The 57671-nt window shown below is 46.6% G+C and carries 53 protein-coding genes, 1 riboswitch and 1 other annotated feature (1 of these 55 running past the window's edge); of the genes, 39 read left to right on the top strand and 14 right to left on the bottom strand.

Going from position 1 to position 57671, the window contains the following annotated elements:
- The 6 genes from murC to ccpA all read left to right on the top strand — a co-directional run.
- Positions 1 to 1183 carry the 3' portion of a UDP-N-acetylmuramate--L-alanine ligase gene (gene murC / locus Q0785_RS17555; RefSeq protein WP_298833036.1) on the top strand. 131 nt of this gene lie to the left of the window's left edge, so only the last 1183 of its 1314 coding nucleotides appear in the window; its start codon lies off the left edge, out of view; it ends in the stop codon at positions 1181 to 1183.
- Between the two features lie 134 nt (positions 1184 to 1317).
- Positions 1318 to 1809, top strand: coding sequence for a DUF948 domain-containing protein (locus Q0785_RS17550; RefSeq protein WP_223642171.1), 492 nt, complete (start codon positions 1318 to 1320; stop codon positions 1807 to 1809).
- Between the two features lie 37 nt (positions 1810 to 1846).
- The gene (locus Q0785_RS17545; RefSeq protein WP_298833030.1) at positions 1847 to 2626 is read left to right on the top strand and encodes a YtxH domain-containing protein; all 780 of its coding nucleotides are present in this window, start codon (positions 1847 to 1849) and stop codon (positions 2624 to 2626) included.
- 16 nt (positions 2627 to 2642) lie between these two features.
- Positions 2643 to 2972: a bacillithiol system redox-active protein YtxJ gene (ytxJ, locus tag Q0785_RS17540; RefSeq protein WP_223642175.1), complete on the top strand. Its 330-nt coding sequence runs from the start codon at positions 2643 to 2645 to the stop codon at positions 2970 to 2972.
- A 169-nt stretch (positions 2973 to 3141) separates the two neighbouring features.
- A complete protein-coding gene (locus Q0785_RS17535) occupies positions 3142 to 4227 on the top strand; it encodes a bifunctional 3-deoxy-7-phosphoheptulonate synthase/chorismate mutase (protein WP_223642177.1) in 1086 nt (361 codons plus the stop codon).
- A 99-nt stretch (positions 4228 to 4326) separates the two neighbouring features.
- Positions 4327 to 5325 carry a catabolite control protein A gene (ccpA, locus tag Q0785_RS17530; RefSeq protein WP_298833016.1) on the top strand — a complete coding sequence of 333 codons (999 nt, stop codon included), beginning with the start codon at positions 4327 to 4329 and terminating at the stop codon, positions 5323 to 5325.
- A 190-nt stretch (positions 5326 to 5515) separates the two neighbouring features.
- On the opposite strand, the gene Q0785_RS17525 is transcribed toward ccpA, so the two are convergent.
- From Q0785_RS17525 to Q0785_RS17515, 3 genes are read right to left on the bottom strand one after another with little or no spacing between them, the layout of a single operon-like run.
- Positions 5516 to 6667 carry an acetoin utilization protein AcuC gene (locus Q0785_RS17525; RefSeq protein ID WP_298833220.1) on the bottom strand — a complete coding sequence of 384 codons (1152 nt, stop codon included), beginning with the start codon at positions 6665 to 6667 and terminating at the stop codon, positions 5516 to 5518.
- Positions 6664 to 7308, bottom strand: a complete 645-nt coding sequence (locus Q0785_RS17520) for an acetoin utilization AcuB family protein (RefSeq protein ID WP_298833015.1) — start codon at positions 7306 to 7308, stop codon at positions 6664 to 6666. Before Q0785_RS17520 ends, Q0785_RS17525 begins: the two co-directional genes overlap by 4 nt.
- Before the next feature lie 23 nt (positions 7309 to 7331).
- Positions 7332 to 7964: a GNAT family N-acetyltransferase gene (locus tag Q0785_RS17515; RefSeq protein WP_298833012.1), complete on the bottom strand. Its 633-nt coding sequence runs from the start codon at positions 7962 to 7964 to the stop codon at positions 7332 to 7334.
- 169 nt (positions 7965 to 8133) lie between these two features.
- Between Q0785_RS17515 and acsA the strand changes: the two genes are divergently transcribed.
- Entirely contained in the window at positions 8134 to 9852 is a 1719-nt protein-coding gene (gene acsA, locus Q0785_RS17510; RefSeq protein WP_298833009.1) for an acetate--CoA ligase, read from the top strand.
- A 93-nt stretch (positions 9853 to 9945) separates the two neighbouring features.
- Here the strand turns inward: acsA and Q0785_RS17505 are convergent, their stop codons facing one another.
- Entirely contained in the window at positions 9946 to 12942 is a 2997-nt protein-coding gene (locus Q0785_RS17505) for a transglycosylase domain-containing protein (protein ID WP_298833007.1), read from the bottom strand.
- Between the two features lie 104 nt (positions 12943 to 13046).
- Positions 13047 to 13235 (top strand) — a binding site (T-box leader).
- Between the two features lie 76 nt (positions 13236 to 13311).
- Between Q0785_RS17505 and tyrS the strand changes: the two genes are divergently transcribed.
- Together tyrS and Q0785_RS17495 are read left to right on the top strand one after the other, a co-directional pair.
- Entirely contained in the window at positions 13312 to 14577 is a 1266-nt protein-coding gene (tyrS, locus tag Q0785_RS17500; RefSeq protein WP_298833004.1) for a tyrosine--tRNA ligase, read from the top strand.
- A gap of 155 nt (positions 14578 to 14732) precedes the next feature.
- Positions 14733 to 15314, top strand: coding sequence for a general stress protein (locus tag Q0785_RS17495; protein ID WP_298833001.1), 582 nt, complete (start codon positions 14733 to 14735; stop codon positions 15312 to 15314).
- A gap of 97 nt (positions 15315 to 15411) precedes the next feature.
- On the opposite strand, the gene Q0785_RS17490 is transcribed toward Q0785_RS17495, so the two are convergent.
- Positions 15412 to 16218, bottom strand: a complete 807-nt coding sequence (locus Q0785_RS17490; protein ID WP_298832998.1) for a cobalamin-binding protein — start codon at positions 16216 to 16218, stop codon at positions 15412 to 15414.
- A gap of 345 nt (positions 16219 to 16563) precedes the next feature.
- On the opposite strand from Q0785_RS17490, the gene Q0785_RS17485 reads away from it, so the two are divergent.
- Positions 16564 to 17406 carry an STAS domain-containing protein gene (locus tag Q0785_RS17485; RefSeq protein ID WP_298832994.1) on the top strand — a complete coding sequence of 281 codons (843 nt, stop codon included), beginning with the start codon at positions 16564 to 16566 and terminating at the stop codon, positions 17404 to 17406.
- Positions 17407 to 17706: 300 nt separating this feature from the next.
- On the opposite strand, the gene rpsD is transcribed toward Q0785_RS17485, so the two are convergent.
- On the bottom strand, positions 17707 to 18309 hold the full coding sequence (gene rpsD, locus Q0785_RS17480) for a 30S ribosomal protein S4 (protein WP_008429073.1): 603 nt from the start codon (positions 18307 to 18309) through the stop codon (positions 17707 to 17709).
- A 450-nt stretch (positions 18310 to 18759) separates the two neighbouring features.
- Here rpsD and megL point away from each other — a divergent pair, with 450 nt between their 5' ends.
- Positions 18760 to 19968, top strand: a complete 1209-nt coding sequence (gene megL / locus Q0785_RS17475) for a methionine gamma-lyase (protein WP_298832983.1) — start codon at positions 18760 to 18762, stop codon at positions 19966 to 19968.
- A gap of 73 nt (positions 19969 to 20041) precedes the next feature.
- Here megL and Q0785_RS17470 read toward each other — a convergent pair whose 3' ends face one another.
- Together Q0785_RS17470 and hisJ are read right to left on the bottom strand one after the other, a co-directional pair.
- Complete coding sequence (locus Q0785_RS17470; protein WP_298832980.1) at positions 20042 to 20521, bottom strand: GAF domain-containing protein; 480 nt, start codon at positions 20519 to 20521, stop codon at positions 20042 to 20044.
- A gap of 124 nt (positions 20522 to 20645) precedes the next feature.
- Positions 20646 to 21446 carry a histidinol-phosphatase HisJ gene (gene hisJ, locus Q0785_RS17465; RefSeq protein ID WP_298832977.1) on the bottom strand — a complete coding sequence of 267 codons (801 nt, stop codon included), beginning with the start codon at positions 21444 to 21446 and terminating at the stop codon, positions 20646 to 20648.
- 154 nt (positions 21447 to 21600) lie between these two features.
- Here hisJ and ezrA point away from each other — a divergent pair, with 154 nt between their 5' ends.
- From ezrA to Q0785_RS17390, 15 genes are all read left to right on the top strand, one after another.
- Complete coding sequence (ezrA, locus tag Q0785_RS17460) at positions 21601 to 23304, top strand: septation ring formation regulator EzrA (RefSeq protein ID WP_298832975.1); 1704 nt, start codon at positions 21601 to 21603, stop codon at positions 23302 to 23304.
- Between the two features lie 59 nt (positions 23305 to 23363).
- The gene (locus Q0785_RS17455) at positions 23364 to 24467 is read left to right on the top strand and encodes a cysteine desulfurase family protein (protein WP_298832972.1); all 1104 of its coding nucleotides are present in this window, start codon (positions 23364 to 23366) and stop codon (positions 24465 to 24467) included.
- A gap of 6 nt (positions 24468 to 24473) precedes the next feature.
- Positions 24474 to 25676, top strand: a complete 1203-nt coding sequence (gene thiI, locus Q0785_RS17450; RefSeq protein WP_298832969.1) for a tRNA uracil 4-sulfurtransferase ThiI — start codon at positions 24474 to 24476, stop codon at positions 25674 to 25676.
- Positions 25677 to 26027: 351 nt separating this feature from the next.
- The gene (locus Q0785_RS17445; RefSeq protein ID WP_298832967.1) at positions 26028 to 27602 is read left to right on the top strand and encodes an acyl--CoA ligase; all 1575 of its coding nucleotides are present in this window, start codon (positions 26028 to 26030) and stop codon (positions 27600 to 27602) included.
- A 223-nt stretch (positions 27603 to 27825) separates the two neighbouring features.
- Complete coding sequence (gene rarD / locus Q0785_RS17440) at positions 27826 to 28743, top strand: EamA family transporter RarD (protein ID WP_298832964.1); 918 nt, start codon at positions 27826 to 27828, stop codon at positions 28741 to 28743.
- Positions 28744 to 28819: 76 nt separating this feature from the next.
- Positions 28820 to 29833 carry a signal peptide peptidase SppA gene (gene sppA, locus Q0785_RS17435; protein WP_298832961.1) on the top strand — a complete coding sequence of 338 codons (1014 nt, stop codon included), beginning with the start codon at positions 28820 to 28822 and terminating at the stop codon, positions 29831 to 29833.
- A 12-nt stretch (positions 29834 to 29845) separates the two neighbouring features.
- On the top strand, positions 29846 to 30424 hold the full coding sequence (locus Q0785_RS17430; protein WP_298832958.1) for an RDD family protein: 579 nt from the start codon (positions 29846 to 29848) through the stop codon (positions 30422 to 30424).
- A gap of 35 nt (positions 30425 to 30459) precedes the next feature.
- Entirely contained in the window at positions 30460 to 30966 is a 507-nt protein-coding gene (gene tpx / locus Q0785_RS17425; RefSeq protein ID WP_298832953.1) for a thiol peroxidase, read from the top strand.
- Between the two features lie 52 nt (positions 30967 to 31018).
- A complete protein-coding gene (locus Q0785_RS17420) occupies positions 31019 to 31942 on the top strand; it encodes a class I SAM-dependent methyltransferase (protein WP_298832950.1) in 924 nt (307 codons plus the stop codon).
- A gap of 73 nt (positions 31943 to 32015) precedes the next feature.
- Complete coding sequence (locus Q0785_RS17415) at positions 32016 to 32201, top strand: hypothetical protein (protein ID WP_006830008.1); 186 nt, start codon at positions 32016 to 32018, stop codon at positions 32199 to 32201.
- A gap of 152 nt (positions 32202 to 32353) precedes the next feature.
- A complete protein-coding gene (locus Q0785_RS17410) occupies positions 32354 to 33211 on the top strand; it encodes a pentapeptide repeat-containing protein (protein WP_298832947.1) in 858 nt (285 codons plus the stop codon).
- Between the two features lie 42 nt (positions 33212 to 33253).
- On the top strand, positions 33254 to 33775 hold the full coding sequence (locus tag Q0785_RS17405) for an RDD family protein (protein ID WP_298832942.1): 522 nt from the start codon (positions 33254 to 33256) through the stop codon (positions 33773 to 33775).
- 775 nt (positions 33776 to 34550) lie between these two features.
- On the top strand, positions 34551 to 35936 hold the full coding sequence (gene nhaC / locus Q0785_RS17400) for a Na+/H+ antiporter NhaC (RefSeq protein ID WP_298832939.1): 1386 nt from the start codon (positions 34551 to 34553) through the stop codon (positions 35934 to 35936).
- Positions 35937 to 36173: 237 nt separating this feature from the next.
- Positions 36174 to 36593 carry a universal stress protein gene (locus Q0785_RS17395; RefSeq protein WP_298832937.1) on the top strand — a complete coding sequence of 140 codons (420 nt, stop codon included), beginning with the start codon at positions 36174 to 36176 and terminating at the stop codon, positions 36591 to 36593.
- Between the two features lie 95 nt (positions 36594 to 36688).
- On the top strand, positions 36689 to 37030 hold the full coding sequence (locus Q0785_RS17390; RefSeq protein WP_298832934.1) for a zinc ribbon domain-containing protein YjdM: 342 nt from the start codon (positions 36689 to 36691) through the stop codon (positions 37028 to 37030).
- Between the two features lie 135 nt (positions 37031 to 37165).
- Here the strand turns inward: Q0785_RS17390 and queE are convergent, their stop codons facing one another.
- Genes queE through queC form a run of 3 tightly spaced genes read right to left on the bottom strand, consistent with a single transcriptional unit; the run spans position 37166 to position 38957 of the window.
- The gene (queE, locus tag Q0785_RS17385) at positions 37166 to 37876 is read right to left on the bottom strand and encodes a 7-carboxy-7-deazaguanine synthase QueE (protein WP_298832931.1); all 711 of its coding nucleotides are present in this window, start codon (positions 37874 to 37876) and stop codon (positions 37166 to 37168) included.
- On the bottom strand, positions 37873 to 38295 hold the full coding sequence (gene queD / locus Q0785_RS17380; protein WP_298832928.1) for a 6-carboxytetrahydropterin synthase QueD: 423 nt from the start codon (positions 38293 to 38295) through the stop codon (positions 37873 to 37875). Before queD ends, queE begins: the two co-directional genes overlap by 4 nt.
- Positions 38292 to 38957 (bottom strand): 7-cyano-7-deazaguanine synthase QueC, encoded by a 666-nt coding sequence (queC, locus tag Q0785_RS17375; RefSeq protein ID WP_298832924.1) that lies wholly within the window; start codon positions 38955 to 38957, stop codon positions 38292 to 38294. Before queC ends, queD begins: the two co-directional genes overlap by 4 nt.
- A 6-nt stretch (positions 38958 to 38963) precedes the next feature.
- Positions 38964 to 39007, bottom strand: a riboswitch (PreQ1 riboswitch).
- A 141-nt stretch (positions 39008 to 39148) separates the two neighbouring features.
- Here queC and Q0785_RS17370 point away from each other — a divergent pair.
- Positions 39149 to 39556 carry a DUF4362 domain-containing protein gene (locus Q0785_RS17370; protein ID WP_298832921.1) on the top strand — a complete coding sequence of 136 codons (408 nt, stop codon included), beginning with the start codon at positions 39149 to 39151 and terminating at the stop codon, positions 39554 to 39556.
- 92 nt (positions 39557 to 39648) lie between these two features.
- Entirely contained in the window at positions 39649 to 40590 is a 942-nt protein-coding gene (locus tag Q0785_RS17365; RefSeq protein WP_298832917.1) for an NADP-dependent oxidoreductase, read from the top strand.
- A 48-nt stretch (positions 40591 to 40638) separates the two neighbouring features.
- On the opposite strand, the gene Q0785_RS17360 is transcribed toward Q0785_RS17365, so the two are convergent.
- Positions 40639 to 41145 carry a universal stress protein gene (locus Q0785_RS17360; protein WP_298832914.1) on the bottom strand — a complete coding sequence of 169 codons (507 nt, stop codon included), beginning with the start codon at positions 41143 to 41145 and terminating at the stop codon, positions 40639 to 40641.
- A gap of 252 nt (positions 41146 to 41397) precedes the next feature.
- Here Q0785_RS17360 and ald point away from each other — a divergent pair, with 252 nt between their 5' ends.
- Complete coding sequence (gene ald / locus Q0785_RS17355) at positions 41398 to 42513, top strand: alanine dehydrogenase (protein WP_298832911.1); 1116 nt, start codon at positions 41398 to 41400, stop codon at positions 42511 to 42513.
- 46 nt (positions 42514 to 42559) lie between these two features.
- Here the strand turns inward: ald and Q0785_RS17350 are convergent, their stop codons facing one another.
- The gene (locus Q0785_RS17350) at positions 42560 to 43657 is read right to left on the bottom strand and encodes a Xaa-Pro peptidase family protein (RefSeq protein WP_298832908.1); all 1098 of its coding nucleotides are present in this window, start codon (positions 43655 to 43657) and stop codon (positions 42560 to 42562) included.
- Positions 43658 to 43916: 259 nt separating this feature from the next.
- Between Q0785_RS17350 and Q0785_RS17345 the strand changes: the two genes are divergently transcribed.
- Positions 43917 to 44597, top strand: a complete 681-nt coding sequence (locus Q0785_RS17345; protein ID WP_298832905.1) for a metal-dependent hydrolase — start codon at positions 43917 to 43919, stop codon at positions 44595 to 44597.
- Positions 44598 to 45477: 880 nt separating this feature from the next.
- On the top strand, positions 45478 to 46785 hold the full coding sequence (locus tag Q0785_RS17340; protein ID WP_298832903.1) for a DRTGG domain-containing protein: 1308 nt from the start codon (positions 45478 to 45480) through the stop codon (positions 46783 to 46785).
- A gap of 105 nt (positions 46786 to 46890) precedes the next feature.
- Here Q0785_RS17340 and Q0785_RS17335 read toward each other — a convergent pair whose 3' ends face one another.
- Positions 46891 to 47196 carry a YtpI family protein gene (locus tag Q0785_RS17335; protein WP_298832900.1) on the bottom strand — a complete coding sequence of 102 codons (306 nt, stop codon included), beginning with the start codon at positions 47194 to 47196 and terminating at the stop codon, positions 46891 to 46893.
- A 92-nt stretch (positions 47197 to 47288) separates the two neighbouring features.
- Between Q0785_RS17335 and Q0785_RS17330 the strand changes: the two genes are divergently transcribed.
- The 8 genes from Q0785_RS17330 to Q0785_RS17295 all read left to right on the top strand — a co-directional run bounded on the left by Q0785_RS17330 (position 47289) and on the right by Q0785_RS17295 (position 57371).
- On the top strand, positions 47289 to 48233 hold the full coding sequence (locus Q0785_RS17330) for a bifunctional oligoribonuclease/PAP phosphatase NrnA (protein WP_298832898.1): 945 nt from the start codon (positions 47289 to 47291) through the stop codon (positions 48231 to 48233).
- 12 nt (positions 48234 to 48245) lie between these two features.
- The gene (gene dnaE / locus Q0785_RS17325) at positions 48246 to 51308 is read left to right on the top strand and encodes a DNA polymerase III subunit alpha (RefSeq protein WP_298832895.1); all 3063 of its coding nucleotides are present in this window, start codon (positions 48246 to 48248) and stop codon (positions 51306 to 51308) included.
- Positions 51309 to 51421: 113 nt separating this feature from the next.
- The gene (locus tag Q0785_RS17320; protein ID WP_223642312.1) at positions 51422 to 52072 is read left to right on the top strand and encodes a GntR family transcriptional regulator; all 651 of its coding nucleotides are present in this window, start codon (positions 51422 to 51424) and stop codon (positions 52070 to 52072) included.
- Positions 52056 to 52928, top strand: a complete 873-nt coding sequence (gene accD, locus Q0785_RS17315; RefSeq protein WP_223642314.1) for an acetyl-CoA carboxylase, carboxyltransferase subunit beta — start codon at positions 52056 to 52058, stop codon at positions 52926 to 52928. The genes Q0785_RS17320 and accD overlap by 17 nt, the downstream gene beginning before the upstream one ends.
- The gene (gene accA / locus Q0785_RS17310; RefSeq protein ID WP_298832884.1) at positions 52921 to 53889 is read left to right on the top strand and encodes an acetyl-CoA carboxylase carboxyl transferase subunit alpha; all 969 of its coding nucleotides are present in this window, start codon (positions 52921 to 52923) and stop codon (positions 53887 to 53889) included. Before accD ends, accA begins: the two co-directional genes overlap by 8 nt.
- Before the next feature lie 177 nt (positions 53890 to 54066).
- Positions 54067 to 55026, top strand: a complete 960-nt coding sequence (pfkA, locus tag Q0785_RS17305; RefSeq protein WP_298832881.1) for a 6-phosphofructokinase — start codon at positions 54067 to 54069, stop codon at positions 55024 to 55026.
- A gap of 22 nt (positions 55027 to 55048) precedes the next feature.
- The gene (gene pyk / locus Q0785_RS17300) at positions 55049 to 56809 is read left to right on the top strand and encodes a pyruvate kinase (protein ID WP_223642327.1); all 1761 of its coding nucleotides are present in this window, start codon (positions 55049 to 55051) and stop codon (positions 56807 to 56809) included.
- A gap of 175 nt (positions 56810 to 56984) precedes the next feature.
- Positions 56985 to 57371: an FxsA family protein gene (locus Q0785_RS17295; protein WP_298832874.1), complete on the top strand. Its 387-nt coding sequence runs from the start codon at positions 56985 to 56987 to the stop codon at positions 57369 to 57371.
- Positions 57372 to 57671 lie beyond the last annotated feature (300 nt).

The raw sequence follows: 57671 nt of genomic DNA, 5'->3' as shown, positions 1-57671 counted from the left end.
TGAAAGAGGCATAACCATTCTGCCGTTCGACGCAAATAATATTGAAAAAGATATGACAATCATTGCAGGCAATGCTTTTGGCGATGATCATGCTGAATTGGTCAAAGCACGTGAATTGGGTGCGACGATTATCCGGTACCATCAGTTCCTTGGTGACCTGATGAAGCAATATGTATCAGTCGCCATCACAGGTGCACACGGCAAAACTTCGACAACCGGTTTGATGGCCCACGTATTGGCCGGATATAAACCTGTCTCTTATTTAATTGGAGACGGAACAGGCGTTGGCCAGGCAGATTCCCATTTCTTTGTGGCAGAAGCTTGTGAATACCGCCGCCATTTCCTGGCCTATCACCCTGATTACGCTATCATGACGAATATCGACTATGACCATCCTGATTATTTTACGGGCGTTGATGATGTATTCAAAGCGTTCGAGGAAATGGCCCAACAAGTAAAGAAATGCATCATTGCTTGCGGAGATGATGAATTTCTTCAACAGATCCAGGCACCGGTTCCGGTCGTCTACTACGGATTTGGGGAAGAAAATGATTTCCAGGCGAGAAACATCGTGAAAACTGTGGAAGGGACTACTTTCGATGTAGTAATCCGTAACGAATTTTTCCATACTTTCACGATTCCGATGTTTGGCGACCACGCCATTCTGAATGCATTGGCGGTCATTTCTCTGTGCCATTATGAAAGCATACCAGCTGATATCATACAGCAGCAGTTTGAGGATTTTGAAGGCGTCAAGCGACGTTTTACACAAACAGCAATCGGTGATCGGATTTTGATTGACGACTATGCGCATCATCCAACGGAAATTCGTGCGACTTTGCAATCTGCGCGCCAGAAGTACCCGGAGCGGGAGCTCATCGCGATTTTCCAGCCTCATACATTTACGCGCACTCAAACATTCCTGCAGGAGTTTGCGGACTGTCTGCTTGAAGCGGATCATGTGTATCTATGTGACATTTTCGGTTCTGCACGTGAAAAAGCAGGTACATTGAAAATCCAGGATCTAGCGGAAAGAATCGAAAATAGCCAGTTGCTTCAATTGGATGAAGTTGGTTCCTTAGCAGCGCACGGCAATGCCGTTTATCTGTTCATGGGGGCAGGAGACGTCACCAAATTCCAGGAAGCTTTCGAAGCTACATTAAATACAGGAGAAACGGTTTAACTTTCGGGTTAAACTGTTTTTTTTATGCAGGTATGCAATAGTTTTTGTCGAATAATAATAGAGACCGTGTTTAATCCAAACTCATCAAGGGTAGAAAAAGGATATAACATAATTCGCTTAAAGGAGGAAACAGGATGGATTGGCAAATCTTGCTTTACATTGCCGCGATCGTAGCCGCTATTGGATTCTTAATTCTATGCGTAGCGTTGGCAATGACATTAAATTCGCTGAAAAACACATTAAAAGAAGTTTCAGGCACCGTAGCTGGTCTTGAAAATCAATTGCAGGGGGTAACGTTGGAAACGACGAATCTATTGCATAAGACAAATGAACTAGCTGAAGACATCCAAGTAAAATCAGAAAAATTGAATGGTGTAGTTGATGCGGTAAAAGGCGTCGGCAACTCTGTTACTGATTTGAACTCTACTGTCCGCCATATCACTTCACGTGTAGGCGTGCAGGTGGAACAGAATGAAGACAAGATTGCTCAAGTTGTTCAATGGGGTAACGTAGTCATGGGCATCCGTGATAAATGGAATGAGCGCAAGATCTATGAAGCTCGCGCAAACTCGACTTATACACCAGTACCCGGACAAAAAAAACTGCCTCATAACGAACAATACTAAAAATTGTTTTACCACTAACTAATTGGAGGGAATATCAATGAGCAGAAACAAAGACTTCAACAATCAATCCAACTTCAACGATTCACAGTACAATAAGGACTACTATACACAAGGTGGCCAGTACAGCCAGAACAGCGGCCAAAAGTATCAGCAAAGCGATTATGTTCCTCAATCTTATGGAGCTTCAAACCGTTATGACGATCTTTACGATTACGAAGAATCAGGTGGGGGCTCAAGTTTCCTAGTTGGTATTTTAGTCGGCGGAATCGTCGGGGCTGCTGCAGCATTATTCCTAGCGCCTAAATCCGGGAAAGAATTCCAAGCTGACCTTAAAACTCAGGCGACCACTTTAAAAGAAAAAGCATCGCAGCAGTCAGATTCAAGCGATGATGGTTCAGGCGGCTTTGCTCAACAGTTGAAAGACCAGTCGACCAAAGTAGTCGATAAAGTGAAAAACATGAAAGGCGGAAATTCGCCTATGGATGATGGCACGGCTTCGTCAGAAGGTGAAGAATCCATCGACATCCATTCGACTGTTCAAAACACAGCAAATAAAACAGACAGCAACGGTTCTGATGCTTTCACTTCCACCGCCAATGCATTAAAAGAAGCAGTTGAAGAAGTGAAAGAAGAAAAGAAATCGGGTTCAAATTCATCAGTAGCCGGCAATACAGGCAGCAGCACGAACAGCAACACGGCAAACACGAGCAAAGGTCCAAATACGACCAGCAGCAACAACAACAGCAATAAATCGTCGAATCCAAGCGATAAATCAACAAACAATTCATCAAGCAACAACCAAAACAAAAAGAATTAGTCTGGGAGCGGTTTAGATGAAAAATTTAGTGCATGTAGACAATCTGGACAGTTTGAAACAGGCAGTGGGGCATAATCAGCATTACTGGCTATTTAAACACAGCAGTACATGTCCGGTATCCGCTAAGGCGTGGAATGAGTATAACGAATATTGCTCACTGCACCCAAACCAAATCTTCCTTTATCTAGTGGTACAGGAAGATCGGGAATTCTCTCAAGCGATTGAAGAGATTACGGGAGTTAAACACGAATCGCCCCAACTGTTCCATTTCACTAGTCAAAAAGTGGATTGGCACGCTTCCCACAATGATATCAAAAGAGAATCCATGCAGGAATTTATAGCTTAAAAAAGAGCCGAAGCCTTGATGCTTCGGCTTTTTCATGCCAAAAACACTTTAGCGCGTTGAATCGCTAAAATAAATTCCGTGACTTTACCGAATAGTTTGCTTATAATAGTCCTATCATGTTAATATGAGTCACCTGATAAAGGTTATTCGCGAAAGGGGAAGTTATAGAATGAGTAATTTAGAGTTAGAGCAACTAAGAGAAAAAGTGGACGCAGTCAACCTGCAGATTCTGTCTCTTATCAATGAGAGAGCTTCCGTAATTCAAGACATCGGTAAATTGAAAGAGAAGCAAGGAGTTGACCGTTACGATCCGTTGCGGGAACGCCATATGCTGAACTTGCTTAAAGATAATAACAACGGTCCGTTAGAACAAAAGACCGTTGATCATATTTTCAAGGAAATCTTCAAATCGGCCTTGAACATGCAAGAAGAAGATACACGTAAAGCACTATTGGTTTCACGTAAAAAGAAAGCAGAAGATACGGTAATTACGATCAATGGCGAACAAGTGGGCGCTGGAGAACCTTCTTTCATCTTTGGCCCATGTGCAGTAGAATCACAGGAACAAGTATCGAAAGTTGCTGAAGCTATTGGAGCAAAAGGCTTGAAGATGATTCGTGGCGGAGCTTACAAGCCGCGTACATCACCTTACGATTTCCAAGGTCTTGGATTAGAAGGCTTGAAGATGCTGAAAAAAGCAGCTGACCAGTACAATTTGGCTGTTGTTTCAGAAATCGTGACTCCAGGACATTTGGAAGCTGCACTTGATTACGTGGACGTTGTGCAAGTCGGCGCACGCAACATGCAGAACTTCGAACTATTGAAAGCGGTCGGCTCGATCAATAAGCCAGTTCTCTTGAAACGCGGAATGTCAGCGACTATTGAAGAATTCATCAATGCAGCTGAATACATCATCGCTTCAGGAAACGAAAACATCATCTTATGTGAACGCGGTATCCGCACATACGAAAAAGCGACACGCAACACACTTGACATCTCTGCAGTGCCAATCCTGAAACAAGAAACGCACCTTCCAGTATTTGTTGACGTGACTCACTCGACAGGTCGCCGCGACCTATTGCTTCCAGCTGCTAAAGCTGCAATTGCAATCGGAGCGGACGGCGTAATGGCTGAGGTTCACCCAGATCCAGCAGTAGCATTATCCGATGCTCAACAGCAAATGGATTTAGGCCAATTCGATGAATACTACGATGCTTTGATGAAATTCATGAAACAATATGAAATGAAAGTGTGACACTGAAAAGCCGGATAACTCCGGCTTTTCTTTTTTTAGTTGATATTATTGAAGATTTTGTCGTATGATTAGAGAAAGACTGGAAAAGGAGGGCGCACAATGACCGTTACGATATACGATGTGGCAAGAGAAGCGAACGTTTCCATGGCTACTGTGTCACGTGTAGTGAATGCCAATCAAAACGTTAAACCTGCCACAAGAAAGAAAGTACTGAAAGTGATAGAAGAATTGGGCTATCGTCCAAATGCTGTCGCTCGTGGACTTGCAAGCAAGAAAACAACGACGGTCGGCGTCATCATACCCGATATTTCCAATAGCCTATATGCTGAACTAGCCCGTGGAATTGAAGATATCGCTACGATGTACCGCTACAATATTATTTTGTCCAACTCGGACCAAAACGAAAATAAGGAACTTCAGTTGTTGGAAACAATGCTCGGAAAACAGGTGGATGGAATTGTTTTTATGAGTGATGTAATTTCGACTGAACTTCTTTATGAAATGAAACGTTCTCCGACGCCAATCGTCTTGGCTGGTTCAATCGATGAATCTGCGGCGATTGCTTCAGTAAACATCGATTATTACGGTGCTGCCTTCGAAGCAGTTAAGAAATTTACAGACAATGGCCATAAGAAAATCGCCTTCATCTCCGGGCCGATGACTTCGATGATCAACAAAGAGTACAAGTTGAAAGCCTATAAAGAAGCGTTGGCAGAAGCAGGCATCGACTATGATGAAAATCTGGTCATTGAATGCAATAATTCGTATGATGAGGGGATTGAAGCCGTCCAAACATTGGCTCCCTTCGAACCGACTGCTTATTTTGTCAGCAACGACGAAATGTCTATTGGGGTCATTCATGGATTGGAAGAGCAAGGGAAGAAAATTCCGGCGGATGCAGAAATCATCAGCTATGAGAACTCCAAGCTGGCCCGTATGGCTCGTCCAATGCTGACATCTGTAGCTTTCCCGCTTTATGATATCGGTGCTGTTTCTATGCGTTTGCTGACCAAGTATATGAACAATGAAGAAATCGAAGAAAAGCAAGTAATTCTTCCATACCGGATCGAAGAAAGACAATCGACCAAAAACGATTAACAGCCGATTCCATTGTAAGAAAAAATGGGATCAGAACCAGGAAAACCTGTGCGGATAGAACCTATCCAGGCAGGTTTTCTTTTTCGTTCAGCTGACTTATGTAGGGGGGGAGTTAAAGTTCCATCGCCTGAAAGTAAAAGAGCCGGCGGGATTAATCCCGCCGGCTCTTTTACTTTGTCGATGAAGCTGGTCAGTTATTGCGGATCATATACAGAGCTTTGTTCAACATTTGAAGGTTTTTATCCGTAATTTCCGCTTTGCGCGGAATGGCTTTGTACATATTGGGTGGATCTTCCCAGGTATCGATCAACTTGACTGGAGATTCCGGTTGCCATTTCTCCATCCACGATTCCGGTAATTTGCCTGAAGGGAGGGGGATATTGTTCATCTCCATCCAGATTAATGACCAGGCTCGGGGAACAACGCGCCAAATATCGTAACCGCCGCCTCCCACAGCTATCCAGCGGCCCTCACAATACTCGTGAGCGAGTTCATGGGCGATCTTGGGTATTTCCTTGTAAATATTCATTGTACCGTATAAATGGGTCAGAGGGTCCAAATAATGGGCGTCAGCTCCGTTCTGTGTCAAAATAACATCTGGCTTAAAGAATTCAATGATTTCCTTCATGGAAGTACGATAAATTTCAAGAAAAGACTCATCTTCCGTAAAGGCATCTATCGGAAAATTAAAAGAAGTGCCATATCCTTGGCCACTGCCGCGCTCATTGATGTTGCCGGTTCCGGGGAACAAATAGCGGCCAGTTTCATGGATGGAGACAGTGCAGACATCGGGATCGTCATAAAAGCTCCATTGGACGCCGTCTCCATGATGGGCATCTGTATCAATATACAGGACACGGGCATTGTATTTGCTTTTCAGGTAATTGATGGCTACCGAGCTGTCATTGTAGATGCAGAAACCAGAAGCTTTGCCTCGGAAGCCATGATGGAGGCCGCCGCCTAAATTTAAAGCATGTTGCGCCTTGCCTTCCATGACATAATCCACCGCAGTCAATGTCCCACCGACTAAGCGGGCACTGGCTTCGTGCATGTTTTCGAAAATGGGTGTATCATCCGTGCCGATTCCATAGCTTTCACCGGCTTCCGGCGTTACTTGGCCAATACTTGCTTTTTTAACGATATCGATATACCGCTCGTCGTGTGCCAATAATAATTCTTCATCGGTCGCAATACGCGCAGGAACGATTAAATCATCTGGAAGCGCATTCATTTTTTTTAATAAATCAATCGTTAAAACCAGTCTTTTCTGGTTGAATGGATGTGTTTCAGAAAATTTATACCCCAATTGATCTTCTGAAAAGATGAATACTGCATGTTTCATTCGTTCACTTGAGGCATGCTTGGCCATAAGACATCGAATCCTTCTTTTTTCAGATCGCTGATGATGGCGAGTGGATTCATCGTTTGAACTCGGAAAACAAGGATCTTATTGTTCTTGTTTTCTCTGTCGGGGTAAACGAGGACACTCAGCACATTAACATTCTGTTCATGGAATACTTTCGAGACTTCATAAAGGATACCGGAGCGGTTCTTCACCCGAACTTCAATTTGGGATCCGGGTTGATGAGCGCCCGTCAATTCAATGAAGGTATACAAAAGATCTGTCTCTGTCAGGAAGCCGACAAGCTCCTGGTTGCTGACGACCGGAATACAGCCAATTTTGTGTTCGTAGAATATCATCGCCACTTCTTCCACGAAGTCGAGGGGGTGGGCTGTCACCGGATTGGGTGTCATGATTTCTTCGACTTTCTTTTTGTAAGGTTCACCTTTTGGAGACACCGTAAATCTTGAAGGGACAGCGTCTTTGAGGTCGCGGTCGGTCACAATGCCGACCACTTTGCCATCCTTCAAAACTGGTGCATGACGGATCCGCTTGTCTTTGAATAAGTCCATGATGTCCTGTACAGTCTGATCGGTACGTAATGTATAGACATCGGTTTTCATAATTTCTTCCACTAACATATGAACACCCCTTTTGAGTTAAATCAATACATATAGCGATTCATGAACCGCAGCTGATCAAATTTTTGGATCGATTCATTATCGACCCGGCTGCCGATTTTGGCCATTAGGCAATTGGCAGGATGGGAACTGATTTCGGGATCATCGGTGGCGTAATATTCCAAGCCGCCAGCCTGCATCATTTTCTCCATGATCTTTCGGTATTCCCAAACATTCAACCCGGTCCCTTTTAAATCCCAATGCCAATAGTACTCGGTCGTAATGACGATGAAGTCTTCAAAAGCGTCATCTTCCATCGAAATTTTCAATAATGATTTCCCAACCCCGCTGCCCCTATATTTCGGGATGACTTCAATCGCCCCAAGCTCGATCAGGTTGTCCATTTTGCCTTCTGACCAGCGTTCTAAAGGATCAGGATATAAGAAGGTGACATAACCGACGATCATATTCTCTTCTCGTGCGATGAGAATCCGCCCTTCCGGCAAATCAGCAATTTCCACAATCGCTTGATGCTGTTGAGCCGGTGGCCTGAAAGCGACCAGGTCTTCATGAAAATCAAGTTTGCTCAATTCTTTTCCGGGAATAGGACCTTCAATGATCAGAAGACCATGTTCGGTTTCCAGTTCCATGGAATTATACGTTTTTTTATGTTCCATCATTTCACCGCCTGTAGGATGCAATTAGCTACATTATACATGAACAAAACTGGATTTGGAAAAAGTCTGGCGAAACAAACTATAATTTTCTAAAAAGTTAAAATAATTAGCATTCAATTATGACAATGTTGTAGAATATAAGGTAATCGATAATGAAAGGGTGATCAGGATGAAAGTGGAAGCGTTACCAGCAAGAGCAGGGGTGCATCAATTACATAATTATGAAGAGATAGCTGCGAACTTCGACTGGGCTGAAGTCGAGAAAGAATTCAGTTGGTATGAAAGCGGAAAAGTAAATATGGCTCATGAAGCGATTGACCGCCATGCAGATTCCGATCGAAAAAATAAAGTGGCACTGTATTACAAAGATCAGAACAGAAATGAGACGTATACATTCTATGAGATGAAACGTATGACAAACCGTGCAGCCAATTTGTTGAAGGAGAATTCGACATTGGAAAAAGGAGACCGAATCTTTATTTTCATGCCGCGTTCTCCAGAATTGTATTTCCTTATGTTCGGGGCATTGAAAATGGGCCTTATTGTAGGGCCGTTGTTTGAGGCATTCATGGAAGGCGCCATCTATGACCGATTGGATGACAGTGAAGCTAAGTCGATCATCACGACGCCAGATCTGCTGGAGCGGGTGCCTTATGACCGGTTGCCGAATCTTGAAACCATTTTCCTTGTTGGAGATGATATCACTGAACAGGAAGGACAGATCGATGTGTTGAAGCATCTGCGTTCCCGTTCAGATAAATTCGAACTTGAATGGTTGGATAAAGAGGATGGCTTGGTCCTTCACTATACTTCGGGTTCTACAGGTAAACCAAAAGGTGTCCTGCATGCCCAGTATGCGATGGTGCAGCAATACCAGACCGGAAAATGGGTCTTGGACTTCAACGAAACCGATATTTACTGGTGTACGGCGGATCCTGGCTGGGTGACAGGGACGGCGTACGGCGTGTTCTCTCCATGGCTGAACGGTGTTACGACTGTTATTCTGGGCGGTCGCTTCTCCCCGGACGGCTGGTATCAAGCCATCGAGGATTATGGCGTCACTGTCTGGTACAGTGCACCGACGGCGTTCCGTATGCTCATGGGCGCGGGGGATGCGTTAGTGGAAGAATATGATTTATCGACGCTTCGCCATGTATTGTCAGTAGGTGAACCATTGAATCCTGAAGTGGTCAGATGGGGAGCGCAGGTTTTCGATCGACGCATCCATGATACTTGGTGGATGACTGAAACGGGTGCACAGACAATCTGTAATTATCCAGCAATGGACATAAAGCCTGGATCTATGGGTAAACCAGTACCGGGCATTAAAGTTGCTATCGTGGATGACCAGGGCAATGAATTGCCGCCTAACCAAATGGGCAATTTGGCGATTGAAAAAGGCTGGCCAGCGATGATGCGCCAGATTTGGAATAATCCTGCCAAATACGATTCCTATTTCCTGAAGGATAAATGGTATGTGTCAGGAGATTCAGCTTATATGGACGAAGAAGGTTATTTCTGGTTCCAGGGACGTGTGGATGACGTCATCATGACGTCAGGTGAGCGTGTCGGACCGTTTGAAGTGGAAAGCAAGTTGCTGGAACATCCAGCGATTGCAGAAGCTGGGGTCATCGGCAAGCCGGATCCGGTCCGTGGAGAGATCATCAAAGCATTTGTCGCTTTGGTTGACGGTTATGAACCTTCTGAAGAATTGATAGAGGATATCCGCCAATTCGTCAAAAAAGGCTTGGCTGCGCATGCAGCACCACGTGAAATCGAGTTTAAGGATAAACTACCGAAAACACGTAGTGGTAAGATTATGCGCCGGGTGCTGAAGGCTTGGGAGTTGGACTTGCCGACAGGTGACTTGTCTACAATGGAGGACTAAAAGTAAAAAGAGCAGCAAGCGAAATTTCGCCTGCTGCTCTTTTTTATAGAGAAAAAGACCGACTCGCATAACACGCGAGTCGGTCTAAATGTGTTAAGCCGCATCATCTTCAGCTGGCTCTTCCGGTTCTTCAGGTTCTTCCGGAGCCGGTTCTTCTTCGGTCGGCTCTTCCGGTTCTTCTTCAGGAGGAGCTTCCTCTTCCTCTGCTGGCGGCGTTTCAACTTCTTCTTCAGCAGGTGTTTCAACTTCCGCTTCCGGCTCTTTCTCTTCCGGTGGCGGGGTCGGTTCTGGTTTTGGTTCCGGTTTCGGTTCAGGTTTTGGTACAGGCTTTGGCTTCGGTGCAGCGATGCTGACACTGTTTGAAGCAGCCGATTGCTTGCCTGTAATATCCACAGCTACTACGGTGTAACTTCCTGCGCCAGAAGCGGTATAGGAATTACTTCTTGCTTCTGATATGGAAGCGACACGCGTACCGTTTTTGTATACGCGGTATCCGACTACATCATTTGAACCGGAATTGGTCCAAGTAATTGTATTTCCACTGATTGCAGCTCCTACACTTCCAGGAGCGACGCCATCGGCTTTGAAACTTGCACCTGATGCAACTGAAGAGAATCTGGAGTTGCCAGGGAACAACTTGCCGGCGTCTCCACCGAATGGCGCCATCATGCGATCAATGTATTTCTGTGAAACCGAGATTCCTCCGCCTGAAGTGAATTCACTTGGCGTGCTGGACAAAGCAGCATAACGTTTTCCGTTGATTGTGGTAAACGAACCACTTGTTAAACTGTCATCCGCTTTTGTCGGAACCATGGCATCCGCATTGAACAAATCAGATGTCACGAGGCCGGCTGCTGAACAGGCTCCGCCTGGTGCAAGACCTGAAATGCTGCAGAACGACCGTGTTACGACGCCTTTCGGAGCTTTGAATGTTTCATTGGCTCCGATCAAATCAGGTGTAGTTTGATAAGTTGAATTCATCAGGCTCGCCCATAACTGATTAACGCGTAGGGAAGGAGGCAAATTGACATTTTGGAAATTGTCGAGTGAATACTTTTCACGGTCATATCCAAGCCATAGGCCCATTGTGATGTTCGGATTATATCCTACTAGCCAAACATCTCTTGTTTCTTGTGTAGTTCCTGTTTTACCGGCAAAATCAGCGCTGAAATTCAGCATGTCATTGGCACGGTTGGCTGTACCCCTGTCTGTTTTGAAGACATCCCGCAGCATGTCTGTCAGGACGTAGGCTGTTTGGGGGGTATAGATTTCCTGTTCTTCGGTTTCGTGTTCAAAAACAATATTGCCATCCGCATCTTCAATGCGCTGGATCATATACGGTTCAATTCTTTTGCCGCCGTTGGCGATAGTGGCATATCCACTGGTAAGCTCTTCAACAGACCCTTCGATTCCGCCGCCCAAGGCCGTTGAAGGATAATAATTTTCTTTTTCTTCAACTTGGGAGAAGCCGGCATTGATCAAATAATTGATCGGCATTTTCTCTCTGATTTGGCCGAATAGGCGAAGGGCAGGCAAGTTCTGTGACTGTGCCAGTGCATCGCGTGCAGGCATGATGCCTTGTTCGCTTGAGGCGATGAAGTTGGCCGGAGTCCAAGGTGTGCCGTTATCATTTAAGGTGAACTTTACATCGACAACTGGACTTCCGGCACCGATGTTTCCATATTCAATGGCTGGTCCGTAAACGAGTAAAGGTTTTACGGTAGAACCGATTGAACGGTATGCTTGGGTTGCATGATTCAATTCTTCTATTTCGTGGTCACGGCCGCCTACAAAACTTAAAATGCGCCCAGTCTTATTTTCGAGCATCATGCTTCCGACCTGGACGGGAAGTTCTTTCATTTCCTCTTCGCCGTCTTCGTTGGTTGATGGTACCGTTAATGTTGTGCCGTAGCGCGTGTAGGCGTCTTTTGCTTCTTCGTGTGCATCGAATAGCTCTTTATTGATGGTCGAGTGTATGCGGTAACCGTTCGATCGGACTGCCCGATCGGCTAGAATTGCGTATTCTTCATAAAGCTTGTCATTTTCTTCAAGCGTTGCCGGATCGACACCATCTTTTTCAGCAAGAATGTCCATGATGATCCGAGCCGCCCGTTTTTCAACTTCTACGGTGACAAATTTGTAGTTCTCGCGTGCACGGGATTCTCGTGGACGAAAATCCTTTACGATATCGTAGGCAAGGGCTTCATTGTATTCTTCTTCTGTAATGTACTCGGTTTCTTTCATCCGAAACAACACTGTTTTCATCCGGTCGATTCCGGGTTGCAATCCTTCAGCTTCTTTTGGTTCACCACTTGAAGTGTAAGGGGTGTAGCGGAAAGGGGCTTTTGGAATTCCTGCGATGAAGGCTGCTTGCGGCAGGTTCAATTCACTTGCTGACACATTGAAAATGCCGTTGGCCGCAGTTTCAATCCCGGCGATGTTAGCACCGGTATAGTTTCTGCCGTAAGGGATGATGTTGAGATATGCTTCCATGATTTCGTCTTTTGTCATGAATTTTTCAAGGCGCATGGCAAGCAGGATTTCTTTTGCTTTTCGTTCATAGGAAACTTCGTTCGTCAAAATCTGATTCTTGATCAATTGCTGGGTCAGCGTCGATCCGCCTGTTTGGCTGTCGGAATTCGAGACATCTTGCAGCAGACCGCGAAGAATGGCTTTCGGCACAATTCCTTCGTGTTCCATGAAGTATTCGTCCTCGGTCGCAAGGACAGCATCAACGGCTACATCGGAGATTTTATCAAGTGATGTCTCTTTCCGTTCCAGATCTGTCTGGATTTTCCCGATATACACTTCATTATCGAAAAACATTTCGGAGGTTTCTTCATAGCTGTAGATTTCCCCACGCATTTCATCGGGAGTCCGAAGCTTTTCTTCATCCACCAGCGAAGCGAAATAACCCGCCCCGACTGATGCGGCGAAAACTCCGCCTGTCACCAACACTATTGCCAGGATCAATGCAAGATTCCAAATGACTCCTGATGTGATGCTCAGTCGTTTGAACCACTTTGTCGAGGTCCATCTATCGGTTGTTTCCTCAGCTTTACTTATCCAATTTTTCATTTTATCACGCACGTTATCGCCCTCCTAAAATCCATTATATTATATCATATTCTCATAACTGTACCTAAACTTATTGACAATGCTATATAATAAAGTAAACTACTAGTATATTTCATATTAAAACGATGAAGAGTCCGAAGTAGAACGTGTGATTTTGTTTAGAGAGCCGGTGGGTGGTGTGAACCGGTCAAAGTGCATGGATCGAATTACAGGCTTGGAGTTTACGGAAGTGCCCCGTTCGGCACATGATGAGAGGGAGAATCTATTCTCCAAGCTGGGTGGTACCGCGCAATTGCGTCCCTGCATGAATTTTTCATGCAGGGGCTTTTTATGTGGATTTTTATCGCTCCCATCGTCTCAAACTATTAAGGAGGAATTGGAATGACTAACAAATTAATTCAGGATTTACAATGGCGGGGGCTTCTATACCAGCAAACCGATGAAGAAGGCATGGAGAAATTGCTCGACGACCAGAAAATTTCTTTATATTGCGGAGTGGATCCCACTGCAGACAGCATGCACATCGGGCATATTGTTCCATTATTGACGCTGCGCCGCTTTCAGATGCACGGCCACCAGCCGATTTTATTGGTTGGCGGAGCGACCGGCATGATCGGAGATCCTTCAGGACGGAACGAAGAGCGCCAACTGCAGACGACAGAACAGATCGACCGCAATGTTGAAGGGATCAAAGTTCAAATGGAGCAGATCTTCGACTTCCAATCGGAAAACGGAGCGAAAATGGTCAACAACCGCGATTGGGTCGGCAAGATGAGTGTCATCGAGTTCCTTCGCGATTACGGTAAATTGATTTCGGTCAATTACATGCTGGCTAAAGATTCGGTGGCCACACGCTTGGAAACAGGAATTTCTTTCACGGAATTCTCCTATACGCTGATCCAGGCAATCGACTTTAACCATTTGTACAACGAGCACAATTGCCGCATCCAAATCGGCGGATCTGATCAATGGGGCAATATCACTTCCGGCCTTGAAATGATCCGCAAGACGCATGATGAGGAAGCTAAAGCATTCGGCATCACCATACCGCTTGTCACAAAAGCGGATGGCACAAAATTCGGCAAATCAGCCGGCGGCGCTGTTTGGCTGGATCCGAAAAAAACAACGCCTTATGAGTTTTACCAGTTCTGGATCAATGCAGCGGATGCCGATGTCATCAAATACTTGAAGATCTTCACCTTCATCAGCCGTGAAGAAATTGAAGCGTTGGAAGTTACAGTAGAAACGGAAGCACATTTGCGGAAAGCGCAAAAAACGTTGGCCGAAGAAATGACCAAACTGATCCATGGTGAAGAAGCGCTGGCTGATGCGCAACGCATCACAAAAGCTCTTTTCAGTGGAGACTTGAAAGCATTGTCGTCTTCAGAGATGAAAGCGGCATTTAAGGATGTTCCATCAGTGGAAATGGTAAAAGAAAGAAAATCCATCGTCGACTTGATTGTAGAAGCCGGTATTTCTTCATCGAAAAGACAGGCGCGTGAAGATGTTACAAATGGAGCGATTTCTGTAAATGGGGAAAAAGTGACGGATTTGGAATACGTCGTTGATGAAAAAGATCGGTTGGAAGACGCCTTTGCCATCATCCGCCGCGGCAAAAAGAAATACCACATGGTGCAATTCCAATAAGAAGCCTTGGAACAGGACAGCCGGATTTTTTCCGGGATGTCCTGTTTTTTTAGTTAACTGAAAAATGTGGAATCGGGGTTTATTCGGCAAGTCAGCGGGTAACATGGGAAATGAACGACGATTGACTTTACTAAAACTTCAAGGAGGCGTTAGAAATGTCAAGAGTAGTTGGATCTTATGAAACAGAAGACCAAGCCATCCGTGCGATTGAAGAGTTGCAGCGGGAAGGGTACAACAGTGAGGAAATATCAGTTTTGAGTAAAGATAAACGCGAAACTGAAGCTGTTGCAGAAGAAACCGGAACACAGGCAGGAGAAGGGGCTGCTGCGGGTGCAGCGACAGGCGGAGTATTGGGCGGACTCGGTGGAGTGCTTGCCGGTATCGGTGCATTGGCCATTCCTGGAATCGGCCCTATTGTTGCAGCTGGCCCGATAGCAGCTGGATTGACAGGTGCTGCAGCCGGTGCTGGGGTAGGCGGACTTGCAGGTGCTTTAATCGGCATGGGAATACCGGACGAAGAGGCGGAGCGGTACGAAACGCATTTTAATGAAGGAAAAATACTGGTGCTGGTCGAGGATGACAGAAGTTCGATACCTGACCGCAATGACCGGGACGCATTTACAGCAGAACGCGATCCACTTATCGGAAATGATAGAACGACGACGATAAGAGGTGACCGGAGCCGTGTGGATAATGATCCGCTGGACGGCGGACGTCGCGGGCAAGCTGGATTGTAGATTGAAGAGATAGAAAAAAGGCCATCCTCGATTGGATGGCCTTTTCGATTGGAAAACAATCAGTTTAACGGTTGGCTCCGTCGATCAACATATAAATTCAAATCTGCTTTTCTTTTATGAAACGCGGCAGTTCCATATCATGGAATTCCTCAGGATGAATTAATTTACCCAGGCGGATGGCCCCTTCAATGAGCCTTGGGGAAGGGCGGCAATAGAGTTCTTCCTCCATGACATGGATATGGTCTATGGCTTTCATTTCATTCCATCCGGGACGTTTTTTGACAAGTTCCGGTTTGACTTTCGAGCTCAAGACGCCGACCCAGGCAAGCAGGATATAATCAGGTTGGCGTTCGCGTACATCAGCCCAATCTGTTTGGATATTGGCGGAATCGGTCCCGTCGAATAGGTTGCGGGCACCTGTCATGCTGCTGATCTCCGTCAGCCAATTGATGTTGCCGGGAGTGAAAACAGGCTTTGGCCACCATTCCCAGTAAAGGGAAGGGCGGGATCCTGCTTTTTGTCCCCGTGATTTGATGTCTTCGATGACGTCCAGGTATTCAGCATGTACAGCATTGGCGTCTATTCCACAGGCCTCAGCCACTGTCAGCAGATCCTGTCCGATTTCCTCCAGTGTTTGGGGATCGAGTACAAGGTGGGGGATTTTTCTTCGAACCAGTTCGTCGACGTTCTTTTCCATACCTGGAACACTCAGAGAGGCCAAAACCAGGTCAGGTTCCAATGCCTCGAGTTCATCCATCCGGATTGAAAGGTCAGGCCCCAACCGCGGCAATGCCGTGATTTCTTTTGGCCAGTCAGAAAAATCATCGATGCCGACCAGCAGGTGTTCAGCATCCAAAAACGCCAGTAATTCTGTATTGCTCGGACAAATTGAAATAATTCGCATCCGGCTCCACCTCCATTTTTCATTAGTTTAACATGTATCAATAAAAAACTTCTTCTCAATTGATGAAATTATGCAAACAAAGTATGATAAAGGAGACGGTGAATTAACCGATGCCGATGCATATCCTCTTTTTAAAGCGGTGGAGACCGTGATGTCGAGTGTTTAACTTGCCGGCAGATGGGTAGGGATAATGAGTGGAAGAAAATGCAATTCATTATGATTAAATAAATAACTGAAGTGAAATTTTAAGTGAGAGCGGGGTGAAGCTATTGCCGGAGGGGCAGAAGAGTCTACTGGATTGAGTCATCTCAGTTTCTTCTGTCGATTTATTGCAATAGCTGTTAAATGTTGAAAGATCAAGACTTATTTGAACACCTAAGCAACCGAACCTGGGAAATGACAGAGGAGTGGTATAGTTCTTTAGATAAAACTAAAGCTGGAGTCTATAGTTCGACCGACCCCGAGAAAGTCGCTTTGCTGAAAAAACAGAACCACGAATTCCATGTGCGATTTTGTGCCATGTTCGAAAAGGAAAATCATGAGTTTGTTTCGGATTTTCAGGATTGGATAGAAACGATCGCAAAAGATGACGCGCACCTGGATACGCCGATTGTAGAGGTCATCGGAGAGTTTTTCCGGACGCAGCAGCAGTATCTCGAGGAAATAGGAACCTATGCTTTAAGCCATAAAGATAAGGTGAGCCACGAAAGGTTAGTGGAATGGACGAAAGCAGTCGTTCAAACCATCAGCAAAGTCATCGTTGAGTTCACCGACAAGAATTCAAGAGCCGCAGAAAAACGGATGAATTCCCAGCAACAGATGATCGTGGAAATGAGTGCCCCGGTTATTCTGCTGGCTAAAAAGACCGGCATGCTGCCATTGATCGGTGAAATTACACCGCACCGGGCAGAAATCATGTTCGAAAAAGCGTTGGCGCAAAGCTCCAAGCACAACCTGGAAAAGCTGTTCATCGATTTGTCCGGCGTCCCGCTCATCGATACGATGGTGGCCCAGCAGGTATTCCAGCTGATCAAAGGGCTGGAGATCATCGGAGTGCAAGTGGCATTGTCAGGCATCAGTCCGGTCATCGCCCAAACGGCGGTGCAATTGGGCATTAAGTTCATCGATATCGAAGTTTACAACACACTCGCTCAAGCATTGAAACAAAATAGAGTCCATTTAGTATAAATACAGTGGAAATCCCCAGAGCGGTCGGCGGCTCCGGGGATTTTTTTATGCGTTTTGCGTTGTTGTTTGCGCAATACGTTGGTTTGCTAGCGGAATACTGATTTTATTTGCGGAATCGGGCTAGTTGTTTGCGGTATAAAGAGTTTGTTTGCAGTAAACCGCAGTTTGTTTGCAGTAAAGAAAAAAATGCCTCCCGGAAGAGGCCCGTACAAAGAATCCGGAAAAACGAAAAAACCCCCGAAACCATTGAATTAACAAGGTTTCGAGGGTTTTCGATACTACCATTACGTAATTTTTCAATTAACGTGAGTAGTACTCAACGATCAACTGTTCGTTGATTTCAGCAGACAATTCGCTGCGCTCTGGAAGGCGTACGAAAGTTCCTGTTTTGCTATCAGTATCGATAGTTACGTATTCAGGAACAAAGTTGTTTACTTCGATTGCTTCGTTTACTACATCAAGGTTGCTTGATTTTTCACGGAAAGCAATTGTTTGTCCTGGTTTCACGCTGAATGACGGAATGTCAACGCGTTTGCCATCAACAAGGATGTGGCCGTGGTTTACGATTTGGCGAGCTTGGCGACGAGTGCGCGCAAGGCCTAAACGATAAACAACGTTATCAAGGCGAGCTTCAAGAAGGATCATGAAGTTTTCACCGTGCTTACCAGGCATTTTGCCGGCTTTGTTGAACAAAGTTTTGAACTGACGTTCGTTAACTCCGTACATGAACCGTAGTTTTTGTTTTTCTTGTAGTTGCAAACCATATTCAGAAACTTTTCTGCGTTGGTTAGCACCGTGCTGACCTGGTGCGTAAGGGCGTTTTTCTAATTCTTTACCTGTACCTGTAAGGGAAATTCCCAAACGGCGTGACAGTTTCCATGATGGACCTGTATAACGAGACATATAAGTCTCCTCCTCTGTTTTTGGTTTTTAGAGTAAAATAAAAACCAGATGCATTCATGCTGCAAGCCATTTTATATTCTTGTACCTTCGCTCAGCAGCCAAAGAGTTACGCGATACACCTGCTATGTCTAGCCTTCAGCGCCCAGATTCTCGGATCATAAGCCACTCCGGCTATGCGGCCCAAAAGCCGCTTCACCGGATCGTCTTATGCCTGTCGAATCTGAACGGGCGCTTGCGCTTTCCTTTTGAGGAATAAAATGGACGAACACGCACATACAACTGCTGCGATTATTTTACACAAAGCATAGTATAACCGATTTTGGATCCTTAAGTCAACTGGAAGCCGGGAGATAGTTGGAAGCGCCGGCTTCCTTTTTTATATCGTTCAATGTAGAATGAAATTAAGGTGATATGTAAGCGCTTTCTATTTTAGCTAAGGGGTGGATTTTGATGAGAGAAAAAGAAATGAATATCGAGACGGCGGTTATCCATAAGGGCTATGACAGCTCTAAGCACCACGACAGTTTGGTGACACCGCTTTATCAGACCTCTACGTATTCTTTTGAGAATGCAGAGCAGGGAGAGGACCGGTTTGCAGGGAATTGTGAAGGCAATATCTATTCGCGGCTCGGCAATCCGACAGTCCGTGTACTTGAGGAGCGGATGACGGAAATCGAAGGGGGCGAGGGAGCACTCGCTTTCGGTTCGGGGATGGCTGCTGTCAGTGCCACTCTGATTTATTTGACCAAAGCGGGCGATCACGTCCTTTGCTCGAGGGGGATTTATGGCTGTACTTTCGGCTTGCTGGAAATCATGGAAGAAAAATATGGGATTACGCATGATTTGGTGTCCATGACAACCGAGCAGGAAGTGGAACAGGCAATCCGACCGGAAACTGTGTGCATCTATGTGGAAACACCGATCAATCCGACGATGGAACTTGTGGATCTGCAAGCGGTCATGGCAGTAGCGAAAAGACATGGCATCCGCGTCGTAGTGGACAACACCTTCAGTTCACCTTACCTGCAGAATCCATTGCGGATGGGTGCGGATTTCGTTTTGCACAGCGCAACTAAATACTTGAACGGCCATGGGGATGTAGTCGGTGGAGTGTTAGTGGGGCGGGATGCGGATGAAATGCAACATCTCCGGATGACGGTCCAAAAGGACGTCGGCGGCATCATGTCACCTTTTGATGCCTGGCTATTGCTCAGAGGAATGAAAACTCTGCATGTACGGATGGATCGGCACGTCGCCAATGCCAAAGTAGTATTGCGCTTTTTGAAACAACAGGAAATGGTGAAGAAAATCTATTATCCTTTCGACGATCAGCACCCGCAGGTTGAAATTGCCAAACGGCAGATGCGGCAAGGCGGAGGGTTGATTTCCTTTGAAATCGAAGGCGGCAAAAAAGAAGCGCAAGCTTTCCTCAATGCGCTGTCACTCATTAAGATTGCAGTCAGCCTGGGTGATGCAGAGACGCTGATCCAGCATCCGGCATCGATGACGCATGCGGTCGTGCCACCTGAAAACAGGCTGGCGATGGGCATCAGCGATTCCTTGTTGCGGCTGTCGGTCGGACTGGAGCACACGGATGACTTAATCGAAGATCTGGAGAAGGCATTTGAAAAAGTAAAACCAAAACTCCAGGAAATTTAGAAACGGACGGAAACAGCTTTTAGCCTCTAAAAAAAGACCCTGGACTCAGGTATCCGAGTCCAGGGTCTTGCTATTAAAGATGCTTCGCTAAAACCTCAGCGAAAAGTTCCAGACCTTGCCGATCTTCTTCCGTAAAGCGGCTCAGTTCCGGGCTGTCGATATCAAGGACGCCAATCACTTGGTCTTCTTTCATCAACGGAATGACAACTTCCGAACGGGACGCAGCGTCACAGGCGATATGGCCGGGGAATGATTGGACATCGTCTACCAGTATCGTCTTCTTGTCGGAAACCGCAGTGCCGCATACCCCTTTGCCGACGGGAATACGGACGCATGCCGGCAGCCCCTGGAAAGGACCGAGTACCAGCTCGCCATCTTCCATCAAATAAAAGCCAACCCAGTTGGTGCGTTCTAGAAATTGGTTAAGCAAAGCAGAAGCGTTGCTCAAATTGGCGATGCTATTGTTTTCGCCTTCCAATAAAGCTTGCAATTGCTTTGAAAGCATCGTGTATTGTTCTAAACTGCTGCCGCTGTAATCGGTTTGTGTAAACATGGATGATTGCCTCATTTCGTTTTGAGTTTGATGTGATCTTAGTATTCAAAAACCACCTGTTCTTATTAGGAAGAAAATCCGGAGGCGGTTGCATAACGCAAATGCAATTCTATAGATAACCGTGTCAACTTAGATAAGTATAAAATTTCTCATGATGCTTATGCAAGCCATTGACATTATGGGCGTCTGATCCGAAGACCAAGGGAATACCGAGTGCTTTGGCATATTCGATAAAAGGGAGCGGCGGGTAAGCTTCCTGGCAATCCGGTTTTGATAATCCGGCACCGTTGACGTCGAGCTCGCAGCCGGCTTTCTTCATTGACTGCAGGATATGGCGAATCTGTGCGCTGTCGTCGATCTTCTCTCCGTGTGCCAATTGGAATTTATGGATCAATGTCGGATGGCCGATCCGCTTGGGTTTGAATGGTCCCAGGTCGGCTTGGATGGATGCTTCCACAGTATCATAATAAAGCTGGTAGGCAGCCTCTACAGAACCGATTTCCGCTGCGAGTTCCGCAAATACTTCCTTGCTGAAATCGGCGCAAAAATAACGGTTATCCGCTTGGAGAAAGTGGACGGATAAAATCGCATCGTCAAGGCTCGGGCCGATAACGTCCAAAAAGGAACGAATCTCATTTTCATATCCTGCAATAAAGTCGACTTCCAATCCTACACGGATGCGGATATCCTTTTGATAACTATTCTTCAGCTGCGTAATTTCATCCACATAAGGCATTAGCTGTTCCATGCTTATACTGCTGTCTTTATCAGGTGTAGGATCTGTAAAATTAACTGGGAGCGGTGCATGTTCAGTAAAAGAAATATCTGTGAATCCGGACTTTATCGCTTTTTCAATATAGGATTTGGTTGAGTCTTTTGTCCCGTGAGGACAAAAGTGTGTATGAATATGACCGTCTCGTTTCATCTAAAACATCCTCTTTTCCGTCTATTAAAAAATATAATCGCTTTTCTTCTAATTTGGCAAACAAAAGAGTAGAATACATGTTAAAATAAAAGAATCATGAATACATTTACTTATAACTGGTAATGTGATTTTGGAACAGGGGGCTATATGACTTATGATGGAGTATATCATCATTGCGGTCATCATTCTATTAGCGATAATGATCATCGGCTTTATGTTTCGCAAAAAACATTTGGCTGAAATTGAGCGCTTGGAACAGTTAAAACTGCAAATACAAAATAAACCGATACTTGAAGAACTGACAAAAGTGAAACAATTGAACATGAATGGCCAGACGGAAGAAATGTTTGAACGCTGGCGCAACGTATGGACAGAAATCATGGATGTGCACATTCCGAAAATTGATGCTTCCTTATATGATGCTGAAGAGGCGATCAACCGCTTCAGATTCAATAAAGCGACAAAGCTTGAACAGGAAACTGAAATCAAGATAGATAATGTCGATCAACAGATGAATGGTATTTTGGTGGAACTGGAAGAATTGATCGGCAGCGAAGAAAAAAACCGCAGCGAAATCGACCTCATCCAGGAAAAATATCGCCGCGCACGTAAAAATCTGCTGGCTCACCAGCATTCATACGGTGCTGCAGCTGCACCGCTCGAGAAGAAACTCGAGTCATTCATTCCATTATTCGATGAATATGAAAAGTTGACCAACGAAGGCAATTACTTGAAAGCCCGTGAAATTGTCATCAGCCTATCTACTGAAGGCGAAGAAGCATTTCTGTTGGTCGACGACATTCCACCGTTATTGGCGGATGTCCAAACAAAAATCCCTTCTTATATCGCGGAATTGCGTCAAGGCAAGAGCGAAATGGAAGAACAGTCCTATTACCTTGGGCATTTGGAATTGACGCTTCAATTGGATGAGATGGAAGAAGAGCTGGAAGTGCTGAAAGAGAACATCGCACAACTGGAAATTGCCCAAACGAAAATTGCAGTGGAAAAAATGAAGGACCGGATCGATTCGTTTTATGAACTTCTTGAAAAAGAAGTGGAAGCGAAACATTATGTCGACGAATATCGAGTGGATACAGAACGCCATCTGGAAGTTGTGGCACGCGATACGAAGGAAATGGAAGAAGAATGCCGATACGTTCAGCACAGCTATAAAATCAGCGAAAGCGAAGCGGCCATTCCGAAGTCCTGTATGGAGAAGATGGAGCAATTAGCGAAACGCTACGACCTGCTCCGTTCACGTCTGGAAGAAGACCAATCGGCGTATTCAAGCCTTCAGGAAGAATTGGTTCATATCCGTGAGGATCTGTCGATTGTCGATTCGACACAAATTGATTTCATGACGGCATTGAAGAGTCTCCGTATCGAAGAGAACAATGCACGCGCTAAAGTGGAGCAGCTGAAACGTAAATTGCAGGAAACGGATCGCATTCTGCACAAGGCCAATATCCCAGGCATTCCCGAAGATATGGATGTGCGTCTCGAAGAAGCTGAAGAACAACTTTTTGTTGTGATTCAGTCCTTGCGCGAAGTGCCATTGAATATTAAATTGGTCGATAATTATATGGAGCAAGCTGAGAAAAGCATTGATGACGTCCATGCAAAAGCGGTCGAAATGGTTGAAAATGTATTGTTGATCGAACGCATCATCCAATATGGCAACCGTTACCGTAAATCCAATCTGCAATTGGATGCCAAGCTGGAAGAAGCCGAAGAATCATTCCGCCAGCTTCGTTACACCAAAGCATTGGAAGAAGCGGCTACTGCAGTCGAAAACTTTGAACCCGGTTCGATGAAACGCATCGAAGTGCTCGTCAAAGAAGATGCGTGGCGCATCTAAAAACAACATGTAAAACCACCAGCATATGAGCTGGTGGTTTTCTTTTCGGAGGTGGAAAAATGATTTATCTGGATAACAGCGCAACAACACAGCCAAAAAAAGAAGTGCTCGATGCATTCGTCAAAGCAAGTGAGCAGTTCTACGCCAATCCGGCATCTTTGCACGTGATGGGCAATCAGGCAGAAGACCTGCTGGAATCTGCGCGAAGCCAACTGAAAGAATTATTGAACATGGATCGGATCGTTTTCACTTCCGGTGGAACAGAAGCAAATAATCTGGCATTGATCGGCACAGCCAAAAGCTACCAGCACCGGGGCAAGCATATCGTCACGGCTGCAACAGAGCATCCATCCGTCTTGAACAGCCTGGCTGCCCTTGAGCAGCAAGGCTTTGAAGTGACGCGTCTGCCTGTTGGGCATCACGGGGAAATCGATGTGGATGAGTTGAAGAATTCATTGCGAAGCGATACGATTCTGGTATCGCTGATGCACGTCAATAATGAAATCGGGACCATTCATCCGATTTCTGAAATTGCCCGTCTGCTGAAAAAACGCCGGATCATCTTCCATGTGGATGCTGTCCAAAGCATCGGAAAGTTGGCGTTCGATCCATCGAGCATGCCGGATCTATTGTCCGTATCGGGGCACAAGGTCCACGGACTGAAAGGCAGCGGGTTACTGGCATATTCCGGCGTCGAATTGCAGGCCATCCAGTATGGCGGAGGGCAGGAGTCGGGAATTCGCGGCGGGACCGTTTCCGTTCCGAATGCAGTCGCTTTGGCAAAAGCCTTAAGACTGGCAAAGCCGAATCCGTTGCATCTGCAATGGAATAAAACCCTGCGCCAGTTTTTTTCGGAGTTCGACGGCGTGAAGATCGTCAGTCCTGAAGGAGCGGCTCCGCATATTTTGGCGGTGGCGGTTAAAGGGATTAAAGGGGAGATTCTTGTATCGGGGCTGCAGAAAGAGTCCATCATCGTCTCCACTTCAAGCGCCTGTTCATCTAAAAGCCGGGATACGAGCCATGTGATTCAGGCGATCGGCCTGCCGCGTGAATTCAAAGACGGCGTCATGCGCATCAGTTTTGGCGCTTTTACAACCGAACAAGACATCAGCGCGCTGCAGAGCGCATTTCAGCGGGTATACCGCATAATTAAAGGAGTTTAACCTGTTATGAAAACCAATCAAATTCTTGTGCGTTATGGTGAATTATCAACTAAAGGGAAAAACCGGAGTTCATTTATCGGAAGGCTGCGCGACAATGTCAGACAGACCTTTTCCGATTTGGAAAACCTCCACATCAAAGCAGAACGGGATCGGATGTTCATTACTTCAGATGATGAACAGGAACTCGCACAGGTCATTGAGCGTCTGCCGCATGTATTCGGCATTCAATCATTCAGTCCGGTGACTGCCTGTGAATTGGATCTGGAAGCCATGAAGCGGACAGCGGAAGCGGTGATTGCGAAAATCACGGATACCGACAAAAGCTTTAAGGTATCCGTGAAACGGCCATTCAAGGAGTTTCCGCATGAAAAGCCGGAAATCATGAAAGAACTCAGTTCCCATGTGCTGAGGATTTTTCCGGACCTGAAAGTCCAGATGAAGGATCCGGAAATCGACTTGAAGGTGGAAGTGCGTGAAGAAGCGGTCTATATGATGGCGGAAGTCATTCAAGGGGCAGGTGGGTTGCCGGTGGGAGCAGGAGGCAAAGCTTTGTTGATGCTGTCAGGCGGCTTGGACAGTCCGGTTGCCGCCTATCATATGTTGAAACGCGGCGTCCGGCTTGAGCTGATCCATTTCTTCAGCCCGCCGTTCACTAATGAGCGTGCCAAAGAAAAGGTATTCGATTTGGCTGAAAAACTTTCGCAGTTCGGATCGTCCGTCAATCTTCACATCATTCCGTTCACCCAGCTTCAACAGGAAGTGCATAAGCAGGTGCCGGATAATATCACGATGACTTCTACGCGCCGCATGATGATGCGCGTCGCTGATCTGGTATTGGCTGAGACCAATTGCCGCGCCATCATTACGGGGGAGAGCCTGGGGCAGGTCGCCAGCCAGACATTGGAGAGTCTGCAGGCCATCAACGCTGTAACCAATACGCCGGTTCTGCGTCCATTGATTGCGACGGATAAATTGGAGATCATCGATACAGCGCAGCAGATCGGAACTTATGAAATTTCCATCCGCCCGTTCGAGGATTGCTGCACCATCTTTACGCCGGCTAATCCGAAAACGAAACCGAAGCTTGAAAAAGTGGAGTACTACGAAAATTTCGTGTCATTCGACGCTTTAATCGAGGAAGCGGTAGCTGAGCGGGAAGTCATCAAGTTTCCGCGTGTCAAAGTAAATCAATTTGAAGATCTATTGTAAGTGTTGAACCGCCTATCTATCATAGGCGGTTCTTTTTTTGTTGATTTTATTGCGACCGCACCCCAAACGGCGATAAGCGCACCTCGCGGGCCATTTTCCGCACCTCGAACGGGTAAAACCGCACCTCGCGGCCCATTTTCCGCACCTCAGACACCAAAGACCGCACCTCATCCCGGAATCACCCGCAATTTCACGCGCCGTTGCTTTGAACAGTGGCAACTATGGACGGGCTAAATAAGTCGCCGCACCTCACCTCATAGTCCAATTATATGAAATAATATGAATACTTAAAAACTTCCTGTATAATGATAGGAGTATAATAATTACACCATCTGCAGGGAGGAAATCATCGTGAGACGAGAAGAATTGATAGCGCCGGATTCGTATAACCTGGTGGAAGAGATTGAGCGCTACGCCAAAGGGGACGGCAAGCTGGCCATCCTCTGGGAAAGTGACAAAGGTGAAAAACTACAAGTTACATATGATGAGTTGATGCAACGGGCGAATCGTGCAGCGAATAGCTTTGAAAAAGCGGGATTGGTGAAAGGCGATGTGGTGCTGGTGATGGTGCCGCGTTTGATCGAGGCGTATGTTGCATATATCGGCGCATTGAAGGCCGGCTTGGCAGTAATACCAAGCTCTGAGATGCTCCGGGCGAAAGATATTGCTTACCGCTTGAATCATAGTGATGCCAAAGCGGTCATCGCGTATGAACCGTTTATGGATCAATTTGAAGGCGTCAAGGAAATGGATAATGTGGTCAAGTTTGTCATCGGCCAATCCGACCAAAGCTGGATTTCCCTTTTGGATGAAATGGCAGCAGCCTCTACAGAATACATAGCAGCACCTACTAAAAAAGACGATATGGCGTTTCTTTCCTATACGTCAGGAACTACAGGGAATCCGAAAGGTGCAGTCCACAGCCATGGCTGGGCATATGCGCATCTTCGCACATCCGCTGAACATTGGCTTGGCGCGAAGGAAGGGGATGTCGTGTGGGCGACGGCAAGCCCAGGATGGCAAAAATGGATCTGGAGTCCGTTCCTGGCAACTCTGGGAAGCGGGGCTACTGGCTTTGTCTACAACGGCAAATTCGACCCGACTGTTTATTTGGAACTTCTGGAAACATGCAAGATCAATGTGCTGTGCTGTACGCCGACAGAGTATCGTTTGATGGCGAAGCAAAAAGAGTTGTCGAAATACGACTTGTCCGCATTGCATAGTGCCGTGTCTGCAGGAGAGCCGCTCAATGCAGAAGTGATCAATGTCTTTAAAGAGAACTTCGGGTTGGAAGTACGGGACGGCTATGGCCAAACTGAAAACACGTTGCTGGTCGGCGTGATGAAGGGGATGGAATCCCGCATCGGCTCCATGGGAAAACCGACACCTGGCAACCGTGTGGAAATCATCGATGATTTCGGCGAGCCATGCCCTGCCGGCGAAGTCGGGGATATTGCCGTCCATGTGGAAACACCAGCTTTGTTCAAGGAGTATTTCAAAGATCCGGAACGCACCAGCATGCAGTTCCGGGGAGACTATTACGTGACCGGCGATAAAGCGTCGAAAGACGATGATGGCTATTTCTGGTTTGAAGGGCGTGGAGATGACATCATCATTTCGTCCGGCTATACAATCGGGCCGTTCGAAGTGGAGGACGCGCTGGTGAAGCATCCGGCTGTCCAGGAATGTGCGGTCATCGGCGCACCGGATGAAATCCGCGGCACTATCGTCAAAGCTTTTGTGGTGCTGGTAGAGGACCATACAGCTTCAGACGAGTTGGTGAAAGAACTGCAGGATTATGTGAAAGGGTTGACCGCCCCATATAAATATCCGCGATCCATCGATTTCCGCACGGAATTGCCGAAAACCGCATCCGGAAAAATCCGTCGTGTCGAGTTGCGCCAACAGGAGAATGTGAAGAAATAACAACAGCCGGGAAATGAATTGTATCTTTTTTTGCCAGGGTTCACTGACAAGGGAGGTGCAGTTCAAGGACCGGCTATTTTTTTTGGAGTCTTTCATTTTTTACACGCGGAAAATTCCTTTAATGATGGGAGTTTGTCTTTATTTACATTCTGCGTAAAGCCAGCCTATAATGAGACTATTATTTCGAAATACAAAATATAAATAGATTGGTGCGCGATGCAGGATGACAGATTCAAAAAAAGGCGTTTTGGTCATTATTTTAACTTATACATTATGGGGATTCATGCCGATTTTCTGGAAACAGATCGACCATGTTCCGGCGGATGAAATCCTGGCAGGCCGAATCATTTGGTCGTTCTTGATGACACTCGGTTTTATTCTTCTGCTGAATGGTGGTCGCCAACTTTGGCTGGACCTGAAAATGCTGTGGACATCCAAGAAAAAATTCTTCTTATTGATGCTGGCATCGTTCCTGATTTCTGCCAATTGGTTTCTATACGTTTATGCGGTTTCCCATGACCGGATTGTCGAGACTAGTTTGGGCTATTACATCAACCCGTTGATTTCCATGTTATTGGGCGCCCTGTTCCTGAAAGAAAAATTGTCTCCGGCCATTAAAGTCGCTTTTCTTCTGGCTGCAGCCGGTGTCTTGATTTTAACTTTCTCATTTGGTTCCTTGCCGTGGCTGGCTCTCGGAATGGCTTTCAGTTTTGCATTTTATGGTTTGATCAAGAAAATCATAAAATTGGATGCCCTGCGCGGGTTGGCAATCGAAACCTTGTTCGTTTTTCCGATTGCGATTGCCTATTATGTCTATTTGATGTCGATCGATCGAGTCGCCTTTTTGCAGACGGGACTGACGACGGATGTCCTGTTGATCGCCAGTGGATTGGTTACAGCTTTGCCATTATTGCTGTTTGCCATCGGTGCTCCGTTGATCCCGCTTTACATGATCGGATTCCTTCAATACATCGCCCCTTCCTTGATGCTGCTGATCGGGGTTTGGATTTACGGAGAGGCTTTTGATGCTGTAGATATGATTTCCTTCTCGTTGATTTGGAGTGCCTTGATCTTGTTCACTTCCTCTAAGTTTATGGAAGCACGCGGAATTCGGAAAGCGAACCGAAAAATTTCGGTTTAAATTTCCTTTTCCAGTGAAACATTTGCCAGTGTTTCCCGTATAGTAAGAGGTAGAAACTAAGGAGGGAATTGCATACATGAATACGAAACGATGGATCGCTTTAGTAGTGGCCGCAGCCGTATTAGGAATCTCATTGGTCATCAACTCAGCCTTCGCTTTTCTTCAAAGCGGATTTGGCGAAGGTGTCGATGATTTGATGGCGACTACGCAATCAAGTATCTCGGAAGTTGTCCTGGAAGATGGAGATTTTGATAACCGTGTAGCCGTTTTGAATGTTGACGGCGTTATTCAAGATACGGGAGAGGCGTCGCCTCTGTTCGGAGCAGCGGGCTATAATCACTCTTTCTTTATGGAACAATTGGAAAACGTCAAGGAAGATCCCACCGTTAAAGCTGTAGTGCTTACCGTAAATTCCCCGGGCGGCGGAGTTGTCGAATCAGCAGAAATTTACGACAAGATCACTGAAATTCAGGAAGAAACGGAAAAGCCGTTCTACGTTTCAATGGGAGCGACAGCTGCATCGGGCGGCTATTACATCGCTGCACCCGCAGAAAAGATTTTTGTGAATGAAGAAACCTTGACCGGTTCAATCGGTGTCATCATGCAGAGCGTCAACTATGGTGAACTGGCAGAACGTTATGGTGTGGATTTTGTCACCATCAAATCCGGTCCGTACAAAGATATCATGAGTGCAACGCGTGACATGACAGAGGATGAACGTGCACTTCTACAAGAAATGCTGGATGATTCGTATGAAACCTTCGTTGATGTGATCGAAGAAGGCAGAGGTATGACCGAGGATGAAGTCAAAGCTGTTGCTGACGGGCGTGTCATGAATGGCCGCCAGGCAGTGGAAGTGAACTTGGCAGATGATTTTGGTTTTGAAGAAGATGTCATTGAACAAGTGAAAACTGATTTTGACCTGGGGAATGCGGAAGTATTCCAATATGGTGCTTCAGAAGGATGGGGCTCTCTGTTATCGATGAAAATGAATTCGTTCTTCGGCAATGATATTGAAACGCAGATGATCACGAAAATGCTCACTGAATACAGTTCTCCTCGTATGATGTATCTATACGGTGATAAATAAGGAGGGACCAAGATGACTGACCACGAAACGAATGAAACAGCAGCAGAAGTGAAAGTCGATAGACAGCGTCCTGAAACACCGAGCTACGAGGAAGTTCTCTTTTATGAACGGAAACCAGCAGGGTTTTGGGTGCGTTTCTGGGCCTATTTGATCGACTTGCTGGTTATTACGGCTCTCACTTCGATTTTGGTTAAACCGGTGTTCGCTTTAATCGGACTGGAGACGAGCAGTGTTCCTTGGTATGCACCATATGCCATTCTTTCCGCTCTCATCTTCTATGGCTACTTTGTCCTGATGACCAAATTCTTCAGACAAACTGTCGGCAAGATGATAATGGGCATCCGTGTGGTATCCTTGAAGACTGATGATCTGTCATGGATGACGCTCTTGTTCCGCGAATGGATCGGCCGCTTCATTTCAGTGACCATCTGGCCGCTCTACTGGATTGTCGGATTTACTCCGTTAAAACAGGGCATCCATGATTACATCGCGGACACGACAGTAGTCCACGAAGAATCTTTCAGAAAAAATAAGCTGTTGCAGAAGAAAACCCCAGATGGGTCTGGGTTGCATGAGACCAGCGCGTTTTAGTATGATGGGGATATGATGAAAGGGAGGCGTTTGGATTGGTACAAATTACATTCAAGAAAAATCCTGTTACCTTGCCCAATAAAGAAGTGAAGGTTGGAGATCAGGCTCCTGGATTTACAGTTTTAGCCAATGACTTAAAACCGGTCACCTTACAGGATACAGCTGGGAAAATCCGCTTAGTCAGCGTGGTTCCTTCACTGGACACCGGCGTCTGCTCGGACCAGACAAAGCGTTTCAGTGACGAAGCCGCTTCGTTGGGCGACAATGTAGAAGTACTGGCTGTTTCAGCCGATTTGCCGTTTGCGCAAAAGCGCTGGACGGAAATCAATAAAGTGGATGCAATCACCACGTTGTCGGATCATCGAGATCTGTCATTCGGTGAAGCATACGGCGTGACGATGCAGGAGCTCCGGCTGCTTGCCCGGTCGATTTTCATCATTGATGAAAACGACAAAATCGCCTATGTCGAATATGTTCCTGAAGGAACGGACCATCCCGATTACGAAAAAGCATTGAATGCAGTAAAAGAATTAACAAACTAATACAAGAAACCCACTCTCCCGAGTGGGTTTCCTTATTGAGGACGGCGAAAGCATGAATTCTACAATGGAAAAAACCTTTTATTTTATTGATAACCATACGACAAAAATCCAAAAAGAGCAGGAAAACGCGTATTTGGAAAGTCTGTTGACGACAACTGAGAATTGGCTGGATGGCATCATCAAGCCGGAATCAGGGGCCAGCAAGGAAGATATTCGAAAAGCGCTGCAGCTGGCCGTACTGAAAGGCATGAAAGAGCATATTCAACCGCATCACCAAATGACACCGGACGCACTTGGGCTTTTGGTCGGCTACCTGGTTGAATTATTCGTGAAAAAAGAACAGGCAGTAATTCTGGATCCGGCTGTCGGAACCGGCAACCTGTTGCTGACGGTCATGAATTATCTGGATGGCCGTTTGACAGGTGCAGGGGTTGAACTGGATGATCTGCTGATCCGTCTGGCTTCAAATGCCGGCAATCTCGTGGAACAGCCCGTCACCTTTTATCTGCAGGACGCCTTGCAGCCTTTATTGATCGATCCGGTGGACGTAGTGGTTTCAGATTTGCCTGTAGGTTATTATCCAGACGAGGAAACAGCTGCCACTTACGAATTGAAGGCAGATGAAGGCATGTCTTTTGCACATCATCTGTTTATCGAGCAATCGCTGAAGCATACAGCTGAAGGCGGTTATCTGTTTTTCATCGTCCCGAAAGCTTTGTTTGAATCTGCACAGGCGAGCCAATTGCACAGCTTTTTGAAAAAGCATGCCCATATCCAATCTGTGATGGAATTGCCGGAAAGCCTGTTCAAGAACTCAGCTCACGCAAAAGGGATCCTGGTCCTGCAGAAAAAGCAGGAAGGCCTTAAAGCACCGAAAGAAGTCTTATTGGCACGCGTTCCGAATATGTCGAAGCCGGAATCCATGTCTAAGTTCTTTTCTCAGGTGACGGGTTGGTTTAAAGAAAACAAAGAATAGACGGGTTGATTTATGCTATAATTGAGCTAAAACATCCATAGGTACTATTTTTTGATGAAAAGAGGAATGCGCAATGACCGAGTCAAACGAAGCACCGAAAAAAGTCAGTTTGCAGGAAGCTGTAAAACGTCAATTGGAAGCCAAGAAAAATCAAGCTTCAGATAAACAGTCTGGGGGCAATGGTTCACTGTCAACTAAAAAGATGAAGAGCCAGCAAACCAAGAAAGTCAGCAATAACCGCCGGAAAATGGGAACATAACGAACTACAGCCCATACAAAGTGGGTGGCGAAAAGGCAGGGAGATTCATCCCCTGCCTTTTTTCTTTGCGTAAAAAAGAGTGGAATTTTTTTAGGCTATTTGTATAATGGGGTTAATTGAGTACTCAAAACTTAAAAGGGAGAATGAACGATATGCATGCAAATCAGAAAGATGCGTATGACTCGACCATTTTTCAAGCCGATTGTGCAAATTGTTTTGGTCTTTGCTGTGTGGCGCTGGCGTTTTCAGCTTCTGCCGATTTTCCTGTAGACAAAGCGGGAGGAGTTCCCTGCAGAAACCTGAATGAGGATTTCCGTTGCAGTATCCATCGAAATTTAAGGCTCTCGGGCTACAGCGGTTGTACAGTATTCGATTGTCTTGGGGCAGGACAAAAGGTTTCGCAGCAAATATTCGGCGGACTCAGTTGGAGGGATGATCCAGAGTCAGCCCAAAAGATGTTCCAGCTCTTGCCGGTCATGCAGCAACTGCAGGAAATGCTGCTGTATTTGACTCAGGCGATAGAACGCTGTAAGAACCTGGAATTGCTGAATGCGCTGCTTAAAAGCAGGGATGCGGTTGCTGAAGTGACGTTTGCATCAGCAGAAGAATTATTGGCTGTAGATTTGCCTGAGTACCGCATGGATATCAATCACTTGCTGAGTCAGGTCAGCGAAGAAGTCCGGCTTGCGTCCGGACGCTTCAACAAAAGGAATAACCGCAAAAAAGGACCGCATTACCAGGGAGCGGATTTGATTGGGGCAAAATTTCAAAGGAGAAATCTGACAGGCTCGACATTCAGAGGCGCTTACCTGATCGGGGCGGATTTTAGAAATGCAGATATGAGGAATTCGGATTTCATCGGGGCGGATATGCGGGATGCCGATTTGTCTGGAGCCGATTTGACAGGCAGTATCTATTTAACTCAAATGCAAGTGAATTCCGCAAAAGGAGATGACCAGACGAAGGTTCCTGCTTTACTATCGAAGCCGGCTCATTGGAAAGCGGAATAACGATCCAAACGGTGACATGAATTGTCTGTGAGGAGGGCTCTGATGTATGCAGGATTCTGGCTTCGCCTTAAAGCTTTTGCTGTTGATTATCTGCTGATTTTTGGGTATCTTCTATTGGTGATGATTGTTTCATTGTTTTTGATTCCGTCACTTCAGCAATTGTTTCAAGTTTCTCTTCCCATTGCTCAGCTGACGGGATTCCTGTTGGTCACTTTTCCGGTATCCCTGTATTTCATCATCACCGATTCGAGAATCGGAAAGGGGTCATTCGGAAAACGGAAAATGCGTATCCGCGTAGTCGATGCAAACAATTGCTCCATCTCCGTAAGCCGTTCGATTTTCAGGACAGCCTTGAAGTTCCTGCCATGGGAGTTGTCCCATTTTATGGCCTATCGTATGATTTATTTGGGGGATGGAGATGTACACCTGCTGGACTACCTGGTTGGTGGATTGATCTACACCTTGATTCTGCTGTACATTCTTATGACCGTTTTGACGAAAAACAAACAATCACTTTATGACCGGTTAGCAAAAACCCATGTGGGGAAATCAAATTTTTCTTGAAAAGTATTGACTTGTGTGAGGGAACTGGTAGAATCTATTTCAATATACTTTTAAAAAACGATTTTCCAGCTATTTAGTTCATATATAATTCGATCGATGATTTAGTAAGCAATTTGTACGCAGCAGAAAGAGACTGGATGGCAGGTGTGAATTCAGGCAGCAAATTGGATGAAATACACCATCAGTTTGATCGTCACGTAAAGAAGTGGATGTTTTGTTCAGTCGAAGCATCAAATTGGGTGGTAACGCGGAGAAAACCTTCGTCCCTTTATTGGGATGGGAGGTTTTCTCTTTTTTATATATAAGTTGAACTTAAGAATTTTCTTTTTTAACTCAATAAGATGAAGAAATGAAGAAAGCGCTCCAGGCGGACGCTTTCCGCGGACGAAGCGCTGAGCCTCCTCGTCCCAAGCTCCTGCGGGGTCTCATCACTCCGTTCTTCCGCAGGAAAGATATTGGTCGAAGCCTGCGAGACCAATGTCTTTGCGACGAAGCTAGCGTAGCGATGCAGGAGCATATCTCTGCCCTTCGCCGCCTTGCGCTCTTTCTTCTAATCGTCTTCGAATAGCTGATCAACAGGATATGGAGCAAACCAGCGGAGACTCCCGCGGGAGCAGTGCAACGACATACAAGAAATCCACTCGGGCGTTTAGCCCGAGTTAGTTCGGCGCAAGCCCGTAGGAAAGCGGAGCTGGTTTGTGGAATATTCATAACAGAATTGTTTCTTCTACAAATTATTAGTTCAACTTTTATAGATAGAAAAGGAGAGATTGTCATGCACAACATCAAATCAGTCATCACGCCTAGGTTTTCAGAAGCCATCCTTCTAACTGGCATTATCTTTCTAATGATCAGTGTCAGCATCATCAAGTATGAATCGGTTCCACATATCCCCATCCTGATTTCGATTCTGCTGCTGTTCGGCTATGGCTTATCGAAAAAAGTCTCGTACCGTACGCTGGAAAAAGGACTGGTGGAAGGAGCAGGAGCAGGTATGAGCGCTGTTTTCCTGTTTTTCTTTATCGGAATCCTGATCAGCAGCTGGATGATCAGCGGTACTATTCCAACGTTGATCTTTACAGGATTCACACTGATTTCCATGACCTTCTTCTATGCCATCGTCTTCATCGTGACCTCATTGATCGGTTTGTCCATCGGCAGTTCCCTGACGACTGTCGCAACGATTGGTGTAGCCTTTATCGGCATGGCGACAGCGATGGATCTATCGCTTGCCATCACGGCAGGTGCGATTGTTTCCGGTGCTTTCTTTGGAGATAAAATGTCGCCGTTGTCGGATACAACAAATTTATCTTCGACGATTGTCGGAGTGGACCTGTTCGAACATATCCGTAATATGGGGTGGACGACGATTCCCGCTTTTGTGATCACTTTGATCTTGTTTGCTTTTCTGTCACCTGAAACTGAAGGTGCAAGTGTTCAAGACGTAGCCATCTTTAAGGAAGGGCTGTTGGCCACTGGGATGATTCATTGGTATACGATTATTCCGCTTGTTGTGCTGATCTTCTTGACACTTATGAAAATACCGGCTTTGATGACGCTGGCCTTGAGCTCGGTGTCGGCAATCCTTATTTCTTTTTTTCATCAGACTTCTACAGCTTCTGAACTTTTTACGGTTCTGTTCAGTGGATACGCATCAACCACCGGTATAGCAGAAATTGATTCACTACTGTCCCGTGGCGGAATGGAAAGTATGATGTTCACCGTAGCTTTAGTGCTGCTGGCGCTCAGCATGGGCGGACTGCTGTTTACGCTGGGAATCGTCCAATGTTTGCTGGCTAAAGTGGAAAGTTTGCTGAAAAAAGTATCATCTGTCATCGCTGCCTCTGCTTTGACGGCAATCGGCATCAATATTCTGATCGGTGAGCAATACCTGTCGATTCTGCTGACAGGGCAGGCATTTAAAGAACCTTATGACAAAGTGGGTCTGGCCGGTAAAAACTTAAGCCGTGTCATGGAAGACGCCGGTACCGTGGTCAATCCGCTTGTTCCCTGGAGTGTGTGCGGAATTTTCATCACAGGAGTCATCGGCGTTTCGACGCTCGACTATCTGCCATTCGCATTCTTTTGTCTTTTGTCTCCATTATTGACGGTGTTGTTTGGATTTACCGGTAAAACTTTGACTTATAAGCAAGCAAAATAAAACTACAAATAAAAGCAGGTGATGCTCATGATCACCTGCTTTTATTTGTGTGAAAATATTTATTGCTCATCCTTTCTTCCTTGGTTGAACCACAAAGATTTGGTCTTCCAACTTTGGGAGGGAAAGATCAATAGTTCAATTTATTTAGATAAAGGGGATTTGACAGAAAAGTCGAATAGTATAAGTATGGAAGACTTTTCGCCATGGAGCGAAAAAATAGTCGAAGGAGTGGATCATATGTATCGAAATATTTTAGTGGCCGTAGACGGTTCAGAGAATTCGATGCGGGCCGGCAAACAAGCCGCACAACTGGCGTCTTTGATAAAAGGCGTGGAAGTGACCGTTCTTTACGTTTCCGATTTCGATGAAGACAGCAATGAAAAATTTCATGACGGGGGCTCGATAGAATTTGAATTATCCCGGAAGAAAAAAACCCAACCCGTCAGAGAAGCTTTAGACCGCGAAAAAGTCTTTTACGAAACGAAGGTTATGCACGGCCGGCCGGCGCCGGTCATCATAGAAGTGGCGAATGACGGGGATTTTGATTTGGTGATCATCGGCAGCAGAGGACTGAATCCAATATCTGAAATGGTGTTGGGCAGTGTCAGCCATAAAGTCGTCAATCAGGTCCGTTGCCCGGTACTGGTCGTGAAATAATGACTGCCGGACAACAGCTGAATCTGGTATACTGGAAAAAAAGACCGGTCTGCCGATTGCTCAATAGAGCATAAGATCTGCTGGAGGAAAAACAGATGGAAAATTTACCGAATTGTCCTGAGTGCAATTCTGAATATACTTATGAAGATGGCAGTTTGCTGGTGTGTCCGGAATGTGCCCATGAGTGGAGCCTGATTGCTGACAAGGAAAATATTGAAGAAGAACAGCTTGTCAAAGATGCAAATGGCACGCCTTTGAAGGATGGAGATGCCGTCACTGTCATCAAAGACTTGAAAGTCAAAGGCAGTTCCTCGACATTGAAGATCGGCACGAAAGTGAAAAGCATTCGCCTGGTTGAAGGCGACCATAACATCGACTGCAAGATTGATGGCTTTGGCGCAATGAAGCTGAAGTCTGAATTCGTCAAAAAAGCGTAGCATGAAAAGACCCCACCAAAACTTAGTGAAAAGTTTGGATGGGGTCTTTCCATTTATCTTAATTGGCTCAATTTGAAAACGTGGATGTATAGTTCTTCTTTCATCAGGTGAAAGAAGAAGCGATCGACTATTGGCTCAAACGCCGCGTTTATTGCCCCAAACGAGGGTGTGCAATTGCGGCAACACCTTCGCATCGTTCATAATCGGCGAGCGCACATGGTACTCGATCAATTGTTCATACCGCTGCAGCAAATCAGTTACTAATTGCGCGTCATCCGTAGTGGAGGTGTCGTCATTGCCGGTCTGCAGGAAGAATGGGACAGCTGGATAACGTTGATGGAGACTTTCTGCATAGGCGAAATCATTCTGGTCGAAAACGACGACTTTCAGGCTGACATTGGCATTTTGCAGATTTTCCATATAGAAATCAAGCTTCGAGAAATCCGTCTTCATGCCAGAGCTGGGCGGCTTCGGCGACAAGGTGATGTCGTCGATGTCGATCAGCCAATCCTGCCAGATGGACGCTTGTGTTTCAACAGCAACTTTCCAGCCCTGCTCGTGGCAAAGCCTGACCAATTCACCGATGCCTTTATGGAGAGCAGGATTGCCCCCAGAGATGGTGACGTGGGAAAACGCCTCACCGCCGATTTGGCTCAATTCCTCGACAATTTCTGCGGGCTGTTTGGAGATGCTCGTGCCTGTACCATCCCAGGTGAATTTCGAATCACACCAAGAACAGGAATAATCGCATCCGGCAGTGCGCACGAACATGGTTTTTTGGCCCATGACCATGCCTTCTCCTTGAATAGTGGGACCGAAGATTTCCATTACGGGAATTTTCATCACAAGTCCCCCTTGCGCGGACGGTAGACCACATAGCTTGTCGGTGTTTCGCGGACGATGACCTGCAGGCAATTCGGTTGGTTGCTTCTCGATTTCAATACGTCTTGGATCGACAGCCAAACCTGTTGGGCAAGGAGTTCCGTGGTTGGAAATTTAGTCCTGAACTCCGGATGGTCGTTCAAGACGCTATGGTCGTATTTCTTATGGATCAATTCTTTCACTAATTTAAAATCAATCAGGAATCCGGTCGCATCGAGCTCATTTCCGGCAATGGTGATGTTGAGATGGTAGGTGTGGCCATGCATCATCCGACATTTTCCGGCATCCTCGCTTGGAATGTAGTGAGCTGCAGAAAAATGCAGGTCTTTATTGAGCTCGAATTGGTAATCATGGCTGGCTTGTGGATAAAATTGCTGCATCACTTAACAGCACCTGCCATTTTTTTCGTTTGGTAGCGGGCTAGTCCTTCATTGCGTAAGATGCAGGCGGGACATTCACCGCATCCAGTACTCGGAATGCCATTATAGCAAGTCAAGGTTTTTTCCTGGACGAAATCGAGGGCATCTAAGGTATCAGAAAGCTCCCAGACATCGGACTTGTCCAGCCACATCAACGGCGTGTGGATGATGAATTGCTTATCCATCGCCAAGTTCAAAGTAACATTCAATGACCGGATAAAGGTGTCGCGGCAATCGGGATAGCCGCTGAAATCCGTTTGGCTGACACCGGTGATCAAATGCCGCGAACCGATGGCATCTGCATAAACGGCCGCAAAAGACAGAAACAGATGATTTCTGCCAGGCACAAACGTGGAAGGCAATTCGCCTTCTTCTGCTGCGACTTCGATGTCATCGCGCGTTAACGCGTTAGCGGATAATTGATTGATCAAAGCCATATCCAATACTTTGAAGGAAACGCCAAGTTCGTCAGCGATTTTCCGGGCACATTCGATTTCAGCTGAATGGCGCTGGCCATAATCGAACGTAACGGTTGCAACTTCCTTGAAGTTCTTGATTGCCCAAAACAGGCAAGTGGTACTGTCTTGGCCGCCACTGAAGACGACAACTGCTTTTTCATTTTTCATCTGTAACACTCCTTAGTTTTTTAGAGAGGGAGTTTGCGAACCTCTTTTAGCGAACAGCATTAATGATAACATATTGGACGATAAAGAGAGCACTTGACTTCCGTAAGACTGAAGAACTACGGTACCGAGCAACAGGCATCCTGTAATCTTTCTACGACAAAAGCGTCTAATCTGCAACGGGAGGTGGGGAGATGAAAAAAATCATGGCAGTACTGGTATCGATATTGCTGTTGATGGGAACTGCATGCGACCGGAAATCCTTTGATGAAGCGGACATTATCGAAAACACACATGGAGATGTGGCAAATGGGGATCGCTTATACCAGTTTTATGAAAATACGGTAAATGGCCAAGAAGATTCGGTTAGAGTGATCACCTACACAACAGAAGGCGATCCCATCTATCAGGACCTTACTTACGACGTCACTGGAATTGAGTCAGTGGAGGATGCCAGGGAAGACGAATTCGGTTCAGGAGAAGTCGTAACTAGACAATGCAATTCAATCGTCGTTTTAACTTCTGAAACGGAACTGGTTTATGTGCTGGAAGGCTGCGATCCTGAAGACGGAATGAATACCATCTTAATAGAAACGGAATAAATTGTTTTATTCTCCAGACATCTCCAGTTTTTTTGATGAGTACTATTTGGATATGAGGGTATATTTGATAATAACGGAAGGGGAGATGTCAGATGAAAGCGATAGTCATCGATAATTACGGAGGCAAGGAACAATTGAAAGAACGGGAAGTGGAAAAGCCGACCATCACTGAAAATCAGGTGCTGGTTGAAATCCACGCGACTTCCATAAACCCAATCGACTGGAAATTGCGTGAAGGCTACTTGAAAGAGATGCTGCCATGGGAATTCCCGATTATTTTAGGATGGGATGCAGCAGGAGTCATTGTTGAAGTCGGCGCCAATGTGAAGAATTTCAGTGTAGGAGATCGGGTCTTTACAAGACCAGCTACAACGCGGCAAGGAACGTATGCTGAATTTGTACCGGTTGAAGAAAACCTGCTTGCCCATATGCCGGAAAGCATGTCATATGAAGAAGGCGCAGCAATTCCACTGACTGGGTTGACTGCTTATCAATGCCTTGTTGACTTTGCGGAATTGAAAAAAGGCGACAAAGTGTTGATCCACGCCGGAGCAGGTGGAGTCGGCAGTATGGCCATTCAGATTGCCAACAGCATCGGAGCTTATGTAGCAACCACGGCGAGCGATAAAAATGATGAACTGGTGAAATCTCTGGGAGCCAACCGGGTCATCAATTACCGGGAAGAGGAATTCAGCGAATTGCTGGAGGATTTTGATGCGGTATTGGATACCATGGGTGGAGAAATTCTGGAAAAAAGTTTTAAAGTCCTGAAAAAAGGCGGGAAGTTGATTTCGATTGCCGGTCAGCCTTCTGCTGAAAAGGCCGAAGAGCATGGCGTGACGGCCAGTGATTTTTGGCTCGAGCCCAGCGGTGAACAATTGCAGCAACTGGCTAATCTATATGTGTCAGGTGAATTTAAGCCTTCAATCGGCCATGTTTTTGATTTTACCGAGCAGGGGTTGAAAGATGCCCACGAATTAAGTGAATCCCATCATGCACGTGGAAAAATCGTCATTAAAGTAAAGTCTTCCTGATATGTAAAAAAGCCTTTCACAAATGTGAAGGGCTTTTGTTTAGTTGGTTTAGAAATTTTCAGGTTTACCTGATTTGTCCTCAGAATAATATTCTGTTGGTGCATCGTTCTGAGCTTCTTCAGTACGTACTACCAACACATCACATTTTGCGGAACGGACGATGTGCTCGGAAACACTGCCGATCAAGAAACGTTCAACAGCATTCAATCCAGTAGCACCACAGATGATAAGGTCAGCTTCCACTTTTTGAGCTAAATCTCTTGAAATCATCGTTTTTGGAGAACCGTAATCGACTACGATGTTCACTTTTTCAACACCGCCGGCTATAGCTTCTTTTTTGTATTCATCCAATAAATCTTCAGCGAATTTCTGAGCGCGGTCAGCAATGGAGCGATCGTAAGCTTCGATGGCTGCAAATGAACGGGTATCGATTACATTCACCAAGTTTAATGTTGCGTTGTTCCGTTGGGCAATGCCGACTGATTTTTTGAATGCCCATTCTGCTTCTTTTGATCCATCTACTGCAACAAGAATTTGACTGTACTTTAATGTCATTCTAAATTCCTCCTTTTGTCTCTCACTGTAACCATTCGCTATAAGTTTTGAAGTTCCTGCTGAATTGAAGTTAATTTCGAGAATTTTTTGTCTAATTAATGGCGACTATTCTCCCCTCAAACTAGACAGGCAAGAGGAAGAAAGTACGAAATGAGGACAGAAACTATTCCAGTCTGTTAAAATGATAGTAATTTCAGAAAACTTCAATTCCTAGAACATGATTCCAACCAACACAAAATGGAGGGTTTCGAGATGCGAATTGGTATACCGACAGAAGTGAAAAACAACGAAAACCGGATAGCGATGACTCCAGCTGGAGTGGTCAACTTAAAGCTTTATGGACATGAGGTAATTATTCAATCGGGAGCCGGGTTGGGTTCCGGATTTACAGATGAAGATTTCAGTGCTGCAGGAGCAGTAATCGCTGAGTCCGCCGAAGAGGCGTGGGCGCAGGAAATGGTCATGAAGGTCAAAGAACCTGAAGCAGAAGAATACCGTTACTTCCGGGAAGGGCTGATCCTGTTCACCTATCTGCATTTAGCTCCTGAAAAGGAATTGACGCAGGCGCTGTTGGATGCGAAAGTGACAGGAATCGCATACGAAACTGTGCAGTTGCCTAATAATTCCTTGCCTCTCCTTACGCCGATGAGCGAAGTGGCAGGCCGGATGTCGACGCAGATCGGGGCTCAATTCCTTGAAAAGATACACGGCGGAGCAGGGGTTCTGCTTGGCGGAATTCCAGGGGTGGGACGCGGAAATGTAACCATTATCGGAGCTGGAGTGGCAGGAACCAACGCTGCAAAAGTGGCAATTGGCATGGGTGCCAATGTGACGATTCTGGATTTGAATCCGGATCGGCTGCGCCAATTGGATGACCAGTTCGGGCAGGATGTCCAGACGCTCATGTCCAATCCCTTGAATATCGCAGAATCTGTAAAGAATGCGGATCTGGTCATTGGAGCGGTTTTGATACCCGGAGCTAAAGCACCGAAGTTGGTGACGGAAGATATGATCAAATCCATGAAGCCGGGCTCTGTTGTAGTCGATATCGCGATTGACCAAGGCGGGATTTTTGAAACCAGCGACCGCATCACGACACATGATGAGCCGACATACGTGAAGCATGGGGTTGTCCATTACGCCGTAGCGAATATGCCGGGAGCGGTTCCGCGGACATCCACTATCGGTTTGACGAATGTCACTGTGCCTTATGCAGTGCAGATTGCCAATAAAGGATTTGCACAAGCAGTCCTTGACAACGAAGCTTTGAAAAAAGGAGTCAATACCTTAAGTGGCCATATCACCTATCAGGCAGTAGCCGTCGATCAGGGACTGGAATACAAATCAGTCGATGACATATTAGGCTGATAAACAAAAAAGCGGCATCGGATTTTTTCCGAGGCCGCTTTCACTGTTAATTGTTGATGATCTGAAGTTCTTTCGGAAACTTCGTCAAAACTTCATAGCCGTTCTCAGTTACCGCTACGTCATCCTCGATGCGGACGCCGACTTTGCCGGGAACATAAATGCCGGGCTCCAAGGTGAACACCATGCCTTTTTCCATCTTCATCGGGTTGGCTCCGTGGATCGACGGGAATTCATGCACGGAAATACCGAGGCCATGGCCCAGGCGATGTGTGAAGTACTCACCGTATCCTGCGTCTGCAATGACTTTGCGTGAAATCTGATCGAGTTCAGCTGCTGTGACGCCAGGCTTGACTGCTTCGAGGGCTGCCATTTCGGACTGTAAGACGATGTCGTAGACGGCTTTCTGTTCTTCGCCAGGTTCGCCGAGAGCCAATGTGCGGGTGATGTCCGAGCAATAGCCCTTATGGACAACTCCGAGGTCGAATAAAACCAAATCGCCATTCTGCAATTTGCGATCTCCGGTTTTGCCATGCGGTGAGGCAGCTTTGTCTCCTGTCAACACGGTCGTATCGAACGACATATGGGTGACGCCGCGCTTTTTCAAGGCCAATTCGATTTCCGTCATCACTTCAATTTCCGTGATGCCTTCTTTGATTGTCTTGGCCGCAACTTCAATGGCGTAATCAGCTAATGCCGCCGCTTCACGCAAAATCTCCAGTTCCGAGTCGTCCTTGATGACACGCATCGCATTGAGCTGATCATCCAACTGGACAATTTTCAGTGAGCTGAACAATGATAGGATGGCGTCGTAACGGTCCACCGTCATATGCGCTTTTTCGATTGCCATGGTGCTCAATTCAATTCCGCGGGACTGGGCGGTGTTGTATAAGATTTCCATGGAATCCTGTGTGTCTTCATGGCCGACGATTTCGCCGGTCCATCCTGCATTCTTCGCATCCGGCATTTCCATTTTCGGACAGATCAGGAACGGCTCAGCTTCAGCGAAAACCATGACACCCAACAGGCGCTCATGCGGATTGCTCTGGAAACCGCTGACGTAAAAGACGTTAAAGGGATCTGTGATGAACGCTGCATCAATCGATTGTTCCTTCAAATAATTCTGTAATTGCTTGATTTTGGTCATATGTATTCCTCCTCTACATGTGTAGCATATCAAAAATCAGGGTATAAAACAGCTATGTGAATTGAATTAGTAAGCTTCATCACTTCCAGTGGTTAAAGGAAATTGCGCTGACACAGTCATTCCATAGCGGAAGCATGTTTCTAACTGCATTCAGCCAAACTTTTGCCTGCAGTGATTTCTTCAAGCTTGCTATTATAGAGGTAGGAAGGAATAATTCATTTTCTTCATCGATCGTTAAAAAAATCATTGGAGGGATTTCATGCACATCTCGTATCACGGACATTCAATTGTAAAAATCAAAACTGGAGAACACACCATTCTAATTGATCCGTTCATCAACGGCAATGAACTGACAGATTTGAAGGTTGCCGATGAAAAGCCTACTGCCATTCTATTGACGCATGCACATAACGACCATGTCGGTGACACGGTTGAATTGGCAAAGAGCAATAATGCACAAGTAGTGGCTCCGGTCGAACTTGCCAATTATCTGGGCAGCCAGGGATTGAACGCAACCGGTATGAATCTGGGCGGTGCCCATGAATTCGATTTTGGTGTAGTGAAGTTCACAAAAGCTTTCCATAGTTCTTCCTATACGACTGAAGAAGGCGAAGTGGTATATGGCGGCATGCCAGCCGGAATCCTCTTTAAAGCGGAAGGCAAAACAATTTACCATGCCGGTGACACTGAAGTCTTTGGCGATATGCAGATCATCGGTGAACGCAATAAAATCGATGTGGCATTTGTACCGATCGGCGATTTTTTCACAATGGGACCGGAAGATGCAGCTTACGCGGTGGAATTATTGAAGCCGAAAGTGGTTGTGCCGATCCATTACAATACCTTCCCGCCGATCAAGCAGGATCCGGAGCATTTCAAATCAATGATAAAAGGTGCAGAAGTGAACATCCTGCAGCCAGGCGGCAGCATCGAAATATAAAAGGCAAAAACCCGAAGAGCCGAGGCTTTTCGGGTTTTGTGTTTTCTAGAGTGAGTTTTTATTGTGCGTCTCCACATTTCTAGTTGTCCAGTTGCGGCGATCAACCCTTCTGGTCATAAGCCGTCCCAGCTGTGCGGCAAAGAGCGCCACTTCGCTGGTTCGCCAAAACCCTCTGCTCCTGCAGCACTGCGCGCTTCGTCGCAAAGAGATGGGTCAACTTAACCTTGACCCACCTCTTGCCTGTCGGAGGCCCACAGGAAGTGGGTCAGGTAACCGTTGCGACAGGAAGTCGCGGTCTTAGGTTACCTTCCATCGGCCGTCTCCACATTTCTAATTGTCCAGTTGCGACGGGCTGTTCCTCGGGACGTAAGCCAACCCAGCTGTGCGGCAAAGAGCGCCACCTTGGTGTCTTGCCAAAACCCCTGCTCCTGCAGCACTGCGCGCTTCGTCGCAAAGAGATGGGTCAACTAACCTTGACCCATCTCTTGCCTGTCGGAGGCCCACAGGAAGTGGGTCAGGTAACCGTTGCGACAGGAAGTCGCGGTCTTAGGTTACCTTCCATCGGCCACCTCCACTTTTCGTATTGTCCAGTTGCGGTGGCCAATTCCTCGGGACATAAGTCAACTCGGCTGTGTGGCAAAGAGCGCCACTTCGCCGATTCGTCTTATGCCTGTCGGAACTGAACGGCCACCTCCACATTTCTAATTGTCCAGTTGCGACGGGCTGTTCCTCGGGACGTAAGCCACTCTGACTGTGCGGCTGAAGAAACGCCGCTTCGCCAGAGCGTCTTACGCCTGTCGGACCAGAACGCCCGTCTCCACATTTCTTGTAATTATGCTACACTATAATGTACAGGAACGTAGAAAGAATGGGTGAAATCATGGCGACTAAACATGAACAGATATTGGATTATATTGAGACTTTGGCTGTGGGCGAGAAAATTTCGGTGCGGCGTATTGCGAAAGATCTGCAGGTGAGTGAAGGTACTGCTTACCGGGCGATTAAAGAAGCGGAAACCAAACGATTGGTGTCGACGATTGAACGTGTCGGGACCATCCGGATTGAACGTAAGAAAAAAGAGAATATCGAGCGTCTGACATATGCGGAAATCGTCAATATCGTCGATGGCCAGGTATTGGGCGGCAGAGCCGGATTGCATAAATCCCTCAACAAATTCGTCATCGGGGCCATGCAGCTGGAAGATATGATGCGCTATACAGAAGCGGGCAACCTGCTGATTGTCGGCAACCGCTATAAAGCACATGAGTATGCGCTTCGCGCCGGAGCGGCTGTCTTGGTGACGGGTGGATTCGAGGCGTCCGAACAGGTCAAGAAACTGGCGGACGAATTCGAGTTGCCGGTCATTTCGACGAGCTACGATACTTTTACAGTAGCGACGATGATCAATCGTGCAATATACGATCAATTGATCAAGAAAGAGATTCTTCTGATTGAAGATATTTTAATTCCATTGGAAGTGACAGCGCATTTGAATCTGAAAGATCCGATCAGCCGCTATCATGACCTGAATGAAGAAACGACGCATGGTGGATTCCCTGTTGTCGATCAAGCCAATAAACTTGTAGGCATCATCACGTCTCGGGATGTCATTGGCCATCCTCCCACTGAGCTGGTGGAAAAGGCGATGACCAAAGATCCGATTACCGTTTCTATGCAAACAAGTGTGGCGGCGGCGGGGCACCGCATGATCTGGGAAGGCATCGATCTATTGCCGGTAGCGGATGATCACGGCAAACTGAAAGGCGTCATCAGCAGGCAGGATGTGCTGAAAGCGATACAAACCGCACAACGGCAGCCGCAACAGGGGGAAACGATTGACGATATCATCAAAAGCCAGCTTCACCAACAGGCAAGCGATAAGCTGATCCTGGAATTCCGTGTCACGCCTCAAATGACAAATGCCTATGGATCGATTTCCCATGGCGCATATACAATGATTCTGACAGAGGCGGCAGGAGCGGCCTTAAAAACAAGAAACCGGAAGGATAGTGTATTGGAAAATATTGCAATATATTTCCTTAAACCGGTTCAATTGGATGCGCTGGTATTCGTCAGGCCCAATATTTTGGATATCAGCCGGAAATCCGCAAAAGTCGAAGTGGACGTTTCCCTGGAAAACGAAATCGTTGGCAAGGCGATGCTGACTTTCCAACTATTGGATCGTTAATCTGAATCAAGCGGAATCAAATAGATAACATTAAAAAGGCAGGAGCCGGACTCGGTAAACGAGTCCAGCTCCTGCCTGAGCATTCTTATGTGTAAAGAAAGGCGTTTAAGGGTTCAAATCTGCTTCTTCTTCAAGGAATGCGTGGTAATGCCTTGCTGCTTTGTAGTTGTAGTATACCAACGCTAAGCCGAGTACGATGAAAATGGCTGAAACGATGTACGTAATTGTTGATTGGAAAACGAACAGCTGGTTGATTCCGAAAAAGGTGACAAAACTTCCTAGAGCCATGGACGCACGTGCGGCATACCATTTCTTTCGGATCGGCAAGACGCTGCGTGTCCGGAATTGCTTTGTTTTGTTATAAAAATAAATGACAAATGATACAATGATTAAAACAACGAATATTAACATAAGGACCTCCTGAATTCCAAAACTCATTATCATTGTACTGAGAACTGAGCAAAATTGCGAATGGATTTCCTTATAAATGGAGGAACTCGGAAATGAACAGTCAAATCGTCGACACAATTAAGCAATACAGCACCATCATTATTCACCGTCATGTACGGCCAGACCCGGATGCTTATGGCTCCCAGTTGGGATTGAAATATCTATTGGAACAGAATTATCCGGATAAGCGTATTTTGGGTGCCGGCGCACATGATTACACGATGGACTTTCTGGATTTTCCTGATACCGTCACAGATCAGGACTTTGAAGGAGCATTGGTGATTGTGACCGATACCGCCAATACCGAGCGAATTGACGATCAGCGTTATAAGAGAGGCGCTAAACTCATCAAAATCGACCACCATCCCAATGACGATGTCTACGGTGATATTGTATCCGTCGACACGACAGCCAGCTCCGCCTCTGAATTGATCTATGATCTCTATACATATGGCCGGGAAAACGAGGGATGGACCTTATCTGCAAAAGCGGCGCGTTTATTGTATGCAGGAATTATCGGAGACACCGGTCGTTTCCTCTTCCCAAGCACTACGCAAAAAACCTTTGCGATTGCCGGCGAACTCATCAAATATGATTTCGACCGCGATGCGCTGCATAATGGCATGTATGAAATGGACCGTAAATTATTGCATTTGCAGGGATATATGTACCAGAATTTTAAAATGGATGAAAACGGCGCAGCCCACGTCAAAATCACCAAAGATATTTTGAAGGAATTTGATGTTACCGCGACGGATACCTCTTTACTTGTGGGTTCGCTCGGCAATGTCAAAGGCATGAAAGCCTGGGTCATTTTAATAGAAGAAGATACGGAAATCCGTGTGCGTCTGCGTTCAAAAGGCCCGATCATCAATACATTGGCGAAGGAATTCGGCGGCGGGGGCCATCCGTTGGCTTCCGGTGCAACGGCTTATTCCTGGCAGGAAGCTGACCAGGTGATCGAGCGTCTCGCTGAAATCTGTGCTGCTGCAAACTAAGGAGGGAGTAGAGTGTCAATGGTTTATCCGCATATAAGCACATCGGCTGATTTGCTGAAAAGCACGGTGCGCCTTGACGAACTTTTCCCGTATTTGAAAGAGCAGGGAGCCGCTTCAGCCGCAATCGTCAACACCAAACTATATGGCATTCTTCCATTTTGGGAAGCGTGCCGCCGTGCCGGCATCCATGGGGTGATCGGCCTTTCGGCATTTATCGAGTTTGAAGAACAGCAGTATCCGGTGGTTTTGTATGCTCAGTCGAACAGCGGCTACGGGAATCTGTTGAAGATTTCCAGCGCCCTTTCGACAAGAGATAAAGAGGCGATACCGGAACAATGGCTGAAAGCCTATCGGAACGGCTTGATTTGTGTCGTCCCAAACAAACCCGAATGGCTGCTGACAGATCGCAGTCCTGTATTCCGGTACATAAGAGAGTTATTCGGTTCAGCAGCATTCGGAAGTTTAGAGCGGCCTGGTGGGATTTCATCTGAACATGAACGGGCATTTGCCGAACTTTGTGATCAGGCAGAACTGCCGATCATCGCATCGCATGAAAGCCGTTATCTGCATCAGCAGGATGCCTTTGCCTATGAAGTGGCATCCGCAATCGGTCAAGGCCTGAAGATGAATGATCCGGAAAGGAAAAAGCCTGAGCACACCCATGCGTATGTCCCAAGCCGCCAGGAGTTCGAAACCTGGTTTGCCGATCAACCGGAATGGCTGGAGCGTACGGCGGAAATGCTGAAGAGCTGCCAGGTGACGATTCCCATGGACCGCCAACTGCTTCCGGTGTTTCCGTTGCCGGCAGAAACCGATAAAGCGATTTTTATTTCAGAACTCTGCAAATCAGGGTTGGAAGAGCGGGTTCCAGGCTATTCACAAAGCTACCAGGAACGACTGGATTATGAAATGTCGGTAATCGGGACGATGGGCTTCATCGATTATTTCCTGATTGTCGCAGATTTCATGAAGTATGCGAGAGACCGGGATATTCTGACAGGTCCGGGACGTGGATCTTCTGCCAGTTCGCTGGTTGCCTACTCTTTGAAGATCACGGATGTAGACCCGATTGAACATGGACTGCTGTTTGAACGGTTCCTGAATCCGGAGCGGGTTACATTGCCGGATATCGATATTGATTTTGCCGATTACAGACGCCATGAAGTTGTGGACTATGTGGCGAAAAAATACGGCGCTGTCCGAACGGCGCAGATCATTACATTCGGCACCTTATCAGCCAAAGCCGTTGCCCGGGATACTGCCCGTGTTTTCGGCTTCGAAGCGGACGAGCTTGAAGCCATTTCGAAAATGATTCCGAACCGGCCAGGCACGACGCTGCGCTCAGCTTTAAAAGAGTCTCCGGCTTTGAACAATTGGATCATTGAGCGGGAAGAACGCAAATCCTGGTTCAAGACTGCTTTGAAATTGGAGGGCCTGCCGCGCCATGCCTCGACCCATGCAGCAGGCGTGATTTTAAGTCCGTCGCCGTTAGTGGACCATGTACCGATCGAAAAAGGCCATGAAGGCATTTATTTGACGCAATGGCCCATGCAGGAACTTGAAGCGATCGGCCTGCTGAAGATGGATTTCCTGGGGTTGCGCAATTTGACGATCCTGGAGCAGATCCGCGGCCTGGTGTATTGGGATACCAAAAAGCGCATCGACTACCGCAGCATTCCGCTCCAGGATGCAGAAACCTATAAGCTATTGGCTTTGGGTGATACGACCGGTGTTTTCCAATTGGAGTCCGACGGCATGCGCCGCGCGCTCCAGCAGATCAAACCGACTGCCTTTGGCGACATTGTGGCGGTCAATGCGCTGTTCCGGCCAGGCCCGATGGAATTCATTCCTTTATACGCAAGACGGAAACACAAACAGGAAGCTGTAAAATATATCCATCCGATTCTCGAGCCGATTTTAAGTGAAACTTACGGCGTCATCGTCTATCAGGAGCAGATCATGCACATTGCTGCGAAGATGGCCGGCTTTTCACTTGGGGAAGCCGATCTGTTGCGCCGTGCAGTCAGCAAGAAGAAACGTGAGATTTTGGACGAAGAACGGGCGCATTTCACCCGCGGAGCCAAAGCCAAAGGATTCACTGAAGCGGAGGCGTCGGAAGTCTATGATTTGATTGTCCGTTTTGCCGATTATGGCTTTCCGAAAAGCCATGCCGTCGCATACAGCCTCATTTCATATCAGTTGAGCTATATGAAGGCCCATTACCCGGTCTACTTCTATACAGGTCTTTTGACCAATAGCTCAGGCAATGCCGAAAAGACCAAACAGCTGCTGCAGGAAATAAAAGAAAAGAAAATCCCATTGCTGCCGCCTTCTGTCCAAAGGAGCCGCCATTCGTTTTCAGTGGAAGATGGCCAGATCCGGATTGGCCTGAATGCCGTGAAAGGCGTGCCAGGAACGACCGTGAAGGCTTTGATGGCTGCCCGGGAAGATGGTCCGTTCACCAGCCTGTTCAATATTGCCGAGAGGATTTCGGCTTTGCATTTTAACCGGAAATCGTTTGAACCGCTGATCAAAGCAGGAGCTCTTGATGATTTCGGTTATGACCGGGGAGTTTTATTGGCTTCGCTGGACAGTGCCATCAAGCATGCAGAACTCGTCAAGCCGAATGAAGATCCCGGATTGTTTGATGATATGGGATCGACCTTCATGAAACCGAAATACACAAAAGCAGCAGAGTTGCCTGAAAGCCTGAAACTCGATTTCGAAAAAGAGGTCTTTGGATTTTATTTGTCCAAGCACCCGATTGAACGCGAGAAAGAAGAGCGCCAAAAATCCTTCGTTGAGCTGAAACTGCTGAAGACGAAAAAGGACCGGGAATCTGTGAGGGTACTGGGTATGGTGGAAGACATTAAACGGATCCGGACGAAGAAAGGGGACGCGATGGCCTTTCTGACGTTGATGGATGAAACAGGTCCGGCTTCCATTACTTTGTTTCCAGTGGAGTATGCCAAATATAACCTTCTTCTGGAGCCGCATGCCATCCTTGAAATCCAGGGAGTAGTCGAAAATCGCAACCAAAAAACAGCTATTATCTGCAAAAATATCGAAACCTGACTGCTTTTCTAAAAGAAAAGCAGTTTTTTCTTTACGTGGCACTGTTTTTTTTGTAAGGTATAGGATATGAGTGGCCAGACCACTTTCAAAAAAATGGGAACTGAGGAACCGTCATGAATCAATCAAAACGATATTTGGATATAGTACGGGACATTCGTGATATGATTCGGCAGGAAAAAATCAAGCCGGGTGACCGGATTCCTTCTGAAAGGGAACTGGCTGAAACCATGCAAGTCGGCCGCTCAACTTTACGGGAAGCGCTGCGCAGTCTGGAGTTATTAGGGTTGATTGAAACCCGCAGAGGCGAAGGAACTTTCCTGTCTGACCACAGAAACCAAAAATTAGTTGAAGTCCTGTCAACTTTCGTTCTACAGGACAATCAGTCACATGAGGATGTTTGGGAAACGCGCCTGCTCCATGAGGTCGCGGCCATCCAGGCAATCTGCCGAAACGAAGCAGCCAGCCAAATGAAAGTTTGGGAGAGTTTGCGGCTTCGTCTTGAAGATGAAAGTTTTCTGCGGGAAGACTTTGTCCGGGAACTGATGGTATTGTCCGGCAACCGTTTATCATTGAAAATCTGGTTCTTGCTGAAGCAATACAGTGGAAATCCATACGACGGGACCGTTTCATCCGAGGAAATTGGCAGTATGAACGATATATTGGCAGCAATTGAACGACAAGACGCAGATACAGCCATTCATGGGTTCAAGGCTTGGAGTGAGTGGCTGCAAAAGGAGAGAATACGCAATGGCAATGATTCGTGATATTTTTAAACGCAATAAAGACAGTAAAGAAGCAACTATTCCTTCGAAATCTGCCAAAGATGTTCCGGAGGGATTGATGACCAAATGTCCTTCCTGCAAGGAAATCACTTTGACGAAAGAGTTGAAGAAAAACAATAAAGTCTGCCCGAAATGTGATCATCATTTCAAGATGACCGCCTATGAGCGCATAGACAGTCTGCTGGATGAGGGAAGCTTCGAGTCGATGGATGACCATTTAAAATCGGAGAATCCGCTCGGTTTTCCTGGCTATACGGAAAAAGTTCAAGCAGACAGCGAAAAAACCGGTTTGAACGAAGCTGTTTTGACGGGATCCGGTAAATTGCAGGGACAGGATATCGTTCTGGCTGTGATGGATTCCCATTTTCGGATGGGGTCAATGGGATCAGTTGTGGGGGAGAAGATTACACGTGCAATTGAGGCGGCTACTGACCGCAAATTGCCGTTCATCATTTTTACAGCAAGTGGCGGAGCACGTATGCAAGAAGGTGTCCTGTCTTTGATGCAGATGGCGAAGACCAGCGTAGCCCTCAAGCGCCATAGCAACGAAGGCCTGCTTTTCGTATCGGTCCTGACACATCCGACAACAGGTGGGGTGTCGGCAAGTTTCGCATCAGTAGGAGACATCAATATCGCTGAACCGAAAGCATTGATCGGTTTCGCAGGACGACGCGTCATTGAACAGACCGTCCGCGAGAAATTACCGGAAGACTTTCAGACAGCGGAATTCCTGCTGGCTCACGGCCAATTGGATGCCGTCGTCCATCGTGCTTCCATGCAGAAGACATTAGCGACGATTGTGCATCTCCATACGAAAGGGGCTGTTGCAAATGGCTAAGAAGAACGGAAAGAAATCGATGCCTTTTGAAGAACCGCTAATCCAGCTGAGAACAAAGATTTCAGAGCTGAAAGAATATACAGCAACTGCAGAAGTGGATTTGAATTCAGAAATCAAGTCGTTGGAAGATCGCTTCTCCAAACTTGAAGAAGAAATATACGAAAACATGAAGCCTTGGGATCGCGTACAAGTAGCCCGCCATCCGGAGCGGCCGACAACCCTCGATTACATTCCAATGATTTTCAATGATTTCATTGAATTGCACGGAGATCGCCTTTACGGGGATGACGCAGCAATCGTCAGTGGAATCGGTTCTTTCCATGGCCAGCCGGTCACGATCATCGGCCATCAGCGCGGCAAGGATACGAAAGAAAATGTCAGACGGAATTTCGGCATGCCCCATCCCGAAGGTTATCGAAAAGCATTGCGGCTAATGAAGCAGGCAGAGAAATTCAAGCGCCCGATCATTTGCCTCATCGATACAAAAGGCGCCTACCCGGGTAAAGCAGCCGAAGAGCGCGGCCAAAGCGAGGCGATTGCGCGGAATCTTGTGGAAATGGCTGGGCTGGAAGTTCCTGTCCTGTCCATCGTCATCGGAGAAGGCGGAAGCGGCGGCGCGTTGGCGCTGGGTGTCGGCAATCAGATCTTGATGCTGGAGAATTCGACATTCTCCGTCATCTCTCCTGAAGGAGCAGCTTCTATTCTATGGAAAGATTCGGCTCTTGCCCAAACAGCGGCGGAAGCAATGAAGATCACGGCTCCAGATTTGCTGGAGATGAAAATAATCGAACACATGATTCCAGAAGTTCGCGGCGGTGCCCACCATGATCCAAAAAGACAGGCTTCCATCATTTCAGAAGCGATCAGACGCTCTCTCGAGGAATTGAATGGCATGACCGGTCAGGAACTGATCGACCAGCGGTACCGGAAATTCAAATCAATCGGTGTATTCAGTGAGTGAAGGAGGACCGCCTCGGCGGTTCTTTTTGTTTTCAAAAAATAATGGAGTGGACTGAATCATTGAAACCACCCTGGTGTGTGCAACAAAATCTTAACATAGTTAGGGTCTATTCAGGACTGACAGTAGCGCTTTGGCGTGGTAAGGTAAACAGAGTAAATGGACTGCAGGAGGGGTATTATGAAGAAAATTGGAGTATTGACAAGCGGAGGGGATTCACCGGGCATGAACGCTGCTGTCCGGGCAGTTGTCCGTAAAGGGATTTTTCATGGCGTAGAAGTGGCTGGCGTTTATTCCGGGTATCAGGGATTGATCGAAGGCAATATCAAAACGCTGGAAGCAGGCGATGTCGGCGACATCATCCAGCGTGGAGGCACGAAGCTTTACTCTGCGCGATGCGAAGAATTCCGCACCAACGAAGGCCAATTAAAGGCGATTGAAAACATGAAAAGAGAAGGTCTTGAAGGACTGGTGGTCATCGGTGGAGACGGATCTTACCGCGGAGCGATGGCTTTGACGGAAAAAGGGTTTCCATGTGTCGGCGTTCCAGGAACCATCGACAACGATATTCCGGGGACTGATTACACCATCGGTTTTGATACGGCATTGAATACAGTCATCGAAGCGATCGATAAAATTCGCGACACGGCGACAAGTCATGAGCGGACATTCATTGTGGAAGTGATGGGACGGGATGCTGGCGATCTGGCATTATGGGCTGGCCTTGCCGGTGGAGCAGAAACCATTCTGATTCCGGAAGACGCCTATGATATCGATGACATAATCGACCGCCTGCAAAAAGGCCGCAACCGCGGGAAGCGCCACAGCATCATCATCGTGGCTGAAGGGGTCATGGGCGGCAACGAACTTGCCGACCTCATCAAAGAAAAAGCGGATATTGAAACGCGTGTTTCAGTACTTGGCCATATCCAGCGCGGTGGTTCCCCTACAGCGCGGGACCGTGTTCTGGGCAGCTTATTCGGTGCTCGAGCGGTGGAAGTTCTGCTTGAGGGTATCGGAGGGCGAGCTATTGGCATGAAGAATCATCAGGTGGTAGACTATGGTATGACAGAAGCATTCACTGCTGAGCACAATGCTGATATGAGTTTATATACACTATCCAAAGAACTATCAATTTAAAACGGTAAATGGAGTGAGCCTATTGAGAAAAACAAAAATTGTCTGCACAATCGGACCGGCAAGTGAATCACCGGAACTATTAGAACGCTTAATCGAAGCAGGGATGAACGTCGCCCGTTTAAACTTTTCACACGGCAATCACGAAGAACATGCTTTGCGCATCAAGCGCATCCGTGAAGCGGCAGAAAAAGCCGATAAGATTGTCGGTATCCTGCTCGATACGAAAGGTCCGGAAATCCGTACCCATCAAATGGAGAACGATTCGATTGAATTGGTGACTGGCCAGAAAATCGAAGTTTCCATGACTGAAGTATTGGGGACTGCTGAACGGTTCTCGATCACTTATGAACAATTGATCGAAGATGTCGATACGGGATCGATTATTCTATTGGATGACGGATTGATCGAATTGCGTGTTGAGAGCCTGGACAAAGAGAATGGCATTATCCACACAATCGTTGAAAACGCTGGAACACTGAAAACTAAAAAAGGCGTCAACGTACCAGGGGTTTCGGTTCAATTGCCAGGGATCACTGAAAAAGACGCACAGGATATTTTATTCGGCATTGAGCAGAACGTCGACTTTGTAGCTGCTTCATTTGTCAGAAGAAGCTCGGATGTCATGGAAATTCGGGGCTTGCTTGAAAAGAACGGCGGCTCGCATATCCAAATCATCCCGAAAATCGAAAATCAGGAAGGCGTCGACAATATTGATGAAATCATCATGGTTTCCGATGGCTTAATGGTCGCACGTGGAGATTTGGGTGTGGAAATTCCAGCGGAAGAAGTGCCATTGGTTCAAAAATCATTGATCGACAAATGCAATAGCGCCGGGAAACCGGTCATTACCGCTACACAGATGCTCGATTCCATGCAGCGCAACCCGCGTCCGACACGTGCAGAAGCAAGTGACGTCGCCAACGCGATTTTTGACGGAACTGATGCCATCATGCTGTCCGGTGAAACGGCAGCCGGCCTCTATCCAATCGAATCGGTTGAAACGATGCACCGCATCGCGGAAACCACGGAAGCTGCTTTGAACTACAAGCAGATCGTCTCGACCAGAAGAAAAGAAAAAGAATCGAATATGACAGAAGCCATTGGCCAAGCTGTCGCCTATACAGCTTTGAACTTAAAAGTTCAAGCCATCATTGCTCCGACTGAAAGCGGCACAACCGCCAAGATGATTTCCAAATATCGTCCGGGAGCACCGATAATTGCGGTGACCTCTTCAGATCGGCCAGCACGGAAGCTATCTTTAGTATGGGGCGTTCAACCAATCGTCGGAACTTCAGTGGAGTCGACGGATGAGCTGCTTGAAAAAGCGGTGGATGAAAGCTTGAAGCATGGCTATGTGAAACACGGAGACCTTGTTGTCATCACTGCTGGCGTCCCGGTTGGCCAAGCGGGTACCACCAACCTGATGAAAGTGCACGTAATCGGAGACATCCTTGCAAAAGGCCAGGGAATCGGCAAAACTGTCGCTTTCGGTGAAACGGTAGTTGTCAGAAATGCAGAAGAAGCATTGGCAGTCGATGTAGAAGGCAAAATCATCGTCACCATCGGCACAGACCGTGAGATGATGCCGGCCATCAATAAATGCGCTGGAATTATCACCGAAGAAGGCGGATTGACCAGCCATGCCGCAGTAGTCGGCTTGAGTCTCGGGATTCCAGTCATCGTCGGTGTCAAAGAAGCAACTTCACTGATCAAGAACAGCTACGATATTACGATGGATGCTGAATCAGGCATTGTTTACCATGGCCATGCCAGTGTCCTATAACCAGAAAAGCGCCTGTCCAGCTCTGACAAGGATAAGACGATCTGGCGAATCGGCGGATATTGCTGCACAGCCAGAGTGGCTTACATTCCGAAGAGCTGGGCGCTGAAGTCTGGACAATCAAGAAAGAACTGAAAGTACTACTTTCTTAAGTTATAACAGTAGGAGGCCGGTAAAAATGATGAAGTGGATTTTTCTGGCGTTAATTATTGTACCGTCTCTTGAATTGGCACTGCTGATTTGGGCAGGAGGCAAGCTCGGGTTTTTCGCTACAATGGCAATTATTGTGGCAACCGGTTTAATCGGGGCTTTTCTCGCCAAGAAGCAAGGCGTAAAAGCATTAAAAGATATTCAAGAAGGTATGAACAGTTTTCAGGCTCCTGGAGATCAATTATTGAATGCGGCATTCATTCTGGTGGGCGGTGTTTTGCTGCTGACACCTGGATTTATCTCTGATGTAGTAGGGTTCACAATGCTTTTTAGCCCGACCCAGAAGATGTATAAGCCATTCATTTATCGATTGATCCATAAAAAGATGAAAAATACCCGGGTTATCGTAGGATAATCCCGGGTTTTTCTATCATTTTTCAAAGGAAATTTAATTTCTATAAGCGTTTCCATTCACAAATTCTACAAAGTTGATTATAATGGCTAAGTAAGGAAATAAAAACCGAAGTTCATACACGCAGATGAGACATCATTCTGCATTTTTTTTTGGAATGATGAATTAGACTGAAGAAGGAGCGATTTAAATGACATCGTCAAAAGGTTTAGAAGGTGTAGTAGCAACCCAATCCGCCATCAGCTCGATCATTGATGACACACTTACATACGTCGGCTACGATATCGATGACTTGGCCGTTAA

It is taken from the genome of uncultured Planococcus sp., assembly GCF_947501725.1.
GTDB classification, from domain to species: domain Bacteria; phylum Bacillota; class Bacilli; order Bacillales_A; family Planococcaceae; genus Planococcus; species Planococcus donghaensis_C.
Note: the sequence above shows the minus strand (reverse complement) of the source record. Positions and strands in the feature narration are given on the sequence as shown.

Coding starts and splice junctions, on each gene's coding strand:
- Q0785_RS17550 (WP_223642171.1), top strand. CDS start 1,318: ATGGATTGGCAAATCTTGCTTTACATTGCCGCGATCGTAGCCGCTATT.
- Q0785_RS17545 (WP_298833030.1), top strand. CDS start 1,847: ATGAGCAGAAACAAAGACTTCAACAATCAATCCAACTTCAACGATTCA.
- ytxJ (WP_223642175.1), top strand. CDS start 2,643: ATGAAAAATTTAGTGCATGTAGACAATCTGGACAGTTTGAAACAGGCA.
- Q0785_RS17535 (WP_223642177.1), top strand. CDS start 3,142: ATGAGTAATTTAGAGTTAGAGCAACTAAGAGAAAAAGTGGACGCAGTC.
- ccpA (WP_298833016.1), top strand. CDS start 4,327: ATGACCGTTACGATATACGATGTGGCAAGAGAAGCGAACGTTTCCATG.
- Q0785_RS17525 (WP_298833220.1), bottom strand. CDS start 6,667: ATGAAACATGCAGTATTCATCTTTTCAGAAGATCAATTGGGGTATAAA.
- Q0785_RS17520 (WP_298833015.1), bottom strand. CDS start 7,308: ATGTTAGTGGAAGAAATTATGAAAACCGATGTCTATACATTACGTACC.
- Q0785_RS17515 (WP_298833012.1), bottom strand. CDS start 7,964: ATGGAACATAAAAAAACGTATAATTCCATGGAACTGGAAACCGAACAT.
- acsA (WP_298833009.1), top strand. CDS start 8,134: ATGAAAGTGGAAGCGTTACCAGCAAGAGCAGGGGTGCATCAATTACAT.
- tyrS (WP_298833004.1), top strand. CDS start 13,312: ATGACTAACAAATTAATTCAGGATTTACAATGGCGGGGGCTTCTATAC.
- Q0785_RS17495 (WP_298833001.1), top strand. CDS start 14,733: ATGTCAAGAGTAGTTGGATCTTATGAAACAGAAGACCAAGCCATCCGT.
- Q0785_RS17490 (WP_298832998.1), bottom strand. CDS start 16,218: ATGCGAATTATTTCAATTTGTCCGAGCAATACAGAATTACTGGCGTTT.
- Q0785_RS17485 (WP_298832994.1), top strand. CDS start 16,564: ATGTTGAAAGATCAAGACTTATTTGAACACCTAAGCAACCGAACCTGG.
- rpsD (WP_008429073.1), bottom strand. CDS start 18,309: ATGTCTCGTTATACAGGTCCATCATGGAAACTGTCACGCCGTTTGGGA.
- megL (WP_298832983.1), top strand. CDS start 18,760: ATGAGAGAAAAAGAAATGAATATCGAGACGGCGGTTATCCATAAGGGC.
- Q0785_RS17470 (WP_298832980.1), bottom strand. CDS start 20,521: ATGTTTACACAAACCGATTACAGCGGCAGCAGTTTAGAACAATACACG.
- hisJ (WP_298832977.1), bottom strand. CDS start 21,446: ATGAAACGAGACGGTCATATTCATACACACTTTTGTCCTCACGGGACA.
- ezrA (WP_298832975.1), top strand. CDS start 21,601: ATGATGGAGTATATCATCATTGCGGTCATCATTCTATTAGCGATAATG.
- Q0785_RS17455 (WP_298832972.1), top strand. CDS start 23,364: ATGATTTATCTGGATAACAGCGCAACAACACAGCCAAAAAAAGAAGTG.
- thiI (WP_298832969.1), top strand. CDS start 24,474: ATGAAAACCAATCAAATTCTTGTGCGTTATGGTGAATTATCAACTAAA.
- rarD (WP_298832964.1), top strand. CDS start 27,826: ATGACAGATTCAAAAAAAGGCGTTTTGGTCATTATTTTAACTTATACA.
- sppA (WP_298832961.1), top strand. CDS start 28,820: ATGAATACGAAACGATGGATCGCTTTAGTAGTGGCCGCAGCCGTATTA.
- Q0785_RS17430 (WP_298832958.1), top strand. CDS start 29,846: ATGACTGACCACGAAACGAATGAAACAGCAGCAGAAGTGAAAGTCGAT.
- Q0785_RS17420 (WP_298832950.1), top strand. CDS start 31,019: ATGAATTCTACAATGGAAAAAACCTTTTATTTTATTGATAACCATACG.
- Q0785_RS17415 (WP_006830008.1), top strand. CDS start 32,016: ATGACCGAGTCAAACGAAGCACCGAAAAAAGTCAGTTTGCAGGAAGCT.
- Q0785_RS17410 (WP_298832947.1), top strand. CDS start 32,354: ATGCATGCAAATCAGAAAGATGCGTATGACTCGACCATTTTTCAAGCC.
- Q0785_RS17405 (WP_298832942.1), top strand. CDS start 33,254: ATGTATGCAGGATTCTGGCTTCGCCTTAAAGCTTTTGCTGTTGATTAT.
- nhaC (WP_298832939.1), top strand. CDS start 34,551: ATGCACAACATCAAATCAGTCATCACGCCTAGGTTTTCAGAAGCCATC.
- Q0785_RS17395 (WP_298832937.1), top strand. CDS start 36,174: ATGTATCGAAATATTTTAGTGGCCGTAGACGGTTCAGAGAATTCGATG.
- Q0785_RS17390 (WP_298832934.1), top strand. CDS start 36,689: ATGGAAAATTTACCGAATTGTCCTGAGTGCAATTCTGAATATACTTAT.
- queC (WP_298832924.1), bottom strand. CDS start 38,957: ATGAAAAATGAAAAAGCAGTTGTCGTCTTCAGTGGCGGCCAAGACAGT.
- Q0785_RS17370 (WP_298832921.1), top strand. CDS start 39,149: ATGAAAAAAATCATGGCAGTACTGGTATCGATATTGCTGTTGATGGGA.
- Q0785_RS17365 (WP_298832917.1), top strand. CDS start 39,649: ATGAAAGCGATAGTCATCGATAATTACGGAGGCAAGGAACAATTGAAA.
- Q0785_RS17360 (WP_298832914.1), bottom strand. CDS start 41,145: ATGACATTAAAGTACAGTCAAATTCTTGTTGCAGTAGATGGATCAAAA.
- ald (WP_298832911.1), top strand. CDS start 41,398: ATGCGAATTGGTATACCGACAGAAGTGAAAAACAACGAAAACCGGATA.
- Q0785_RS17350 (WP_298832908.1), bottom strand. CDS start 43,657: ATGACCAAAATCAAGCAATTACAGAATTATTTGAAGGAACAATCGATT.
- Q0785_RS17345 (WP_298832905.1), top strand. CDS start 43,917: ATGCACATCTCGTATCACGGACATTCAATTGTAAAAATCAAAACTGGA.
- Q0785_RS17340 (WP_298832903.1), top strand. CDS start 45,478: ATGGCGACTAAACATGAACAGATATTGGATTATATTGAGACTTTGGCT.
- Q0785_RS17335 (WP_298832900.1), bottom strand. CDS start 47,196: ATGTTAATATTCGTTGTTTTAATCATTGTATCATTTGTCATTTATTTT.
- Q0785_RS17330 (WP_298832898.1), top strand. CDS start 47,289: ATGAACAGTCAAATCGTCGACACAATTAAGCAATACAGCACCATCATT.
- Q0785_RS17320 (WP_223642312.1), top strand. CDS start 51,422: ATGAATCAATCAAAACGATATTTGGATATAGTACGGGACATTCGTGAT.
- accD (WP_223642314.1), top strand. CDS start 52,056: ATGGCAATGATTCGTGATATTTTTAAACGCAATAAAGACAGTAAAGAA.
- accA (WP_298832884.1), top strand. CDS start 52,921: ATGGCTAAGAAGAACGGAAAGAAATCGATGCCTTTTGAAGAACCGCTA.
- pfkA (WP_298832881.1), top strand. CDS start 54,067: ATGAAGAAAATTGGAGTATTGACAAGCGGAGGGGATTCACCGGGCATG.
- Q0785_RS17295 (WP_298832874.1), top strand. CDS start 56,985: ATGATGAAGTGGATTTTTCTGGCGTTAATTATTGTACCGTCTCTTGAA.